The organism is Streptomyces sp. ISL-12 (assembly GCF_018614415.1).
GTDB lineage: Bacteria > Actinomycetota > Actinomycetes > Streptomycetales > Streptomycetaceae > Streptomyces.
This window is the reverse complement of sequence record NZ_JAGGOO010000127.1, coordinates 1-50,964: the sequence shown is the minus strand read 5'-3', so window position 1 is coordinate 50,964 and position 50,964 is coordinate 1. Positions and strand designations below refer to the sequence as shown.

At 71.2% G+C, this 50,964-nt stretch carries 45 protein-coding genes, 8 tRNA genes and 2 pseudogenes; 29 read left to right on the top strand and 26 right to left on the bottom strand.

All coding sequences use genetic code 11. From position 1 onward, the window contains the following. The 3 genes and pseudogenes from J7I94_RS30805 to J7I94_RS30795 form a co-directional block, all read left to right on the top strand. Nucleotides 1-528 (top strand): annotated as a pseudogene (locus J7I94_RS30805) (hypothetical protein); the annotation flags it as partial. A 294-nt stretch (nt 529-822) separates the two neighbouring features. After that, the gene (locus tag J7I94_RS30800) at nt 823-2,352 is read left to right on the top strand and encodes a N,N-dimethylformamidase beta subunit family domain-containing protein (protein ID WP_215172376.1); all 1,530 of its coding nucleotides are present in this window, start codon (nt 823-825) and stop codon (nt 2,350-2,352) included. Nucleotides 2,353-2,442: 90 nt separating this feature from the next. Further along, a complete protein-coding gene (locus J7I94_RS30795; RefSeq protein WP_215172375.1) occupies nt 2,443-3,342 on the top strand; it encodes a phosphoribosylaminoimidazolesuccinocarboxamide synthase in 900 nt (299 codons plus the stop codon). 68 nt (nt 3,343-3,410) lie between these two features. On the opposite strand, the gene J7I94_RS30790 is transcribed toward J7I94_RS30795, so the two are convergent. The 8 genes from J7I94_RS30790 to J7I94_RS30755 all read right to left on the bottom strand — a co-directional run bounded on the left by J7I94_RS30790 (nt 3,411) and on the right by J7I94_RS30755 (nt 8,095). Then, nucleotides 3,411-3,486: transfer RNA gene (locus tag J7I94_RS30790), tRNA-Gly, on the bottom strand. 31 nt (nt 3,487-3,517) lie between these two features. After that, nucleotides 3,518-4,132 carry a response regulator transcription factor gene (locus J7I94_RS30785; RefSeq protein ID WP_215172373.1) on the bottom strand — a complete coding sequence of 205 codons (615 nt, stop codon included), beginning with the start codon at nt 4,130-4,132 and terminating at the stop codon, nt 3,518-3,520. Next, nucleotides 4,129-5,385, bottom strand: coding sequence for a sensor histidine kinase (locus J7I94_RS30780; RefSeq protein ID WP_215172371.1), 1,257 nt, complete (start codon nt 5,383-5,385; stop codon nt 4,129-4,131). Before J7I94_RS30780 ends, J7I94_RS30785 begins: the two co-directional genes overlap by 4 nt. Nucleotides 5,386-5,457: 72 nt before the next feature. Next, nucleotides 5,458-6,264 carry an ABC transporter permease gene (locus tag J7I94_RS30775; RefSeq protein ID WP_215172369.1) on the bottom strand — a complete coding sequence of 269 codons (807 nt, stop codon included), beginning with the start codon at nt 6,262-6,264 and terminating at the stop codon, nt 5,458-5,460. Beyond that, nucleotides 6,261-7,232, bottom strand: coding sequence for an ABC transporter ATP-binding protein (locus J7I94_RS30770; RefSeq protein ID WP_215172367.1), 972 nt, complete (start codon nt 7,230-7,232; stop codon nt 6,261-6,263). The genes J7I94_RS30775 and J7I94_RS30770 overlap by 4 nt, the downstream gene beginning before the upstream one ends. Before the next feature lie 165 nt (nt 7,233-7,397). Continuing rightward, nucleotides 7,398-7,470: transfer RNA gene (locus J7I94_RS30765), tRNA-Gly, on the bottom strand. A gap of 80 nt (nt 7,471-7,550) precedes the next feature. Further along, a tRNA-Gly gene (locus tag J7I94_RS30760) sits at nt 7,551-7,622 on the bottom strand. A 155-nt stretch (nt 7,623-7,777) separates the two neighbouring features. Beyond that, nucleotides 7,778-8,095, bottom strand: a complete 318-nt coding sequence (locus tag J7I94_RS30755) for an Lsr2 family protein (protein WP_215172365.1) — start codon at nt 8,093-8,095, stop codon at nt 7,778-7,780. Nucleotides 8,096-8,442: 347 nt separating this feature from the next. Here J7I94_RS30755 and purS point away from each other — a divergent pair, with 347 nt between their 5' ends. The 9 genes from purS to purM all read left to right on the top strand — a co-directional run bounded on the left by purS (nt 8,443) and on the right by purM (nt 18,665). Beyond that, a complete protein-coding gene (gene purS / locus J7I94_RS30750) occupies nt 8,443-8,715 on the top strand; it encodes a phosphoribosylformylglycinamidine synthase subunit PurS (protein WP_215172363.1) in 273 nt (90 codons plus the stop codon). Beyond that, a complete protein-coding gene (purQ, locus tag J7I94_RS30745; RefSeq protein ID WP_215172361.1) occupies nt 8,712-9,416 on the top strand; it encodes a phosphoribosylformylglycinamidine synthase subunit PurQ in 705 nt (234 codons plus the stop codon). Before purS ends, purQ begins: the two co-directional genes overlap by 4 nt. Beyond that, nucleotides 9,413-11,671, top strand: coding sequence for a phosphoribosylformylglycinamidine synthase subunit PurL (gene purL / locus J7I94_RS30740; RefSeq protein ID WP_215172359.1), 2,259 nt, complete (start codon nt 9,413-9,415; stop codon nt 11,669-11,671). The genes purQ and purL overlap by 4 nt, the downstream gene beginning before the upstream one ends. A gap of 161 nt (nt 11,672-11,832) precedes the next feature. Beyond that, on the top strand, nt 11,833-12,195 hold the full coding sequence (locus tag J7I94_RS30735; protein ID WP_251075977.1) for a hypothetical protein: 363 nt from the start codon (nt 11,833-11,835) through the stop codon (nt 12,193-12,195). After that, entirely contained in the window at nt 12,192-14,213 is a 2,022-nt protein-coding gene (locus J7I94_RS30730; RefSeq protein WP_215172358.1) for an esterase-like activity of phytase family protein, read from the top strand. The genes J7I94_RS30735 and J7I94_RS30730 overlap by 4 nt, the downstream gene beginning before the upstream one ends. A 106-nt stretch (nt 14,214-14,319) precedes the next feature. After that, nucleotides 14,320-15,120, top strand: a complete 801-nt coding sequence (locus J7I94_RS30725) for a maleylpyruvate isomerase family mycothiol-dependent enzyme (RefSeq protein ID WP_215172356.1) — start codon at nt 14,320-14,322, stop codon at nt 15,118-15,120. A gap of 36 nt (nt 15,121-15,156) precedes the next feature. Beyond that, the gene (locus tag J7I94_RS30720) at nt 15,157-15,954 is read left to right on the top strand and encodes an META domain-containing protein (protein WP_215172354.1); all 798 of its coding nucleotides are present in this window, start codon (nt 15,157-15,159) and stop codon (nt 15,952-15,954) included. A gap of 62 nt (nt 15,955-16,016) precedes the next feature. Next, on the top strand, nt 16,017-17,543 hold the full coding sequence (gene purF / locus J7I94_RS30715) for an amidophosphoribosyltransferase (RefSeq protein WP_215172353.1): 1,527 nt from the start codon (nt 16,017-16,019) through the stop codon (nt 17,541-17,543). 54 nt (nt 17,544-17,597) lie between these two features. After that, a complete protein-coding gene (gene purM, locus J7I94_RS30710) occupies nt 17,598-18,665 on the top strand; it encodes a phosphoribosylformylglycinamidine cyclo-ligase (protein WP_215172351.1) in 1,068 nt (355 codons plus the stop codon). 113 nt (nt 18,666-18,778) lie between these two features. On the opposite strand, the gene J7I94_RS30705 is transcribed toward purM, so the two are convergent. Both J7I94_RS30705 and J7I94_RS30700 read right to left on the bottom strand, forming a co-directional pair. Beyond that, the gene (locus J7I94_RS30705; RefSeq protein ID WP_215172349.1) at nt 18,779-19,036 is read right to left on the bottom strand and encodes a DUF3073 domain-containing protein; all 258 of its coding nucleotides are present in this window, start codon (nt 19,034-19,036) and stop codon (nt 18,779-18,781) included. Nucleotides 19,037-19,346: 310 nt separating this feature from the next. Further along, nucleotides 19,347-20,441 (bottom strand): Glu/Leu/Phe/Val dehydrogenase dimerization domain-containing protein, encoded by a 1,095-nt coding sequence (locus J7I94_RS30700; RefSeq protein WP_215172346.1) that lies wholly within the window; start codon nt 20,439-20,441, stop codon nt 19,347-19,349. Nucleotides 20,442-20,659: 218 nt separating this feature from the next. On the opposite strand from J7I94_RS30700, the gene J7I94_RS30695 reads away from it, so the two are divergent. Together J7I94_RS30695 and bldC are read left to right on the top strand one after the other, a co-directional pair. Beyond that, nucleotides 20,660-21,511 (top strand): hypothetical protein, encoded by an 852-nt coding sequence (locus tag J7I94_RS30695; RefSeq protein ID WP_215172344.1) that lies wholly within the window; start codon nt 20,660-20,662, stop codon nt 21,509-21,511. A gap of 534 nt (nt 21,512-22,045) precedes the next feature. Further along, on the top strand, nt 22,046-22,252 hold the full coding sequence (gene bldC, locus J7I94_RS30690) for a developmental transcriptional regulator BldC (RefSeq protein ID WP_215172342.1): 207 nt from the start codon (nt 22,046-22,048) through the stop codon (nt 22,250-22,252). Nucleotides 22,253-22,693: 441 nt separating this feature from the next. On the opposite strand, the gene J7I94_RS38755 is transcribed toward bldC, so the two are convergent. The 5 genes and pseudogenes from J7I94_RS38755 to J7I94_RS30670 form a co-directional block, all read right to left on the bottom strand. Continuing rightward, nucleotides 22,694-22,888, bottom strand: coding sequence for a DUF6274 family protein (locus J7I94_RS38755; protein WP_251075976.1), 195 nt, complete (start codon nt 22,886-22,888; stop codon nt 22,694-22,696). 144 nt (nt 22,889-23,032) lie between these two features. Continuing rightward, nucleotides 23,033-23,107: transfer RNA gene (locus tag J7I94_RS30685), tRNA-Asp, on the bottom strand. Nucleotides 23,108-23,211: 104 nt separating this feature from the next. After that, nucleotides 23,212-27,156, bottom strand: a complete 3,945-nt coding sequence (hrpA, locus tag J7I94_RS30680; protein ID WP_215172340.1) for an ATP-dependent RNA helicase HrpA — start codon at nt 27,154-27,156, stop codon at nt 23,212-23,214. 53 nt (nt 27,157-27,209) lie between these two features. Next, nucleotides 27,210-27,885: pseudogene (locus J7I94_RS30675) on the bottom strand (histone deacetylase). A 38-nt stretch (nt 27,886-27,923) separates the two neighbouring features. After that, the gene (locus J7I94_RS30670; protein WP_215172338.1) at nt 27,924-28,718 is read right to left on the bottom strand and encodes an SDR family NAD(P)-dependent oxidoreductase; all 795 of its coding nucleotides are present in this window, start codon (nt 28,716-28,718) and stop codon (nt 27,924-27,926) included. A gap of 86 nt (nt 28,719-28,804) precedes the next feature. On the opposite strand from J7I94_RS30670, the gene J7I94_RS30665 reads away from it, so the two are divergent. Then, a complete protein-coding gene (locus J7I94_RS30665) occupies nt 28,805-29,656 on the top strand; it encodes a helix-turn-helix transcriptional regulator (protein ID WP_215172336.1) in 852 nt (283 codons plus the stop codon). A 740-nt stretch (nt 29,657-30,396) separates the two neighbouring features. On the opposite strand, the gene J7I94_RS30660 is transcribed toward J7I94_RS30665, so the two are convergent. From J7I94_RS30660 to J7I94_RS30645, 4 genes are all read right to left on the bottom strand, one after another. Continuing rightward, a tRNA-Phe gene (locus J7I94_RS30660) sits at nt 30,397-30,470 on the bottom strand. Nucleotides 30,471-30,506: 36 nt separating this feature from the next. Next, nucleotides 30,507-30,581 (bottom strand) — tRNA-Asp (locus J7I94_RS30655). Between the two features lie 36 nt (nt 30,582-30,617). After that, nucleotides 30,618-30,690, bottom strand: a tRNA-Glu gene (locus tag J7I94_RS30650). 80 nt (nt 30,691-30,770) lie between these two features. Next, on the bottom strand, nt 30,771-32,321 hold the full coding sequence (locus tag J7I94_RS30645; protein ID WP_215172334.1) for a metallophosphoesterase: 1,551 nt from the start codon (nt 32,319-32,321) through the stop codon (nt 30,771-30,773). A gap of 97 nt (nt 32,322-32,418) precedes the next feature. On the opposite strand from J7I94_RS30645, the gene J7I94_RS30640 reads away from it, so the two are divergent. From J7I94_RS30640 to J7I94_RS38750, 6 genes are all read left to right on the top strand, one after another. Then, entirely contained in the window at nt 32,419-32,769 is a 351-nt protein-coding gene (locus J7I94_RS30640; protein ID WP_110629035.1) for a metallopeptidase family protein, read from the top strand. 224 nt (nt 32,770-32,993) lie between these two features. Continuing rightward, on the top strand, nt 32,994-33,533 hold the full coding sequence (locus tag J7I94_RS30635) for a hypothetical protein (RefSeq protein WP_215172332.1): 540 nt from the start codon (nt 32,994-32,996) through the stop codon (nt 33,531-33,533). Between the two features lie 252 nt (nt 33,534-33,785). After that, the gene (locus tag J7I94_RS30630; RefSeq protein WP_215172330.1) at nt 33,786-36,077 is read left to right on the top strand and encodes a DEAD/DEAH box helicase; all 2,292 of its coding nucleotides are present in this window, start codon (nt 33,786-33,788) and stop codon (nt 36,075-36,077) included. Nucleotides 36,078-36,188: 111 nt separating this feature from the next. Next, nucleotides 36,189-37,724 (top strand): amino acid permease, encoded by a 1,536-nt coding sequence (locus J7I94_RS30625; protein ID WP_215172328.1) that lies wholly within the window; start codon nt 36,189-36,191, stop codon nt 37,722-37,724. Between the two features lie 98 nt (nt 37,725-37,822). Further along, a tRNA-Lys gene (locus J7I94_RS30620) sits at nt 37,823-37,898 on the top strand. A gap of 321 nt (nt 37,899-38,219) precedes the next feature. Next, nucleotides 38,220-38,447 carry a helix-turn-helix domain-containing protein gene (locus J7I94_RS38750; protein WP_215172326.1) on the top strand — a complete coding sequence of 76 codons (228 nt, stop codon included), beginning with the start codon at nt 38,220-38,222 and terminating at the stop codon, nt 38,445-38,447. A gap of 80 nt (nt 38,448-38,527) precedes the next feature. Here J7I94_RS38750 and J7I94_RS30610 read toward each other — a convergent pair whose 3' ends face one another. Beyond that, nucleotides 38,528-39,580, bottom strand: coding sequence for a methyltransferase domain-containing protein (locus tag J7I94_RS30610; protein WP_251075975.1), 1,053 nt, complete (start codon nt 39,578-39,580; stop codon nt 38,528-38,530). A 77-nt stretch (nt 39,581-39,657) separates the two neighbouring features. Beyond that, complete coding sequence (locus J7I94_RS30605; RefSeq protein ID WP_251075980.1) at nt 39,658-40,482, bottom strand: radical SAM protein; 825 nt, start codon at nt 40,480-40,482, stop codon at nt 39,658-39,660. Here J7I94_RS30605 and J7I94_RS39090 point away from each other — a divergent pair. Next, complete coding sequence (locus tag J7I94_RS39090; protein WP_285442754.1) at nt 40,427-40,549, top strand: hypothetical protein; 123 nt, start codon at nt 40,427-40,429, stop codon at nt 40,547-40,549. The two genes, J7I94_RS30605 and J7I94_RS39090, sit on opposite strands and share 56 nt — an antisense overlap. Before the next feature lie 119 nt (nt 40,550-40,668). On the opposite strand, the gene J7I94_RS30600 is transcribed toward J7I94_RS39090, so the two are convergent. Beyond that, nucleotides 40,669-41,196, bottom strand: coding sequence for a hypothetical protein (locus J7I94_RS30600; RefSeq protein ID WP_251075974.1), 528 nt, complete (start codon nt 41,194-41,196; stop codon nt 40,669-40,671). A 188-nt stretch (nt 41,197-41,384) separates the two neighbouring features. Next, nucleotides 41,385-42,584 carry a transcriptional regulator gene (locus tag J7I94_RS30595; RefSeq protein WP_215172320.1) on the bottom strand — a complete coding sequence of 400 codons (1,200 nt, stop codon included), beginning with the start codon at nt 42,582-42,584 and terminating at the stop codon, nt 41,385-41,387. An 83-nt stretch (nt 42,585-42,667) separates the two neighbouring features. On the opposite strand from J7I94_RS30595, the gene J7I94_RS30590 reads away from it, so the two are divergent. From J7I94_RS30590 to J7I94_RS30580, 3 genes are all read left to right on the top strand, one after another. Further along, nucleotides 42,668-43,336 carry an HAD family hydrolase gene (locus tag J7I94_RS30590; RefSeq protein WP_215172318.1) on the top strand — a complete coding sequence of 223 codons (669 nt, stop codon included), beginning with the start codon at nt 42,668-42,670 and terminating at the stop codon, nt 43,334-43,336. A 342-nt stretch (nt 43,337-43,678) separates the two neighbouring features. Beyond that, entirely contained in the window at nt 43,679-44,338 is a 660-nt protein-coding gene (locus J7I94_RS30585) for a DUF5919 domain-containing protein (RefSeq protein WP_308114767.1), read from the top strand. Nucleotides 44,339-44,701: 363 nt separating this feature from the next. Beyond that, a complete protein-coding gene (locus tag J7I94_RS30580) occupies nt 44,702-44,881 on the top strand; it encodes a hypothetical protein (protein ID WP_215172314.1) in 180 nt (59 codons plus the stop codon). 339 nt (nt 44,882-45,220) lie between these two features. On the opposite strand, the gene J7I94_RS30575 is transcribed toward J7I94_RS30580, so the two are convergent. Next, nucleotides 45,221-45,634: an ATP-binding protein gene (locus J7I94_RS30575; RefSeq protein WP_215172313.1), complete on the bottom strand. Its 414-nt coding sequence runs from the start codon at nt 45,632-45,634 to the stop codon at nt 45,221-45,223. 105 nt (nt 45,635-45,739) lie between these two features. Then, nucleotides 45,740-46,153, bottom strand: a complete 414-nt coding sequence (locus J7I94_RS30570) for an FhaA domain-containing protein (protein ID WP_215172311.1) — start codon at nt 46,151-46,153, stop codon at nt 45,740-45,742. A gap of 449 nt (nt 46,154-46,602) precedes the next feature. On the opposite strand from J7I94_RS30570, the gene J7I94_RS30565 reads away from it, so the two are divergent. The 4 genes from J7I94_RS30565 (at nt 46,603) to J7I94_RS30550 (ending at nt 49,457) form a co-directional block, all read left to right on the top strand. Continuing rightward, a complete protein-coding gene (locus tag J7I94_RS30565; protein WP_014145516.1) occupies nt 46,603-46,806 on the top strand; it encodes a cold-shock protein in 204 nt (67 codons plus the stop codon). Between the two features lie 345 nt (nt 46,807-47,151). Beyond that, on the top strand, nt 47,152-48,648 hold the full coding sequence (locus tag J7I94_RS30560) for a DEAD/DEAH box helicase (protein WP_215172309.1): 1,497 nt from the start codon (nt 47,152-47,154) through the stop codon (nt 48,646-48,648). A gap of 46 nt (nt 48,649-48,694) precedes the next feature. Next, on the top strand, nt 48,695-49,099 hold the full coding sequence (locus J7I94_RS30555) for a CBS domain-containing protein (protein ID WP_215172307.1): 405 nt from the start codon (nt 48,695-48,697) through the stop codon (nt 49,097-49,099). Nucleotides 49,100-49,148: 49 nt separating this feature from the next. Continuing rightward, on the top strand, nt 49,149-49,457 hold the full coding sequence (locus J7I94_RS30550) for an SCO5918 family protein (RefSeq protein ID WP_215172305.1): 309 nt from the start codon (nt 49,149-49,151) through the stop codon (nt 49,455-49,457). Between the two features lie 108 nt (nt 49,458-49,565). Here the strand turns inward: J7I94_RS30550 and J7I94_RS30545 are convergent, their stop codons facing one another. Then, a complete protein-coding gene (locus J7I94_RS30545) occupies nt 49,566-49,925 on the bottom strand; it encodes a hypothetical protein (RefSeq protein ID WP_215172303.1) in 360 nt (119 codons plus the stop codon). Between the last annotated feature and the right edge of the window lie 1,039 nt (nt 49,926-50,964).

Genomic DNA, 50,964 nt, shown 5'->3' with positions numbered 1-50,964 from the left:
ACCCCACCCACCACGACCACCACGCCCACCACGACCACCCCACCCGACGCCGCCCCCCAGGAGTACGAGTACGCCGCCCTCCGTGAGTACGAGGCCGAGGACGACGACGACCTCGCCGGCACCACCCCCCGGGGCGCCGCCCTCGCCGCCGGCCTCACCGCCGAGCTGGCCCGCGAGGAGGCGGCCACGGCAGGGCCCCGCCCCACCGACCCCTCACTCGCCCCTGCCGCAACGGCCCTGTGGGACGACCGCCCCCTCCCCCTCCTCCCGCTGCGCCCCCCGCGCACCGGCCGCGAGATCCTCACCGATCACGTCACGGCGATGGTGTGCTGCGCGGCGATGGACACCGCGGGCGCGGCCCCCGGCCTCGACTGGCTCGACGGCCCGTCCCTGCTGATCCACGGCGAACGCGCCGCCGACCTGGCCCCCCGCATCCTCGCCCTCGTCGAGACCGGCGACCCGGCCCCCCTGCGCGCCTGGCTGGCCGACCTGGGCATACGCCCGGAAAAACCGGTACGCCTGGTCTGACCGCCCCGAACACCACCACGAACACCACCACGCCCCCCCCGGCAGCAGCCCCCGTAGCAGCCCCCGGCCCGCCCACCACTCCCTCCCTTCCCTCACTCCCCTCCATCCCCTCCGTCCCCACAACTCACCACAACCCCTCCCGCCATTGCGGACCCTCTGATTCCACTTTGGCTCAGTTCGCGACGAACCGTGACAGCCTGCGTGCGATATGTGATGTGCTGGGACCGATCGCGCACATGGCAATCGCGTACGTCATACGCACGACCACGGGGGCTCGAGGGAGGGGAATGACCCATGGGGTCCGAGCAGATCCGCCGATGGGAATCCGGAGCACTCGCCCACGCCGTCACCGACCCCTTCGGTCAGGGGCCGGTGCCGTGGCTGCGCGGCGGTGAGACGTACTTCGGCGACAGCGGCCAGATCGTCCCCTGGTACGTGGACCAGGACCAGGACCAGGACCAGCACCCCGCCCGGGAACCGGGCGGCGACGGAACGCGCCGGAAGTCCCCCCGGAAGGCCCCCCACCGCTCCGGCGGCGGCCCCCGCGCCGCCGACGACGTCCACCTGCAGATCAAGGGGTTCACCTCCACCGGCGCGGTCGCGCCCGGCGACGCCATCGACTTCCACATCACCGTCGACCCGCCCCAGCAGTTCTCCGTGGACGTCTACCGCATCGGCCACTACGGCGGCGACGGCGCCGCCAAGATCACCAGCAGCCCCCGCCTCTCCGGCATCGTCCAGCCCCCGCCGCTCGCCGCCGACCGCACCGTCTCCTGCCACCACTGGTGGCTGTCCTGGCGGCTCCAGGTCCCGACGTACTGGAACATCGGCGCGTACGTCGCCGTCCTCACCACCGCCGACGGCTACCGCTCCCACGTCCCCTTCACCGTGCGCGACAACCACCCCGCCGACCTCCTGCTGCTCCTGCCGGACATCACCTGGCAGGCGTACAACCTCTATCCGGAGGACGGCCGCACCGGCGCCAGCCTCTACCACGCCTGGGACAAGGACGGCCGGCTGCTCGGCGAGGCCGACGCCGCCACGACGGTCTCCTTCGACCGCCCGTACGCGGGCGCCGGCCTCCCCCTCCACGTCGGCCACGCCTACGACTTCATCCGCTTCGCCGAGCGCTACGGCTACGACCTCGCCTACGCCGACGCCAGCGACCTGCACGCGGGCCGCGTCGACCCGACCCGCTACCGGGGCCTGGTCTTCCCCGGCCACGACGAGTACTGGTCCACCGCCATGCGCCGCACCACCGAACTCGCCCGCGAGCAGGGCACCTCCCTGGTCTTCCTCTCCGCCAACACCATGTACTGGCAGGTGGAGCTGTCCCCCTCCCCGTCCGGCGTCCCCGACCGCCTGCTCACCTGCCGCAAACGCAAGGGCCCCGGCAAACCGGTGCTGTGGCGGGAGATCGACCGCCCCGAGCAGGAGATACTCGGCATCCAGTACGCGGGCCGCGTCCCCGAGCCGCATCCGCTGATCGTCCGCAACGCCGACCACTGGCTGTGGGAGGCCACCGGCGCCCACGAGGGCGACCCGATCGAGAACCTGGTCGCGGGCGAGGCCGATCGCTACTTCCCGCGCGCCCCGCTCCCCCCGTACGACGAACGGGTGCTGCTCGCGCACTCCCCGTACGAGGACGCCGACGGCGCCCGGCGCCACCAGGAGACCTCCCTGTACCGGGCGTCGTCCGGCGCCTGGATATTCGCGTCCGGAACGTTCGCCTGGTCCCCGGCCCTGGACCGCCCCGGCCACGTCGACCCCCGTGTGCAGCGCGCCACCGCCAACCTGATGGACCGCATCTGCAAACGCGAGTGACCACCACCGCCCACCACCGCCCCCCTGTCCGCCCTGGCCCCGCCGTACGGGAGAATGCGGAGGCATTGGACAGAACCACGGGGAGGAACCGTGTCCGGATTCGTCGAAAAGCCCGAGCCGCTTGAGGTCCCGGGCCTGGTGCATCTGCACACCGGCAAGGTGCGCGAGCTGTACCGCAACGAGGCGGGCGACCTCGTGATGGTCGCCAGCGACCGCATCTCCGCCTACGACTGGGTGCTGCCCACCGAGATCCCCGACAAGGGCCGCGTCCTCACCCAGCTCTCCCTGTGGTGGTTCGACCAGCTCGCCGACCTGGTCCCGAGCCACGTCCTGAGCACCGAACTCCCGCCCGGCGCCCCCGCCGACTGGGCGGGCCGCGCCCTGGTCTGCAAGTCCCTGGACATGGTCCCGGTGGAGTGCGTGGCCCGCGGCTACCTCACCGGCTCGGGCCTCGCGGAGTACAACGAGTCCCGTACCGTCTGCGGACTCGCCCTCCCCGAGGGCCTGGTCGACGGCTCGGAGCTGCCCGCCCCGATCTTCACCCCGGCCACCAAGGCCGAGGTCGGCGAGCACGACGAGAACGTCTCCTACGAGGAGGTCGCCCGCCAGGTCGGCGCCGACACCGCCGCCCGGCTGCGCCAGGCGACCCTCGCCGTGTACTCCCGCGCCCGGGACATCGCCCGCGACCGGGGGATCATCCTGGCCGACACCAAGTTCGAGTTCGGCTTCGAAGGCGAGGAGCTGATCCTGGCCGACGAGGTCCTCACCCCGGACTCCTCCCGCTTCTGGCCGGCCGACCAGTGGGAGCCGGGACGCGCGCAGCCGTCGTACGACAAGCAGTACGTCCGTGACTGGCTGACCTCGGCGGAGTCCGGCTGGGACCGCAGGAGCGAGCAGCCCCCGCCGCCGCTGCCGCAGCAGGTCGTGGACGCGACCCGCGCCAAGTACATCGAGGCGTACGAGCGCCTGACGGGCCTCGGCTGGAGCTAGATCCCCAGCTCCCGAGAGACAACGAAAAGCCCCCGGCCGAAACCGGGGGCTGATCGGACTGATCGAACTGGAGCGAACGACGAGGTTCGAACTCGCGACCTCAACCTTGGCAAGGTTGCGCTCTACCAACTGAGCTACGTTCGCAGGTGCTCCGCTCCGTGCGGTGCGAGCACCACTATACCCAACCCCGCTCGCGCGCGAGACGCACCGCGGCATGACGGTTCTCCGCCCCGAGCTTCGTCGCCGCCGACGACAGGTAGTTCCGTACCGTCCCCTCCGCGAGCGCGGCCCGCTCGGCGATCTCCGCGACCGGCGCCCCGTCGGCCGCCAGCTCCAGCACCTCGGCCTCGCGGGCGGTCAGCGGCGAGTCCCCGGCGGAGATCGCGTCGGCGGCCAACTCCGGGTCGACGTAGCGGTTTCCGGCGTGCACCGTGCGGATGATCTCGGCGAGCCGCTGGGCGCTCACGGTCTTCGGCACGAACCCGCGCACCCCGGCCGCCAGGGCCCGCTTCAGATGTCCGGGCCGTCCGTGACTGGTCACGATCAGCACCTTGCAGCCGGGCAGCTCGGACCGCAGCGATGTGGCCACCCTCACACCGTCCGCGCCGGGCATCTGGAGGTCCAGGACCGCCACGTCGGGCTCGTGCGCCCGGGCCATCGCCAGCGCCTCCGGGCCGGTGGCCGCCTCGGCGATCACCAGGAGGTCGTCCTCCAGGGAGAGCAGCGCGGCCAGCGCCCCGCGGATGAGGTGCTCGTCGTCGGCGAGCAGGACCCGTACGGCGTCGCTCACGGCGTGACCTCCGCTCCGGCGCCCGCCCCCAGCGGCACCCGCGCCACCACCCGGAACACGCCGCCGTCGGCACGCCCCGCCTCCAGCGTCCCGTCCACCGCGCTCAGCCGCTCCCGCAGCCCCGCCAGCCCCGAGCCACCGCGCCCGCCGGCCGCTCCGCCGGACGCCTCGCCGCCCGTCCCGGACGCCTCCGCCGCGCCGTCGTTCTCCACGGTCAGTACCACTCGCTCTCCGGTCGTCCGAACCGTCACGGCGCACCGCTCCGCCGCCCCGTGCCGCAGTACGTTGGTGGTGGCCTCGCGCACCACCCAGCCGAGCGCCGACTGCACCCGGGCGGGCAGCCCGGCCGTCTCGCCGCTCACCTCGCAGACGATGCCCGCGGCGTCCAGCACCCCCCGCGCACCGGTGAGTTCGGCCTCCAGGTCGGCCTCCCGGTACCCCCGTACGACGTCCCGCACCTCCCGCTGCGACTCCCGGGCGATGCGCTGCACCTCGATCATCTGCTCCACGCCCTCGGGCCGCTCGCGCCGGGTCAGCTGGACGGCCAGTTCGCTCTTGAGCGCGATCACGGCCAGGTTCCGCCCGATCACGTCGTGCAGGTCCCGGCCGAACCGCAGCCGTTCCTCGGCGACCGCCAGCCGGGCCCGGGTCTCGCGGGCCTCGTCGAGTTCGAAGACCGCGTTGAGCAGCCAGACCGAGAAGACCGAGGTGAAGGCCAGGAACCCCGCGCCGCACAGCACAGTGCCCACGGTGACCACGGCGGCGGCCAGGGGCGCGCCCAGCAGCAGCGCCCCGGTGCCCGAGCCCAGCGCGAAGCCGCAGACCAGCACGGCCACCTGCCGCCGGCGGTCCATGCCCAGCGTCATGATGCCGACGCCGAAGGTGACGATGACGCCGAAGGTGCTGCCCACCGCGGTGGCGGCCTTCTCGCCGGGCCGGAACTCCGCGAACGCGAGCGCGCCGGCGGCCAGCGCGGCGGTGAGGCCGCCGAGGGCCCACAGCAGCCGCACCGGCCGGGCCCGCCGACCGCGGGTCCAGTCCAGCGCCTGCGAGGCGGTCACCAGGCAGAGCGCGGTGTGCGCGACGACCGCCAGGCACAGCACCCCCGCGAGCCCGACGTCGACCTGGGCGAATCCCGTCAGCCCGGCCACGGTGACCTCGATCAGCCCGAAGAAGTGGAACGACCACCGGGTGTACGTCTCCACCTTCGCCGGCGTGGTCTTCCGCCGCCACCAGCCACCCGGCCCGCGCATCCTTCGTCTCCCCGCCCTGTCTCGGTCCCGTCTCGGTCCTGTCTTGGTTCCGTCTCGGTCCCGGCCTCGGTCTCAGCGCCGCGGTTCCCACCGGAACCACCGGCGTACAGCAAACACCGCGAGCACGGTCCAGGCCACCGCCGTCGCCGCGGCGCCCAGCGCCTCGCCGGCCGACAGGTCCCCGGTCCAGCCGCCGCGGACCAGGGTGACGACCGGGGTCAGCGGCAGCAGTTCGCACACGGCGGCCACCTTGTCGGGGAGCAGCTCCAGCGGGACGAACATGCCCGAGGCCATCATCGAGACGAACGTCAGCGGCAGCGGCGTGACCTGGGCGCTCTCGCCGGTGCGGGTGAAACTGGCGGTGACGGCGGCGAGCGCCGCGCACATCACCAGCCCGAGCAGCAGCCCGAGCACGGCCAGGTGGGGCGCGGACGGCGCGGACAGGTCCAGGAGCGCCGAGCAGCCCGCCGTCAGCAGCAGGGACTGCACCAGGCCGGTGAGGACGGACGGCAGCGCGGAGCCGGCCAGGATCTCGGCGTCCCGCGGTTCGCCGGTGCGCAGCCGCTTGAGGACGAGTTCCTCGCGCCGTACGACGAAGACGCCGACCAGGGCCGAGTACACGGCGAAGACCAGGGAGAAGCCGATCGCGGCGGGCAGCACGACGGTGCCGATGGTCAGCCCGGCCTCGGCGAGGTCCATCTCCTTCGCCGCCTCCCGCACGCTGAACGGCAGCACCAGCGGCACGAACACCGCGGCGAAGAGGGTGCCCTTGCTCCGCCCGAGCAGGGTCAGTTCGGCGCGGGCGAGGGCGGTCATGCGCCGCGCGGGCGTGGTGACGGGGGCGTGCGCCCGGGTCTGGGCGGTGCCGGTGGCGCTCATGCCGCGTACTCCTTCGTCGTCGTGCCCGCGGCCGGGTCCGCCGCCGCTTCCTTCGCTATCCCGAGGAACGCCTCCTCCAGGGAGGCCGACCGCACGTCCAGGCGGCGCAGCCGCACCCCGGCGCGTTCGGCCCACAGCAGCAGTCCGGTGGCCGCGCGCTGGAGGTCGTGGGTGCGCAGCCGGACGAGCCGGCCGTCGACCTCGTGTCCGCTGACGCCGAGTTCGCCGAGCGGCGGCAGGTCGCCGGGGAAGTACCCCTCCGGCAGCTCGAAGGAGATCCGGGACGGCCGGGAGGCGGTCACCTCGTCGGGGGTGCCGGTGGCGGCGATCCGGCCCTCGTGCATGATCGCGAGGCGGTCGGCGAGGTTATCGGCCTCCTCCAGGTAGTGCGTCGTCAGCAGCACCGTCGTACCGCTGTCGCGCAGCGCGCTCACCAACTCCCAGGTGTCCCGCCGTCCTTCGGCGTCCAGGCCGGTGGTCGGTTCGTCGAGGAAGAGCACCTCGGGGGAGCCGAGCAGGGCCAGCGCCAGGTCGAGGCGGCGCCGCTGGCCGCCGGAGAGCTGCTTGACCCGGGTACGGGCCTTGGCCTGGAGGCCGACCAGTTCCAGCACCTCCGCCTCCGGCCGGGCCCCGCTCACGCACCCCGCCCACATCCGCGCGGTCTCGGCGACGGTCAGCTCGGACGGGAAGCCGCCCTCCTGGAGCATCACCCCGGTACGGGGCCGTACGGCGGCCCGCTCGGTGTACGGGTCGTGCCCGAGCACCCGGATCCGCCCGCCGGTCGGCGCGGCGAGACCCTCCAGCAGTTCGACCGTGGACGTCTTGCCGGCGCCGTTGGTGCCGAGCAGCGCGAAGATCTCGCCGCGGCGCACGCTGAAGCCGATGCCGCGCACCGCCTCGAACCCGCCCCCGTACACACGCCGCAGGTCGGTGACCTCAATCACGTGTTCGTGTTCGTTCGCATCCATGCCCCAAGGCTCCCCGCGGAACGGGCCCGACGGCAGTGCGGGGCGTCATCACTCGCCATGACAAATGTCAGACGGCACCGGCCACTTGGCCGAGGCACACAAAAAGACCATGGTCCACGGCGCACGAAAAGACCCCGGTCCCTCAGGACCGGGGTCTTATTCCCGAGCGGACGACGAGGCTCGAACTCGCGACCTCAACCTTGGCAAGGTTGCGCTCTACCAACTGAGCTACGTCCGCATTGCCTCCGATCGGCTCTCACCGACCGGCGCGGGCACCAGCCTACCCGATCGACGTACGTGACCGGTATGGCGGTGCGGAGCGGGTGACAGGGATCGCACACTGCGTCTTCCCCCTGGAAGGGGGATGTTCTACTACTAAACTACACCCGCAAGCCCTCGTGAGCTGGGCTTTTTCGGCCCGGCCCCCTCGGCGTGCTCCAGACTTTAGCTGATCGGCGGGGGTGTCGCGCAAGTCGGTTGACGCGGGGGCCCGCTGAGCGCCCGTCGGACCGTCCCGGCCGGGCGGCGGCTCACCGGCCGGCGGCTCACCGGGCGGCGGCGAACGCCTCGTAGACCTTCTTGGGGATGCGGCCCCGGGCCGGGACCTCCATCTTGTTGGCCTGCGCCCAGGCCCGCACGGCCGCCGGGTCGGGGGCGACCTCCGTCTGCCGGTAGGCCTTGCCGGACCTCGACCGCTTGCGGCCGGCTTCCACGTACGGCTCCAGGGCCTCGCGGAGTTTCCTGGCATTGGCTTCGTTCAGGTCGATCTCGTACATCTTGCCGTCGAGTCCGAAGGCGATCGTCTCCGCCGCTTCCGAGCCGTCGATGTCGTCGAAGTAAGTGACCACGACACGCTGCGCCACGAATATCGGTCCCTTCGTGCGGCATCTCTGCACCGACGTGCCAGGACGTCGCGGAGATGCCGACTGTTCGCCAGTAATTGGGCAAAGTATCGGCTAATGACATTTCATTTGTACAGTGCCCGCATTGCATTGTGAAGCCCGACTAAATCTCTCCGCGTGTCCGTCGCGCAATAGACATCCGGACGTACCGCGCGATCTTTCCCGAAGCTTTTCATGTGACCCTCCCCAGATACGCAATCGTGACAGGGCTCACGTAGTTTCCTACAACTCTACCCGCGTAGAAATTTCGGCGGCTTTGACCAGGTAGTCTGAAGGAACCTGCTCAGCACCACACACCGGGAGTGCCAGTGGCACGCGTCGTAGTCGACGTCATGCTCAAGCCGGAGATCCTCGACCCCCAGGGCCAGGCGGTGCAGCGCGCACTGCCGCGGCTGGGTTTCGAAGGGATCTCGGACGTCCGTCAGGGAAAGCGTTTCGAACTGGAAGTTGACGGGCCCCTCGACGAGGCCGCCCTCGCCCGCATCCACGATCTTGCGGAATCCTTCCTCGCCAACACCGTGATCGAGGACTTCACCGTCCGGGTCGAGGAAGCGGCGGAAGCGGCGGGAGTCGCGAAGTGACCGCTCGGATCGGCGTCGTCACTTTCCCCGGCAGCCTCGACGACCGGGACACGCAGCGTGCGATCCGGGTCGCGGGCGCCGAGCCGGTGGCGCTCTGGCACAAGGACAAGGACCTCAAGCAGGTCGACGCCGTGGTGCTGTGCGGCGGTTTCTCCTACGGCGACTACCTGCGCGCCGGGGCCATCGCCCGTTTCTCGCCGGTGATGGACACGGTCATCGACCAGGCCAAGGCGGGTCTGCCGGTGCTCGGCATCTGCAACGGCTTCCAGATCCTCACCGAGGCCCACCTGCTGCCCGGCGGCATGCTCGGCAACGACCACCTGCACTTCATCTGCCGTGACCAGAAGCTGCGGGTGGAGAACGCCGCGACCTCCTGGACCAGCGACTACACCGCCGGCCAGGAGATCCACATCCCGCTGAAGAACATGGACGGCCGCTACGTCGCCGACCAGCGCACGCTGGACGAGCTGGAGGCCGAGGGCCGCGTCGCGTTCCGTTACGTGGTCCGCGGCGAAGCCGCTGATGGATGCGGCAACCCCAACGGCTCGCTCAACGACATCGCCGGCATCACCAACGCGGCGGGCAACGTCGTCGGCCTCATGCCGCACCCCGAGCACGCCGTCGAGCCGCTGATCGGCACCGGCCGCACCGACGGCCTCCCGTTCTTCACCTCGATCCTCAAGAAGCTGGTCAACGCATGAGCCGGACGCCTCTGGACACGGTCGAGCACGCGGCCGCGACCCCCGACGTCGAGCTGCCCTGGGCCGAACTGGGCCTGAAGAAGGACGAGTACGAGAGGGTCGTCGAGATCCTCGGCCGCCGCCCCACCGGGGCCGAGCTGGCCATGTACTCCGTGATGTGGTCCGAGCACTGCTCGTACAAGAGCAGCAAGGTCCACCTGCGCCAGTTCGGCGAGAAGGCCCCCGAGTCCGACGCCATGCTCGTCGGCATCGGCGAGAACGCGGGCGTCGTCGACGTCGGCCAGGGCTACGCGGTCACCTTCAAGGTCGAGTCGCACAACCACCCCTCCTACGTCGAGCCCTACCAGGGCGCGGCCACCGGCGTCGGCGGCATCGTCCGCGACATCATCGCGATGGGCGCCCGCCCGGTCGCCGTCGTCGACCCCCTGCGCTTCGGCGCCGCCGACCACCCCGACACCAAGCGCGTCCTGCCCGGCGTCGTCGCCGGCATCGGCGGCTACGGCAACTGCCTGGGCCTGCCCAACATCGGCGGCGAGGTCGTCTTCGACGCCTGCTACCAGGGCAACCCGCTGGTCAACGCCGGTGCCATCGGCGTCATGCGGCACGAGGACATCCACCTCGCCAAGGCGTCCGGCGCGGGCAACAAGGTCATCCTCTACGGGGCCCGCACCGGCGGCGACGGCATCGGTGGCGCCTCGATCCTGGCCTCCGAGACCTTCGACGACGCCAAGCCCTCCAAGCGCCCCGCCGTCCAGGTCGGCGACCCCTTCCAGGAGAAGCTCCTCATCGAGTGCACCCTGGAGGCATTCAAGGAGAAGCTGGTCGTCGGCATCCAGGACCTGGGCGCCGCGGGCCTGTCCTGCGCCACCTCCGAGCTGGCCTCCAACGGCTCCGGCGGCATGCGCGTCACCCTGGACGACGTACCGCTGCGCGACTCCACGCTCTCGCCCGAGGAAATCCTCATGAGCGAGTCGCAGGAACGCATGTGCGCGGTCGTCGAGCCCGGCAAGGTCGACCGCTTCCTGGAGATCTGCGAGAAGTGGGACGTCATCGCCACCGTCATCGGTGAGGTGACCGACGGCGACCGCCTGGAGATCTACTGGCACGGCGGCAAGATCGTCGACGTCGACCCGCGCACGGTCGCCCACGAGGGCCCCGTCTACGAGCGCCCCTACGCCCGCCCCGACTGGCAGGACGCCCTCCAGGCCGACGACGCGGGCAAGCTGCCCCGGCCGGCGACGTCCGAGGAGCTGAAGGACCAGGTCCTGAAGCTGGTCTCCTCCCCGAACCAGGCCAGCAAGAAGTGGATCACCCAGCAGTACGACCACTTCGTGCAGGGCAACACCGTCCTCGCCCAGCCCGAGGACTCCGGCATGATCCGCGTCGACGAGGAGACCGGTCTCGGCGTCGCCATCGCCACCGACGGCAACGGCCGGTACGCCAAGCTGGACCCGTACCACGGCGCCCAGCTCGCCCTCGCCGAGGCGTACCGGAACGTGGCGACGACCGGCGCCAAGCCGCTCGCCGTCTCCGACTGCCTGAACTTCGGCTCGCCCGAGGACCCGGCGGTGATGTGGCAGTTCGCGGAGGCCGTCCGCGGGCTCGCGGACGGCTGCCTCCAGCTCGGCACCCCGGTGACCGGCGGCAACGTCTCGCTCTACAACCAGACCGGCGAGGCCGCCATCCACCCCACGCCCGTGGTGGCCGTCCTCGGCGTCATCGACGACGTCGCCCGCCGCACCCCGGTCGCCTTCCAGGAGGAGGGCCAGCTGCTCTACCTCCTCGGCGACACGGCGGAGGAGTTCGGCGGCTCGGCCTGGTCCCAGGTCATCCACGACCACCTCGGCGGCCTGCCCCCGAAGGTCGACCTGGAGCGTGAGCGGCTGCTCGCCGAGATCCTCATCTCCGCCTCCCGCGACGGCATGATCGACTCGGCGCACGACCTGTCCGACGGCGGTCTGGTCCAGGCGGTCGTCGAGTCGGCGCTGCTCGGCCAGAAGGGCGCGCGGCTGGTCGTACCGGACGGGCTGGACGCCTTCACCTTCCTGTTCTCGGAGTCGGCGGGCCGCGCGGTCGTCGCCGTCCCGCGCTCGGAGGAGATCCGCTTCACCGACATGTGCGGCGCGCGCGGCCTGCCCGCCACCCGTATCGGTGTCGTGGACGGGGAGACGGTCGAGGTGCAGGGCGAGTTCACGCTCACCCTGACCGAGCTGCGCGAGGCGCACGAGGGCACGATTCCGGCCCTGCTGGCGTAACGGCCCCGGCCGTCCGGGCCGTCGCCGCGGGCACCCACGTGTGTCCGGGCGGCGGCCCGGTGTCATCTGTGCCGCCCGGGTTTCCTGAACCGTCCTGACGGGCACGGTGGTTGTGCCAACCTGAAGGCGTACGTGCGACGGGGACACCTGGGTGGGGACCGATGGGTGAGCAGTTGCGGATCAGGTTCGAGGCGGACGGGCCGGGGCGGGAAGAGGAACTCCGTTCGCTGCTCGGCTGGCTCACGGACGACAGGGCACTGCGCGGGCACGTCGAACTGGAACCGGTCGTCGCCGACCGCCCCGGACGGATGAGCCCGGAACTCGAGGTGATCCTCGCGGCGATCTCCACCGCGGCCGGCGTACTGCAACTGCCCCTGTCGTACCTGGCCTGGCGGCAGAGCCGGCGCGGCCGGACGCCCCAGGTCACGGTCCAGGTCGTCGGCGCGGACCCCGCCGAGGCCGAGGAGCTGCTGCGCAGGCTGCGCGGCGAGACCCCGGACGACGCGGGGGAGACACCGGCATGACCGTGCACGGCGGCACGGAGGCCACCGTCGCCTCCCCGGCCCGGATCGACCCCGCCCGTTCCGCCTGCGTGCTGATCGGCGTGGACGACTACACGCACCTCGACCCCCTGCGCAGCGTCCGCCACAACCTCGTCGAGCTGCGGGCCGCGCTCGCCGATCCCGAGATCTGGGGCATCCCCGAGGAGCGGATCTTCACGGTCGCCAACCCGACGACGCCGGCCGGCCTGGTCGGCCCGATCCGCGAGGCGGCGGACCTCACCGAGGACACGCTGATCGTGTACTACGCGGGCCACGGCCTGCTCGACCGCCACGACGGGCAGCAGCTCCTGCTCACCCTGCCCGGGTCGCTGGAGGACTGGCCGGACACCTGCGTGCGCTCCGGCGACGTACGCCGGGCCATCCACGGCACCGGGCCCGCGCGGCGCCGCGTACTGATCCTCGACTGCTGCTTCAGCGGCCGGGTGCTCACCGAGATGGCCGGCACCGACCGCGGCGAACAGGGCGGCGAGATGGCGCTGCGGACGCTGCGCGGCGTCGAGGGCTCGTACGTCATGACCTCCGCCGCCAAGGACCGCCCCTCGCACGCCCCCGACCCCGAGCGCTGCACGGTCTTCACCGGCGCGCTCGTGGACGTCCTGCGGAAGGGACTGCCGGACGGCCCCGAGATGCTGGGCCTGCACGCGCTCTTCGAGGCGGTCAGGCAGCGCATCGCGGACATGAAGCCCGTGGTCCCGCAGGAACCGCAGGACGAGGACCGCAACGGCGTCGGCGGGCTGGCCTTCGTCCGCAACGTGGCGGTGCTGCCGCCCCTGACCCCGCCGCCCGGCCCCGCCGCCGCGCCGCCCCGCAGCCGCACCGGCATCACCGTCCTGGCGCTGGCCGCCGCGGCGGCCGGTCTGGTCGCGGGCCTGGTCCTGCCCGGCGCCGTCGACTGGTGGCACGCCGCGCACCCCGCGCCCGCGACCGGCGTCTGCGGCGGCCACCCCGCCGACGCCGAGGCGCCCCGCGCGGTCCTCCTGGACCACTCCGACGCACTGGACAAGAAGAACGTCGACTACGAGGAGATCAAGGGCCTCTCCGCCCTCTCCCTCGTCTCCGAAGGGGAGAACGGCGTCGAGGCGCTCGCGCTCGCCGACAACATGCCCGGCCTGCTCTTCCCGCTCCGCCTCGGCACCCCCTTCGACCTGAACCCCGTCGCCGACACCGCGCGCACCCTGCGCCACGCGGACGGCACGGAGTTCCCCGGCTGGTACGACGGCGAGGGCCTCGTCATCGAAGAGGGCGGCCGGACGGTCCTGGTCGCCGCCGAGACCGGCCCGGCGATCCGCCGCTTCGACATCGCCACCGGACGACAGCTCGGCGAGGACTTCCCCATCCCCGGGCACCTGCGGTACTGGCCCAAGGGCAGCGCCCAGACCGGCCGCAGCATCGAGTCCCTCGCCCTCTCCCCGGACGGCCGCCACCTCTACGCCGGCTGGGAGGCCCCCCTGGCCGCCGACGGCGACCAGCGCGGCCGGCCCCTGATCCGCATCCAGCGCTACACGGGCGAACCCGGCGGCAGCTACGAGCCGGACGAGCAGTACGTCTACCTCGCCGGCGACGGCATGAACCTGGTGGAGCTGGTGGCCCTCGACAACGAGGGCGGGCTCCTCGCCCTGGAGCGCGAGTACACCTCCGGCCTCGGCACCTCCATCCGCGTCGTCCAGGTCTCCCTCGACGGCGCCCGCGACGTCAGCGAGACGGACTCCCTCTACGACGTCCCCGCGGACGTCTTCGCCGAGGAGACCCCGGTCCTCTCCCTGGCCGCCTGCCCGGCCGGCGGCCCCGGCGCGGTCGCCACCCCCGGCTCCAACCCCGCCAACCCGCTGGTCGACAACGTCGAGGGCATGACCGTCGGCAAGGAGTGGACCAGCGGCGAGTACAAGGGCTGGCGCCCGCTGTACCTGATCTCCGACGACAACGGCAGCGGCGACCAGATCACCCGCCTCTACTCGCTCGCCCTGCGCCTGAAGCCATAGGCCACCCCGTACGGGCGCGCATAGGCCACCCCTTACGGGCGCGCATAGGCCACCCCGTACGGGCGCGCATAGGCCACCCCGTACGGACGCGCATAGGCTCACCCCCATGCCGACGCCCCCCAGGAAACGCCCCCGCGCCTACGACCCCGTCAAGACCCGCGACGCCGTCCTCGCCCAGCTGGGCAACGTACGGGAAGCCGTCCACGCCCTCACCCCCGAGCAGCTCGCCCTGCCGACCCGGCTCGGGGACTGGACCGTACGGGAGCTGGTGGCGCACATCGGCATGGCGGTCACCGCCGTGCACCGCGCCCTGGACCGGCCGGCCCCGCCCCGGCAGGACGTCCAGGTGACCGAGTGGGCGTTCGCCACCGGCGGCAAGGCGGCGGCGATCGCCGACTTCACCCGGAAGCTCGCCGCCGACCACCCCGACCTCGACGCCTACCTCGCCGGCGTCGAGGGCAGCCTGCGCACCCTGCTCGGGGAGCACCCCGGCGCCCGGCTGCTGGAGACCAACGCAGGCGCCCTGCCGCTCGACGACTACATGGTCACCCGTACCGTCGAACTGGTCGTCCACACCGACGACCTCAACGCCGCCGTGCCCGGCCTCGACGTCCCCTGCGACCGGCAGGCGCTGGCCGCCGCCACCCGGCTGCTGGTCGACGCGCTCGCCGTGAAGGCGCCCGGCGGGGCCACCGAGGTGCGGATCCCGCCGTACGCCGTCGTGCAGTGCGTCGAGGGTCCCCGGCACACCCGGGGCACCCCGCCCAACGTCGTCGAGACCGACCCGCTCACCTGGCTCCGGCTCGCCACCGGGCGGCTGACCTGGGCGGACGCGGTCGCCGGTGCCAAGGTCAGCGCCAGCGGGGAGCGGGCCGACCTAGGCGGTCTGCTGCCGATCCTCAGCTGACGGGAACCGGTTCCTCCGCACGCCCGTCGAATCGGCATGTACAGGCAGAAGCGCACGATCATGACGGTGGCCGTCGCCGCGCTCGTCCCGCTCGCGGCGGCCTGCGGCACCGAACGGACGGACGGCGACGGCGGCGGCAGCGGCTCGGCGGGCGGCGACGCCCGGCCCGTGACCGGCGTCCACTGGAGCGTCGACAGCGTCACCGCCGACGGCGAGAAACACACCGTCCCGGACGGCGCCCACCTGACCATCACCGCCGACGGCACGGCGGAGGGCAGCTACGGCTGCAACGACTTCCACGCCAAGGCGTCCGTCGACGGCGACCGGGTCCGGCTCAGCGACGCCCGGTCGACCGAGATCGCCTGCGTGGACCGGCCCGTGGACGTGGAGAAGTCCCTCGCCCGCGCCCTCACCGCCGGCCCCCTCACCACCGAGGTGGACGGCGACCGGCTGACCCTCACCACCGCCGACGGCGACACCGTCCGGCTCAGCGAACAGCAGGACGCCGCGCTGTACGGCACCCAGTGGAAGGTCACCGACCCCGGCACGGACGGCCGCGCGCACCTCACCTTCGACCGGTCCGCCGGCGACACCCTCACCGTCGCCGGCAGCCTCGGCTGCAACCGCGTCCAGGCGCGGGCCACGGTCCGCGACGGGCATATCACCGTGGGCGCGCCCACGACCACCCGAATGATGTGCGAAGACTCACTCATGGACACCGAAAAGCGCCTGACGCGCTTCCTCGACCAGCGGATCGACTATCGAATCGATCAGCAGACCCTCACGCTGACCAGCGCAAACGGCACGACCGTCCGGGCCGTCGCCGACCGGTGAACCGGTGAGCCCGCACCATCCCCCATTCGGATCAGCCGCCGACCTCGCCTACACTCGGAGACGTGCCACGTGGTGACGGTCGACTCAATCACGATCTGCTTCCCGGCGAGAAGGGCCCCCAGGACGCATGCGGCGTCTTCGGTGTCTGGGCTCCGGGCGAAGAGGTCGCAAAGCTCACGTACTTCGGGCTCTACGCCCTCCAGCATCGGGGCCAGGAATCCGCGGGAATCGCGGTCAGCAACGGCTCCCAGATCCTCGTCTTCAAGGACATGGGCCTGGTCTCCCAGGTCTTCGACGAGACCTCGCTCGGTTCGCTCCAGGGTCACATCGCGGTCGGACACGCCCGCTACTCGACCACCGGCGCCTCCGTGTGGGAGAACGCCCAGCCGACGTTCCGGGCCACGGCCCACGGCTCGATCGCGCTCGGCCACAACGGCAACCTCGTCAACACCGCCCAGCTCGCCGAGATGGTCGCCGACCTGCCCAAGCAGGAGGGCCGCACCCCGCGCGTCGCGGCGACCAACGACACCGACCTGCTCACCGCGCTCCTCGCGGCCCAGGCCGACGAGGACGGCAAGCCCCTGACCATCGAGGAGGCCGCCCACGCGGTCCTCCCCCAGGTCCGCGGCGCCTTCTCCCTCGTCTTCATGGACGAGCACACCCTCTACGCCGCCCGCGACCCGCAGGGCATCCGCCCGCTGGTCCTCGGCCGCCTGGAGCGCGGCTGGGTCGTCGCCTCCGAGTCCGCCGCCCTGGACATCTGCGGCGCCTCCTACGTCCGCGAGATCGAGCCCGGCGAGTTCGTCGCCATCGACGAGAAGGGCCTGCGCTCGTCGCGATTCGCGGAAGCGAAGCCCAAGGGCTGTGTCTTCGAGTACGTCTACCTGGCCCGCCCGGACACCGACATCGCCGGCCGGAACGTGTACCTCTCCCGCGTGGAGATGGGCCGCAAGCTGGCGAAGGAAGCCCCGGCCGACGCCGACCTGGTCATAGCGACCCCGGAATCCGGCACCCCGGCCGCGATCGGCTACGCCGAGGCCTCCGGCATCCCCTTCGGCGCCGGTCTGGTCAAGAACGCCTACGTCGGCCGTACGTTCATCCAGCCGTCCCAGACCATCCGCCAGCTCGGCATCCGCCTGAAGCTGAACCCCCTGAAGGAAGTCATCAAGGGCAAGCGGCTGGTCGTCGTCGACGACTCCATCGTCCGCGGCAACACCCAGCGGGCCCTGGTCCGCATGCTCCGCGAGGCCGGCGCCGCCGAGGTCCACGTCCGGATCTCCTCCCCGCCGGTGAAGTGGCCCTGCTTCTTCGGCATCGACTTCGCCACCCGCGCCGAGCTGATCGCCAACGGCATGACCATCGAGGAGATCGGCACCTCCATGGGCGCCGACTCCCTGGCGTACATCTCCATCGACGGCATGATCGAGGCGACCACCATCGCCAAGCCGAACCTGTGCCGCGCCTGCTTCGACGGCGAGTACCCGATGGAGCTTCCCGACCCCGAGCTGCTCGGCAAGCAGCTCCTGGAGACCGAGCTGGCCGCCGGGCCCGCCGGTACGGCCGCCACCGACGCCATCCGTCGCCCGTAGCCGTCCGTCCGCACTACCTGCCGTACGACACAAAGGTCAGAGGTTCTCATCGTCATGTCTGACACAACCGGTGCCAGCTACGCGGCCGCGGGCGTAGACATCGAGGCGGGCGACCGCGCCGTCGAACTCATGAAGGAGTGGGTGAAGAAGACGCGGCGCCCCGAGGTCCTCGGCGGCCTCGGCGGTTTCGCCGGCCTCTTCGACGCCTCCGCCCTCAAGAAGTACGAGCGCCCCCTGCTCGCCTCCGCCACCGACGGCGTCGGCACCAAGGTCGACATCGCCCGCCGGCTGGGCGTCTACGACACCATCGGCCACGACCTGGTCGCCATGGTCATGGACGACATCGTGGTCTGCGGCGCCGAGCCGCTGTTCATGACCGACTACATCTGCGTCGGCAAGGTCCACCCCGAGCGGGTCGCCGCGATCGTCAAGGGCATCGCCGAGGGCTGTGTGCTGGCCGGCTGCGCCCTGGTCGGCGGCGAGACCGCCGAGCACCCCGGCCTGCTGGGCGCGGACGACTTCGACGTCGCCGGCGCCGGTACGGGCGTCGTGGAGGCCGACCGGCTGCTCGGTCCGGACCGTATCCGCACGGGTGACGCGGTCGTCGCCCTCGCGGCCTCCGGGCTTCACTCGAACGGGTACTCCCTCGTCCGGCACGTCCTGCTGAACGAGGCCGGTCTCGCGCTCGACGCGCACCACGACGACCTCGGCCGCACCCTCGGCGAGGAACTCCTGGAGCCGACCAAGATCTACTCGCTGGACTGCCTGGCCCTCACCCGCACCACCGAGGTGCACGCCTTCAGCCACATCACCGGCGGCGGACTCGCCGCCAACCTGGCCCGCGTGATCCCCGACGGCCTGCACGCCACCGTCGACCGCGCCACCTGGACCCCGGCCCCGATCTTCGACCTGGTCGGCCGGACCGGCCGGGTCGAGCGCCTGGAGCTGGAGAAGACGCTGAACATGGGCGTCGGCATGATGGCGATCGTGCCCCAGGAGTCCGTGGACGTGGCCCTGGCGACCCTGGCCGACCGCGGCGTGGAGGCCTGGGTGGCCGGCGAGATCACCGAGCGCGGCGACCACGACAGCGGCGCCGCCCTGGTGGGCGACTACGCCGTCTGAGACGGCCCGCGGTCCCGGTGACTCCGCGTCCCCGGGACCGCGAGAACCGTACGGACAGCACAGAAGCCGGTCGGTGACACAGGTCACCGACCGGGCAAATGTTCAGTACAAGGTCAAGCGCCGCGACGCTGCGGTGAGGACTGTCCGTCCTCGTCTCCCTCGTCGTCGTCCTCATAGAGGTCGGCGTACTTGGAGTACAGATCGTCGTCGTCCTGCTCATCGTCCTCGAACCGCTCGCCGTTAGGCGGTTGCGGACTCGACGTCGATGCGCCCAGCTCCTCGGCCAGGCGGGAGAGATCAGTCCCACCGCTGTTGTACTTCAGCTGGCGGGCGACCTTCGTCTGCTTGGCCTTGGCCCGGCCGCGCCCCATGGCTCGACCCCCTCAACGACGGGGCTCGACGGCCCCAGAGTCTTGACACGCGTTCATGGTCCGGAACGGGCTCTCCGCAGAGAGACCGGTCCGTAGGGCTTCCACGGTACCTGAGCCCACGCCCATACGGTACGTCGCCCGGAGGACGTGCCCATGTCCGCCACCGTCGAGGCGCCCCGTCCTCGCTGGTCAACGGCGATTTTAACCACTTCCGCACGGTCGACCCGCCGGAAGAAGTGAGAGTTCTCTCCAACCGGCCCTCCGGCGGTACCGCGCGGCTCTCCCGACCGGCCTTCCCGGCCCGGCCCGGTCAGTCCCGGCCGCGGGCCAGGGCCATCCGCTGCTCGGCGATCCGGTCGGCCGCGGCGGCCGGCGGAATCCCGTCCTCCTTCGCACGTGCGAATATGGCGAGCGTGGTCTCGTAGATCCCCGCGGCCTTCGCCTTGCACCGGTCGAAGTCGAAGCCGTGCAGCTCGTCGGCGACCTGGATGACCCCGCCGGCGTTCACCACGTAGTCCGGCGCGTAGAGGATGCCGCGGTCCGCGAGGTCCTTCTCCACGCCCGGGTGGGCGAGCTGGTTGTTGGCTGCCCCGCAGACCACCTTGGCGGTGAGCACCGGCACGGACGTGTCGCTCAGCGCGCCGCCGAGCGCGCAGGGGGCGTAGACGTCCAGGCCCTCGACCCGGATCAGCGCGTCGGTGTCGGCGACCACACGGACCGAGGGGTGCTCGTCGGTGACCCGCGCCACGGCCTCCCGCCGCACGTCCGTGATCACGACCCGGGCGCCCTCGGCCAGCAGGTGGCCCACCAAGTGGCGGCCCACCTTGCCCACGCCCGCGATGCCGACCGTCCGGTCGCGCAGCGAGGGGTCGCCCCACAGGTGCTGGGCCGAGGCCCGCATGCCCTGGTAGACGCCGAAGGCGGTGAGGACCGAGGAGTCGCCGGCGCCGCCGTGCTCCGGGGAGCGCCCGGTCGTCCAGCGGCACTCGCGCGCGACGACGTCCATGTCCGCCACGTACGTACCGACGTCGCAGGCGGTGACGTAGCGCCCGCCGAGCGAGGCCACGAACCGGCCGTAGGCGAGCAGCAGTTCCTCGCTCTTGACCCGCTCCGGGTCCCCGATGATCACGGCCTTGCCGCCGCCGTGGTCGAGCCCGGCCATGGCGTTCTTGTACGACATCCCGCGGGCGAGGTTCAGCGCGTCGGCGACCGCCTCCGCCTCGGTCGCGTACGGATGGAAGCGGGTGCCGCCGAGCGCGGGGCCCAGGGCGGTGGAGTGGATGGCGATGACGGCCTTGAGACCGGTGGCGCGGTCCTGGCAGAGCACGACTTGCTCATGACCCCCCTGGTCCGAGTGGAACAGGGTGTGCAGTACATCAGCAGGCGCGCCGGTCACATCGGTCACGGTGGTGACTCCTGAGTAAGTAGCGGCTGGTGGAGGCGGTCCCGTACGGGTGGCGGGACTGTGGCACGAGATTAGGCCCTGCCGCGGCCCGCCCGCCGCACAGTGCCGAGGATCACCTCCGCACGGAGTACCGCCGTGGGACGATGCGCCGGGGGTTCCGCGCCCACCTGCCCGGGCCCGGCAGGTTTTCCCGGCGGTGCGCGGGGGAGGGAGCAGGCGTGCCCAAGGTGTCCTCGCTGATCGTCCCGTACGCCGCGTATCTGCGCGTGTACGAGCCGCTGGCGGCCTTCCCCGAGCCGGAGCGCGGCCACTGGACGCGTTACGCCCGCCGCACCGACCTGCCCTCGTACCAGGACGAACTGCGCCGCTCCCTGGCCGACCTGCTGCCCACCCCGCCGGTGCCGGTGGCGGTGCACGAGAGCGCCGACGCGTTCGTGCTGGAGTCCGACGGCGTGGTCTGCGTCTGCCCCTGGCGCACCCGGCTGCGCGGCTGGCAGGCGCTGGAGGAACTGCCCGAGGACTTCCCGGAGCCGGTCCTGGACGCCCTGCTCCCCCCGGTCCTGCGCCGCCAGGCGGCCCAGGACTACGACCGCTGGCTGGAGGGCAACCCCGACGCCCGCCCCTGGATCCGCACGGCGACCTGGCAGGTGCCGATCAACTGGTTCGTCCTCGTCGCCGACGAGGAGCGGGAGTACGACAAGGGCGGCGGCGACCCGCACGAGGCGGCGCCGGTGCTGCGCTACCGCACGCCGATGGCGCAGGCCCGGCGCCGGGTGGCCCGGGGGCTGCGGGCCCTGCGGGAGGCCATGGACGAGGGGCCGCTGATCGACGGTCTGATGGACGTGGGGCGCTGGCTGGAGGAGTTCCACCCGCGCTCCGTGGTGGAGCTGGACTACGGGGGCCTGGTGCACGCCGTCCCGGCCGACGCGTTGGCGGACGACCACTCCGCGGCGGACGTGGCCGAGGGCATCGACGCCCTGCGGCACGGGGACGGGGCGGCCGCGGGGGCGGCGTACGGGCGGCTGGTGGAGCGCTGGCGGGCGGTCCGTGACCGGCGGTCGGCGAACTGACGTTTGACGTGACGCCCGTTTTGGGGTTTCGTCACTCACTCCGGGTGATCCCCGGTTCTTCCTGATGTCACCTCGGCGTGGGACGTAATTCCCGATCCGGGCGTATGACTCAAGCGTGACGGACCGCACGTATCCCCGCCCTTGCGTCGCTTGCCCCTCCTCGTGCCAAAATAGGACAAGGAGTCCGGGGAGGGCTCCTTCCGTCCTGCTGTGGTGCACTGTGGGCGGATTCTCGGCAATGCGTGCTTTAGGGGGTCTGGTGACTCCTGATCGCCGGTGTGACTGATCGTCACACCGGCGTGACTGTCCGCTATGGCATGGTCCATCGGCATCCGTCGCTGATGAACACCTGGGAGGGCAATTCCATCGGTTTGGCCGACGCGGCTGGACAGATGGTGTAGTTGTAGTGCCGAGGACAAGCCGTTCGTCCTATAACCGACTCGACTCGCGTCCGCCATTTCGGGCAACGCGGGTCAAGGTGCAGAATTTAGAGGAAAGAACCGAGAAGGTTCGGTTCTCCCGAGGAGGCCGCTCATGGCCGCTCGCACCCCTGATGCCGAGCCGCTGCTGACCCCCGCCGAGGTCGCCACCATGTTCCGCGTCGACCCGAAGACGGTCACGCGCTGGGCCAAGGCCGGCAAGCTCACGTCGATCCGCACGCTCGGCGGGCACCGCCGTTACCGCGAGGCCGAGGTGCGCGCACTGCTCGCGGGCATCCCGCAGCAGCGCAGCGAGGCCTGAACAACCGCATAAACGGACGAAACGGCTGGTCCCCCAACCGGCCGCGGCGTCCGGAACCAACAGCTCCACACGACGCGGGATCTGCCCCAACAGGCCCCACGCCACCTGCTTCATCGATCGCGCTGGACTCCGCCGGGTCCAGCGCGATCTTTTTTGTGCCTGATGACGGGCGGGGCGGAGGCCGCCGGGGGGTTCTGTGAGCGGCCTTGTCGGAGTCTGGGCGGGGCTGTCGGATCGTCTGTGAAGGTCTCCTCAGGTCAGTACAATTGCACATATTAAATTGACCAGTTGTAGGAGAGGTGTAAGCGTCGCCGTTTCAAAAATGAGTACGGTGACACCCGTCACATGCCAGGTGGGTTGTTGGCGGTGGCATATGTGCGCTAGAGGAAGGGCTGATTCCCATCGGCCCCCGGGCGCACGGGTGTTGACGCCGGCGGCCGGTCATGCGCCGGGAGCGTGCTCGCCGCCCTCCACGCCTTTCTGACGGCCTGTCGGGGACTGCGGGGCGGAATCCATCGCCAGCCGCAGCAGACGGTGGCAGACCGGGCAGTGACGGGTCCGATGGCCGTAGGACGACGCGGCCGCCAGGTGCGCCCGGAGCAACGCCCGGGTCTCGTGCCTCACCGATGCCGCCATACGCCACCTCCGGCGGGCCACGCGGGGAAGGCGGCCCTGCTTCCGGGGTACCCAGTGAATGTGACGGCGTCAAGGGCGGGCGCCCGGCCGTGCGCCGAGGAACGCCAAGAGGCCCGCACCAACTGGTGCGGGCCTCTTCATATGCGGTCCTGACGGGATTTGAACCCGCGGCCTCCACCTTGACAGGGTGGCGAGCACTCCAAACTGCTCCACAGGACCAGGCTTTGCGGCGCCTCACTCGTTCTCGCTCTGCGTTGCGCTGCGAGAAGGACTGTACAGGAGGGTGAGCGTCCTGGTCGAACTCACCCTCCGTCAGCGGTCCGTCACGGTGCCGCCGCGTCGATCGCCTTCACGATCCGCTTGTCGGAGACCGGGTAGGCCGTGCCCAGCGCGTGCGCGAAGTAGCTGACCCGCAGCTCCTCGATCATCCACCGGATCTCCAGCACCGCCTGCGGAACGGGCCGCCCCCGCGGCAACTGCTCCAGCAGCCACGCGTACTCGTCCCGCATCTCGTGGACCTTCTCCATCCGCGCCGTGTCCCGCTGGGCGCCCGCCGGCATCTGCTGGAGCCGCCGGTCCGCGGCGATCAGGTACCGCATCAGGTCCGGCAGCCGCCGGATCCCCGCCTCCGTCACGAAGCCGGGCTTCACCAGGGCGTCCAGCTGCCCCCGCACGTCCTGGAGGTTGGCCAGCAGCGCGGGACTGCGTACGGCCTTCAGCCGGCGCTCGGCGGCCTGCCAGGCGGCGAGGACCTGCCGCACCTGCCCGACCGTGCGGACGGTGGTGTCGACGATCTCGGCGCGGACCTTGTCGTACAGCTTCCGGTAGGACTCCTCGTCCCAGGCCGGTCCGCCGAAGTCGGCCATCAGCTTGTCGGCGGCGGCCATCGCGCAGTCGTCGAACAGAGCCTGGATCGAACCGTGCGGGTTCGCCGACAGCGCCAGCTTCTGCTGGTTGGTGAGCTTTTCGGATGCGAACTTCGCGGGGTTGACCGGAATGTTGCGCAGGATCAGCCGGCGCGTGCCCTTCCACATCGCCTGCGCCTGCTCGGCCTCGGTGTCGAAGAGGCGGACGGAGACGGTGTCCCCGTCGTCGACCAGCGCGGGGTACGCCTTCACCGGCTGACCGGCCCGGCGGGTCTCGAAGACGCGGGTGAGCGTGCCGATGCTCCAGTCGGTCAGGCCGGCGCGCTCCAGGGACTCGCCGCCCTGCCGCTCGGCCGTGGCGGCGGCGGCCTGCGAGAGGGCCTTGCGCGCCTTGGGCCGGAGCTGGAGCTTCAGCGCCTCCAGGTCCTTGTCCTCGGCCAGCTTCCGGCGCCGTTCGTCGACGATCCGGAAGGTGATCTTCAAGTGGTCGGGGACCTTGGACCAGTCGAAGTCCTCCGGTTCGAAGGGCACTCCGACCATCCGCTTCAGCTCCCGCGCCATGGTCGTGGTCAGCGGCTCCTGCAACGGCACCGCCCGCTCCAGGAACTTGCGGGCGTAGTCGGGGGCGGGCACGTAGTTGCGGCGGATCGGCTTCGGCAGGGACCGGATCAGCTCGGTCACGACCTGGTCCCTGAGGCCCGGGATCTGCCAGTCGAAGCCCTCGTCGGTGACCTGGTTGAGCACCTGGAGCGGGATGTGCACGGTCACGCCGTCCGCGTCCGCGCCCGGCTCGAACTGGTACGTCACCCGGAACTTCAGCGGCCCCTGCCGCCAGGCGTCCGGATAGTCGTCCTTGGTGACCGCGCCCGCCTTCTCGTTGATGAGCATCTCGCGCTCGAAGTCGAGGAAGTCGGGCTGCTCGCGGTGCTTGCGCTTCCACCAGGAGTCGAAGTGCGCGCCGGACACGACGTGTTCGGGCACCCGCTGGTCGTAGAAGTCGAAGAGGGTCTCGTCGTCGACCAGGATGTCCCGGCGCCGGGCGCGGTGCTCCAGCTCCTCGACCTCGGTCAGCAGCTTGCGGTTGTCGGCGAAGAACTTGTGGTGCGTGCGCCAGTCGCCCTCGACCAGCGCGTTGCGGATGAACAGCTCGCGGCTGACCTCGGGGTCGATCCGGCCGTAGTTGACCTTCCGCTGGGCGACGATCGGTACGCCGTACAGCGTGACCTTCTCGTACGCCATCACGGCCGCCTGGTCCTTCTCCCAGTGCGGCTCGCTGTACGTCCGCTTGAGCAGGTGGCCGGCGAGCGGCTCGACCCACTCGGGCTCGATCCTGGCGTTGACGCGGGCCCAGAGGCGGCTGGTCTCCACCAGCTCCGCCGACATCACGAAGCGGGGCGGCTTCTTGAACAGCGCCGACCCCGGGAAGATCGCGAACTTGGCGTTGCGGGCACCGACGTACTCGTTCTTGGCGCCCTCCTTCACGTCCTTCATGCCGACGTGGGAGAGGAGGCCCGCGAGGAGCGACTGGTGGACGCGGTCGCCGGGGGCGTCGTCCTCGTTCAGCTGGATGCCCATCTGCTTGGCGACCGTGCGCAGCTGCGTGTAGATGTCCTGCCACTCGCGGATGCGCAGGAAGTTGAGGAACTCCTGCTTGCACATCCGGCGGAAGGACGACGAACCGCGCTCCTTCTGCTGCTCGCGCAGATAGCGCCAGAGGTTGAGGAAGGCGAGGAAGTCGCTGGTCTCGTCCTTGAAGCGGGCGTGCTGCTGGTCGGCCTGGGCCTGCTTGTCGGACGGGCGTTCGCGCGGGTCCTGGATGGAGAGCGCGGCGGCTATGACCATGACCTCGCGGGCACAGCCGTTCTTGTCGGCCTCCAGCACCATGCGGGCCAGCCGCGGGTCGACGGGGAGCTGCGCCAGCTTGCGGCCGGTGTCGGTGAGCCGCTTGCGCGGGTCCTTCTGCGCCGGGTCGAGGGCGCCCAGCTCCTGGAGGAGCTGCACACCGTCGCGGATGTTGCGGTGGTCCGGCGGGTCGATGAAGGGGAACTTCTCGATGTCGCCGAGGCCCGCGGCGGTCATCTGGAGGATGACGGAGGCGAGGTTGGTACGGAGGATCTCCGCGTCGGTGAACTCCGGCCGGGCGAGGAAGTCGTCCTCGGAGTAGAGGCGAATGCAGATGCCGTCGCTGGTCCGCCCGCAGCGGCCCTTGCGCTGGTTGGCGCTGGCCTGCGAGATCGCCTCGATCGGCAGCCGCTGGACCTTGGTGCGGTGGCTGTAGCGGGAGATGCGGGCGAAGCCGGGGTCGATGACGTACTTGATGCCGGGGACGGTCAGCGACGTCTCGGCGACGTTGGTGGCCAGCACGATGCGGCGGCCGGTGTGCGGCTGGAAGACGCGGTGCTGCTCGGCGTGCGAGAGGCGGGCGTAGAGGGGGAGTACCTCGGTGAACCGGTACTTCTTCTTTTCCAGGGCGTCGGCCGTGTCCCGGATCTCCCGCTCCCCGGAGAGGAAGACGAGGATGTCGCCCTTCCCCTCGCCCATCAGCTCCTCGACGGCGTCGGTGATCGCGGTGATCTGGTCCCGGTCGGCGTCCTCGGAGTCCTCCTCCAGGAGCGGCCGGTAGCGCACCTCCACCGGATACGTCCGCCCGCTGACCTCGATGATCGGGGCGTCGCCGAAGTGCCGGGAGAAGCGCTCGGGGTCGATGGTCGCCGAGGTGATGACGACCTTGAGGTCGGGGCGCCGGGGCAGGAGCTGCGCCAGGTACCCCAGCAGGAAGTCGATGTTCAGGGACCGTTCGTGGGCCTCGTCGATGATGATCGTGTCGTAGGCGCGCAGCTCGCGGTCGGTCTGGATCTCGGCGAGCAGGATGCCGTCCGTCATCAGCTTCACGAAGGTGGCGTCCGGGTTCACCTGGTCGGTGAAGCGGACCTTCCAGCCGACGGCCTCGCCGAGCGGCGTGTCCAGCTCGTCGGCGACCCGCTCGGCGACCGTGCGGGCGGCGATCCGGCGGGGCTGGGTATGCCCGATCATGCCCTTGACCCCGCGCCCGAGGTCGAGGCAGATCTTCGGGATCTGGGTGGTCTTTCCGGACCCGGTCTCACCGGCGACGATGACGACCTGGTGGTCCCGGATGGCGTCCGCGATCGCGTCCCGCTTCTGGCTGACGGGCAGCTGCTCGGGATAGGTGACGGCGGGCATGCGGGAACGGCGCGTGGCGATGCGTTCCTCGGCCCGGTCGACCTCCGCCTCGATCTCGGCGAGGACGGCGGCGCGGGCCTCCGGCTTGCGGATCTTCCGTGCGCCTTCGAGCCTGCGGCCGAGCCGGTGCGCGTCGCGCAGCGACAGCTCGGTCAGACGGGGGGCGAGGTCGCCGAGGGCGGGGGCAGGGTGCGTAGACATACGGGATCCAGGATCTCATCCCGGCGAAAAGAGTGGCGAACGCTTTTCCCGTCTCACCGTTCCGGGGCCAGCAGCGCGGTGAGTTCCGCCGCCGACCAGCGGCCTTCCGCGCCCGGGCAGGCGGCGACGTACTCGGCGACCGCCGGGAGGTCCCACGCCCCGGCGGAGAGCAGGCCGGAGGCGAGGAACCGTACGTAGGGGAGGGAGGGCGCGAGCCAGGGGACGTCGTGCATGCCCCACGGGGCGGTGAAGGTGAGGGCGGGCAGGCCGTCGATCTGGCCGGCGCAGACCAGCGTCTCGTACCGCCCGTCCCCGAGCACGGCCCGCCCCCGGGTCAGTACGCCGGTCAGGTAGGCCGCCGTCCGCGCCGGGCTCCCGGTACATCTCCTGGGCGGCGATGTCGGAGAACTGCTCGACCGACACGAGATGCGCCCGGGCCAGGACCCGGCCGTCCGCGCCGGGGTCGTAGAAGGCCCGGCCGCCCTGCCAGACGGGGGAGCGGGTGGCGAAGTACATCGCGCCGTCGAGTTCGACGGGGAGGGAGCGGACGGGCGGTGAGGGGTCGCGGCAGCCCGGGTAGGTCCGGCCGGCGCCGGGCGGGCGCCCGCCCCCGAGGTAGGCGGAGAGCCGGCCGAGGTGGGTGTTGGACCCGTACGACGTGTACCGGACCAGCTCGGGGCGCCGGTCGCGCGGCAGGGCCGGGTCGATGCTCCGCAGGGCTTTCGTCATGCCGGGTCCCTACCCGGAGCGGGCCGGCCGCCCCCGCGTCAGGCCGCCTGCATGCCGCCGTCCACCGGGAGGACCGTGCCGGTGACGTAGGAGGCGCGGTCGCTGAGCAGCCAGGCGGCGGCCTGGGCGACCTCTTCGGGGGCGGCCGCGCGGCCCAGCGGGGTGCGGGCGTTGAGGCGGTCGATGACGCCGGGGCTGCGCTCGTCCCACTCCCGCATCATCTCGGTCAGCGTGGTGCCGGGGGCGATGGCGTTGACGCGGATGCCCTCCGGGCCGTACGTGACGGCGGCGGACTCGGTGAGGCTGTTGACCGCCCGCTTCATCGCGCCGTAGGAGGGCAGCGCGGGGTTGCCGCGCAGACTGCCGACGGAGGAGGTGTTGACGATGGCGCCGCTGCCGGCGGTGGCCCGGACGGCGGCGACCTGGGCGGCCATGGCGAGCCAGACGCCCTTGAGGTTCACGGCGTAGACCTGGTCGAAGTCGGCTTCGGTGGTCTGGTCCAGCGGGCCGGGCGGCACGCCGGTCGCGCCGTTGTTGAAGGCCACGTCGAGGCGGCCGTACAGCTCCACGGCCCGGTCGACGGCGGCCCGTACGGAGGCCGGGTCGGCCAGGTCGCACACCGCGTACCCGGCGATGCCGCCGGCCGCCCGTATCTCCTCGGTCACCTCCTTGAGCTGCCGCTCCGTGCGGGCCGCGAGCAGGACGCGGGCGCCCTCCCGGGCGAACAGCCGCGCCGCGGCGGCCCCGATGCCGCGTCCGGCACCGCTGACGAAGGCGACCTTGCCGGCCAGCAGGCCCCGGTCGGTGATCACATGGCTGGGTGAGTTGTCCATGAGGACGAGCCTGCGCGGGCCGGCGGAGCCCATCCAGGCACCGGCGGTACCTGGCTGGGCCGTCCGCACCCGCGCACACTGACGGCATGGACCGACGAGAGCTGGCCGACTTCCTGCGCGGCCGACGCGAGCGGATCACCCCCGCCGACGTGGGGCTGCCCGCCGGGCCGCGTCGCCGCACCCCGGGGCTGCGCCGCGAGGAGGTGGCGCAGCTGGCGTACATCTCGACCGAGTACTACACCCGGCTGGAACAGGCCCGCGGTCCGCGCCCGTCGCACGAGGTGCTGGCCGGTCTGGCCCGGGCCCTGCGGCTGTCGGACGCCGAGCGCGAGCACCTGCACCACCTCGCCGGCGCCCCGCCCGGCCCTCCGCCCGGACCCTCGCGCGAGGTGCCGCGGAGCATCCTCGACCTCATCCGGCGGCTGCCGCGGACGGCGGCGCTGGTGCTGTCCGCGACCTACGAGGTGATCGCCTGGAACGACCTGGCGGCCGCCCTCCTGGAGGACTTCTCGGCCGTGCCCCGGCAGCAGCGCAACCTCGTCCGCCGGGCCTTCCTCGGTCCCCCGGCGACGGGCCGGGAGCGCTACGGCCTGGCCGATCCGGAGGCGTTCTCCCACGCCGCCGCCCGCCGGCTGCGCGCCGTGGCCGCCCGCTACCCGGACGATCCCGAGGTGGCCGCGCTGGTGGACGACCTGGTCTCCGGCAGCCCGGAGTTCGCGCGTCTCTGGGCCGACCACGACGTACGTGCCGTGCCCACCCTGCGCAAGATCATCAACCATCCGATGGTCGGCCCCGTCACCGTCAACTGCGACGTCCTCGACATCACCGACCGGGACCAGCACCTCGTCCTCTACACGGCCGAGCCCGGCTCCTCGGCGGAGGAGGCGCTGCGGCTCCTGTCGGTGATCGGGACTCAGCGGATGGACGTGCCGCGCTGAACGCCACCGACCCCGTTCGCCAGGTTTCGCCACCCCCCTCACGGCGCTGACCAGCCCGTTTCAGATGATCTACGCGAGAACGCGCGCGCGCCACCCTCCACCGCCATCGTTCGCCACGTGGTCCGCCACCTGTAGTGATCATGGAAACAGCGCGGGATCTTGATGCTCCTGGTGACTTGAGGTTTCCTCGTCGTGGAGCCGAGGAGCCGCGAGGCTCCCGCCCGACGCGTGGGACCTGGCTCCGGGCGACCTCCCGGAGCCAGGCGCACACGCGGGATCACAGGCGGGTCCGGCCGAGTAGACACCGGCCGGGCTCGCTTGCCGCCCAACCGTTCGTCCGGACTTCCCCCGGTGCGTCACACAAAGCGCTCGACGCACCCCGCGATGGCAGTGACCGCCGTGAGGATCAGCGCAGCGAACTGCACCCAGTCCGGTAACTGGCTCGCCCTGCGGCGCCGTCCTCGTCGTGTCGATCTCTGCATCCGGTCCGACCTCCCATCTCTCAACGACCCCAACCGGGTTGGGACCCGCCCGGTGCGGGCGGGCGCGCGGGAGAGAGATGTGCCGGACCTCTCGCAAGGTAACCGGTAGCGCAGTGGCGCACGCTCGGGTTCGAGGGTGGCGAATGCTGGCGAACGGGGAACCGGGGCCGCCCGTTCGGACCCGAGGGCACACGCACACGAAAGAGCCCCTCTCCCGTAGTGCGAGGAGAGGGGCTCATGCCCTGGTCGGGGCGGCGGTGGCTGGGGCCGGGGTCGAACCGGCGACCTTCCGCTTTTCAGGCGGACGCTCGTACCAACTGAGCTACCCAGCCACGAGGTTTCACGTGAAACATCCACATGTACCTCGGCGGTCCTGACGGGATTTGAACCCGCGGCCTCCACCTTGACAGGGTGGCGAGCACTCCAAACTGCTCCACAGGACCAAGCGTGTGTACGACAGTGTCGCACACGATCTTGCGTGCCCCCAACGGGATTCGAACCCGTGCTACCGCCTTGAAAGGGCGGCGTCCTAGGCCGCTAGACGATGAGGGCTATCGGCCCGCCTGGGCGCTTCTCAGCGCGTCGGGGACGTGAGAAGCATATGGGATGGCGGGAGGTATCGCCAAAACGGTTTACGGGGAGGGGGTCGCGCCCGTGGGTGGGTGCGCGGGTGAGCCGGTGGGGGAGGGGGAGGCGCCCGGCTGGTTCTCCTTCGGGAGGTGGCGGCTGACCTCGGCCGTGGTGAGGCCCAGCCCGCCGAGCTTGATCTCGTCCCACGCCTGGAGGCGGCGGCTGTCCCGGTCGAAGTAGAGGATCGACGCCTGGATCGGGTCGGGGTGCTCGCCCTCGACCGCGCGCAGGCCGCTGCCGCCGGTCGAGCCCTCGATCCGCAACCGGGTGCCGTACTTCATGACCTCCATCTCCTCGTGGTGTACGTGCCCCGCCAGGACCAGCGGCACCTCGCCGTCCACCTCGCGGGCGGCGGACGGTTCGTGGGCGACGGCGATGTCCACCGGGGTGCCCGCCGCGCTCTGGTCGCGCAGGGCCGAGGCCAGCCGGGCGCCGGCCAGTTCCTGGGACGCCTGTGCGCCGGGCCGCGTCGAGCGGTCCGGGGTGAACTGGGGGTCGCCGATGCCCGCGAAGCGCAGCCCGGCCACGGTCCGGGCCCGGCCGTCGTCCAGGACGTGGACGTTCTCCAGGCCCTCCAGATAGCGCTGGGTCTCCATCGAGTCGTGGTTGCCGCGGACCCAGACGTAGGGGGCGCCGAGGTCCTCGATCGGGTCCAGGAAACCGTTCTCCGCGGCCGTGCCGTGGTCCATCGTGTCGCCCGAGTCGACGATCACGTTCACCTGGTACTGCTCCACCAGCGAGGCGATGATCTTCCAGCTCGCCGGGTTGAGGTGGATGTCCGACACGTGCAGCACGCGGAGCGTGGTCGGGTCCGGCCGGTAGGCGGGGAGCGTGGAGGTGACGTCGTAGAGCTTGGTCACGTTCGTCACCAGGCGGGCCAGTTCTTTCTGGTAGACGTCGAACTCGGTGACGATCGAGCGGGCGTCGCCGACGAGGGACGGCGCGGAGGAGAGCAGGCCGGAGAACTTCGGTTCCAGGACCGAGTCGGGCTTCCAGGTCGCGTACGCCGTCCCGCCGGAGGCGAGCAGCAGGGCGAGGGCCAGGCCGCCGGCGGTCAGGGCGCGGCGGGGGCGGCGGTAGACGGCGAGGCCGAGCGCCGTGGCGCCCGTGACGACGGCGACGCCGGAACGTACGGCCAGGTCGAGGGTGCCGTGCGCGACGTCGGCGGCCACCTCGTCCTGGAGGCCGGAGAGGCGTTCCGGGTGGTCGACCAGGGCCTGGGCGCGCTCCGGGTCGAGCTGGTCGACGTTGACGTCCAGGCGGACGGGGGCGATGTGGCTGTCGAGCTCCAGGGCGCCCAGCGGCGAGACGTTGATCTTCGTGCCGCCGGTGAGGGAGGGGCGCAGGGTCATCGTCGTGTTCATGGGGCCGACGGGGGTGCGGACGTCGCCGACGACCAGCAGACCGAGCCAGGCGCCGAGCAGCACGACCGCGACCAGGCCCAGGGCGCGGGTCCAGGGACGCGGGCGGGGCGTCAGCCCGGTGGCGGTGGTTTCCGGGCGGGCGCGGGCGCGGTGGACGACGTGCAGGACAGCGGCGGGGACGCGGGCCATTGGTCGCGTATGCCCGCGTCCCCCGGGGGATATGCGGGCACCGTGCGGCTCCCGCGCGGCTGTGTCGTACGCGACAGCCGTGCCGGACAATGGGGCTGTGCTGGAGATGACGCGCGAGGAGTTCGAGGAACTGGTCGCCGAGGCGCTGGACCGGATCCCGCCGGAGCTGACGCGGCTGATGGACAACGTCGCGGTGTTCGTGGAGGACGAGCCGCCGGCGGACGATCCCGAGCTGCTCGGGCTCTACGAGGGGACGCCGCTGACCGAGCGGGGGGAGTGGTACGCGGGGGTGCTGCCGGACCGGATCACGATCTACCGGGGGCCGACGCTGCGGATGTGCGAGACGCGGGAGGACGTGGTCGCGGAGACCGAGGTGACCGTCGTGCACGAGATCGCGCACCACTTCGGCATCGACGACGCGCGGCTGCACGCGCTGGGGTACGGGTGACGTTCCCCGGCGGGTGCGGGTGACGGTCCCCTGGTGGATGCGGGTGCGGGTGGTGGTCCCCCGGCGGATGCGGTGACGGTCCCGGACGGGTACGGGCGTACGGGAGGTGCGGGCGGGCGGATGTTCGGGTGTGTCGTCCGGGCCGGGCGCGCGGGGCGCGTGTCTTCTTGCGCGCGGCGGGAGTTGGGCACGGAGACCCCCTGACACCCCGGAGGTGGCTGCCCGTGCGCCCCTTGTACGTACCCGTCCGTCTGGCGGCCACGGCCGTGGCCGTCGTCGCCGCCGCAGGCTGCATGAGCGTGGGCGGGGACGAGCCGGACGGGAGCGGCAGGCCCTCGCGCTCCGTGGGAGAACGGGGCGCCGAGGCTCCCGACGGCGGCTCGCCGGCGCTGGGCGGTGGCGCCGGCGCCGGTGCCGCGGCGGGCGACGACCGGCCCGGGCACGGCAAGGAGAAGGGCAAGGGCGGGAAGAAGGACGGCAAGAAGGGCGAGAAGGGCGAGGACGAAGGCGCCTCCGCCGAGCCGCGGGAGCCGGCCGACGGGTCCGCCCCGGCGCGCGACGAGCCGGACGGGCCGACGCCGCCCCGGCCCGCCGACCCGGAGCCCACCCGCAGCGCCGAGCCCGAGCCGACGCCGCCCGGCGAACCGCCCGCCTCCCCGACGCCGGAGCCGACGGTGGCCGAGCCGTCGTCGTCGGCGCACGAGCCGCCGGGGCCGCAGCTGGAGCAGCGGGAACCGGCGCCCCAGGCCGGGGCGCCGGCCTGACCGGGCGCGAGGACCGGCGCGAATGTGCTGGTCAGGGCAGTGTGCGGGGATCGGTTTGCCTTCAGGGGGGTGGGGTGCGTATGGTGGTAGATCGTTTGATCCCATTTGCCCGGCGCCAACGCAGAGCGCGCCGTGTGGCGCGTACTCTCTCCCTTGCCGTGGTGGACCGCATTGAGGCGGTCGTATTGCGAATCGCGAATCACGGAGTTGACGGGCGCGTGCCGACGAGACTCCGGAAGGTTTCGCATTCGCATGTCCATCACCAGTACTGATCACGTCGTCGTGCCCGAGAACATCGAGGGCACCGAGGACACCAACCCCGCCGTGGAGACCGTCGAGGCCGCCGAGGCCGTCGAGGTCACGGAGGCTCCCGAGGCGGCCGCCAAGGCCCCCGAGTCCTCCGGGCCCACCTTCGCAAACCTCGGTCTGCCGGAGGGCGTCGTGCGCAAGCTCGCGCAGAACGGCGTGACGAGCCCCTTCCCGATCCAGGCCGCGACCATCCCGGACGCCCTGGCCGGCAAGGACATCCTCGGCCGCGGCCGCACCGGCTCCGGCAAGACCCTCTCCTTCGGTCTGCCGACCCTGGCCACGCTGGCCGGCGGCCGCACCGAGAAGCACAAGCCGCGGGCCGTCATCCTGACGCCCACCCGCGAGCTGGCCATGCAGGTCGCCGACGCGCTCCAGCCGTACGGCGACGTCCTCGGCCTGAAGATGAAGGTCGTCTGCGGCGGCACCTCCATGGGCAACCAGATCTACGCCCTGGAACGCGGCGTCGACGTCCTCGTCGCCACCCCGGGCCGCCTGCGGGACATCATCAACCGCGGCGCCTGCTCCCTGGAGAACGTTCAGATCACCGTCCTCGACGAGGCCGACCAGATGTCCGACCTGGGCTTCCTGCCCGAGGTCACCGAACTGCTCGACCAGGTCCCGGCCGGCGGTCAGCGCATGCTCTTCTCCGCGACCATGGAGAACGAGATCAAGACCCTCGTCGACCGGTACCTGAAGAACCCGGCGACCCACGAGGTCGACGCGGCGCAGGGCGCGGTGACGACCATGTCGCACCACATCCTGGTCGTGAAGCCCAAGGACAAGGCGCCGGTCACCGCGGCCATCGCCTCCCGCAAGGGCCGCACCATCATCTTCGTCCGCACCCAGCTCGGCGCCGACCGCGTCGCCGAGCAGCTGCGGGACGCCGGGGTGAAGGCCGACGCGCTGCACGGCGGCATGACCCAGGGCGCCCGCACCCGGACGCTGGCCGACTTCAAGGACGGCTACGTCAACGTCCTCGTCGCCACCGACGTCGCCGCGCGCGGCATCCACGTCGACGGCATCGACCTGGTCCTCAACGTGGACCCGGCCGGCGACCACAAGGACTACCTGCACCGGGCCGGCCGTACCGCCCGCGCGGGCCGCACCGGCACGGTCGTCTCCCTCTCCCTGCCGCACCAGCGCCGTCAGATCTTCCGGCTGATGGAGGACGCGGGCGTCGACGCCGGGCGTCACATCATCCAGGGCGGCGCCGCCTTCGACCCCGAGGTCGCCGAGATCACCGGCGCCCGTTCGATGACCGAGGTGCAGGCGGAGTCGGCGGGCAACGCCGCTCAGCAGGCCGAGCGCGAGGTCGCCCAGCTCACCAAGGAGCTGGAGCGGGCGCAGCGGCGCGCGAACGAGCTGCGCGAGGAGGCCGACCGCCTCGTCGCCCGGGTCGCGCGCGAGCGCGGCGAGGACCCCGCGGCGGCGGTCGCCGAGGCGGCGGCCACGGCCGGGACCGGCGAGTCCGCCGAGAACGCCGGGAACGCCGGGATCTCGCTGCCGGAGCAGCCGGTGGCGCGTGACGTCGAGCGGATCGACCGGGCCGAGTCCGGCCCGGCGCCGTACGAGCGGCGTGAGCGGCGCGGCGACCGTGGCGGCTTCCGTCGCGACGACCGTGGTGACCGTCGTGACGACCGCCGTGACGACCGTGGTGGGCGTTCGTTCGAGCGTCGTGACGACCGCGGCGGCTTCCGCCGCGATGACCGTCGTGACGGCGACCGTGGCGGCTTCCGCCGCGACGACCGTGGTGACCGTCGTGACGACCGCCGTGACGACCGTGGTGGGCGTTCGTTCGAGCGTCGTGACGACCGTGGTGGTTTCCGCCGTGACGACCGTCGTGACGGCGACCGTGGCGGCTTCCGCCGCGACGACCGTGGTGACCGTCGTGACGACCGCCGTGACGACCGTCGCGACGACCGTGGTGGGCGTTCGTTCGAGCGTCGTGACGACCGCGGCGGCTTCCGCCGTGACGACCGCACCGACCGCACCGACCGCCGTGACGGCGACCGCGGTGGGCGTTCGTTCGAGCGTCGCGATGACCGAGGCGGTTTCCGCCGCGACGACCGTGGCGGCCACCGCGGCAGCGACCGTCCGTTCAACCGTGACCGCCAGGGCGACCGCCCCGGCTTCCGCTCGGGCGGCAACGACCGTCCCTTCGGCCGCCGCGACGACCACCGGGGTTCGTCCTTCGGCCGCCGTGACGACAAGCCGCGCTGGAAGCGCAACGGCTGACGCACACCCGCACTGAGCGCCGCGGCCCCCACCGACACCGGTGGGGGCCACGGCGTTTTCGTACGCCCCTGTGGCGCATGTCACCCTCGTCGGCTGGGAATCGCTGGGGTCATGACAGATGACGCCCGGGCGAACGGTCCGTCGGACGAGGAACGGCTGGCCCAGCTCGGCTACACCCAGGTCCTGGCCCGCCGCATGTCGGCGTTCTCCAACTACGCGGTCTCCTTCACGATCATCTCGGTCCTGTCCGGCTGCCTGACCCTCTACCTCTTCGGCATGAACACCGGCGGCCCCGCCGTCATCACCTGGGGCTGGGTCGCCGTAGGCCTGATGACCCTCCTGGTGGGCCTGGCGATGGCCGAGATCTGCTCGGCGTACCCGACCTCGGCGGGCCTGTACTTCTGGGCCCACCGCCTCGCGCCACCGCGTACGGCCGCGGCCTGGGCGTGGTTCACGGGCTGGTTCAACGTGCTCGGTCAGGTGGCGGTGACGGCCGGCATCGACTTCGGCGCGGCGTCCTTCCTGGGCGCCTACCTGAACCTGCAGTTCGGCTTCGAGGTCACCCCGGGCCGCACGATCCTCCTCTTCGCCGCCATCCTGATCCTGCACGGCCTGCTGAACACCTTCGGCGTCCGCATCGTCGGCCTGCTCAACAGCGTCAGCGTGTGGTGGCACGTGGTCGGCGTGGCGGTGATCGTCGGCGCGCTCACCTTTGCCCCCGACCACCACCAGCCGGCGTCCTTCGTCTTCGGCGAGTTCGTCAACAACACGGGCTGGGGCAGCGGCCCGTACGTCGTCCTCCTGGGCCTCCTGATGGCCCAGTACACCTTCACCGGCTACGACGCCTCCGCCCACATGACGGAGGAGACCCGGGACGCCGCGACGGCCGGTCCGAAGGGCATCGTCCGCTCCATCTGGACCTCCTGGATCGCCGGCTTCGTCCTCCTCCTCGGCTTCACCTTCGCCATCCAGTCCTACGAGGGTGCCCTGACCTCCCCGACCGGCGCCCCGCCCGCCCAGATCCTCCTGGACGCGCTCGGCGCGACAGCCGGCAAGCTGCTGCTCCTCGTCGTGATCGGCGCGCAGCTCTTCTGCGGCATGGCGTCCGTGACCGCCAACAGCCGCATGATCTACGCCTTCTCCCGCGACGGCGCGCTGCCCTTCTCCCACGTCTGGCACACCGTCAGCCCCCGCACCCGCACCCCGGTGGCGGCGGTGTGGCTCGCCGCCCTGGCCGCGCTGGCGCTGGGCCTGCCGTACCTGATCAACGTCACCGCGTACGCCGCGGTGACCTCCATCGCCGTCATCGGCCTCTACATCGCCTACGTCGTCCCGACCCTGCTGCGCGTCCGCAAGGGCGCCGCCTTCGAACGCGGCCCGTGGCACCTGGGCCGCTGGTCGCAGGCGGTCGGCATGGCGGCGGTGGCCTGGGTCGCCGTCATCACGGTCCTCTTCATGCTGCCCCAGGTCTCCCCGGTCACCTGGGAGACCTTCAACTACGCCCCGGTCGCCGTCCTGGTCGTCCTGGGCTCCTCGGCGACCTGGTGGTTCGCCTCGGCCCGGCACTGGTTCCTCAACCCGGACCACGAACGCACCCGCTCCCGCCCGGCCGCCCGCGCGAACGCCCCCGAGCCGGTCGATCCCTGACAACTCCCCCCTCGGCGCGCCCCCGACGTGGCCGTGTCCCCGATACCCGATCGGCTCGGCGGCCACGTGGGGCTATGCTCGGGGAGGCGACATCGCCTGGGCCCTTAGCTCAATTGGCAGAGCAGTGGACTTTTAATCCATTGGTTGTGGGTTCGAGTCCCACAGGGCCTACCAGAAGGACCCCAGCTCAGAGACTTACTGAGTTGGGGTCCTGTCCGTTTCGGGGTGGTCCCTTGATCGTTTGCTGGCTCGCTGCTGGCCCGAGTGGTCGGCGGGTGCGTGAGTAAGCGTGATCCGGGCCGGGCCAACTCGGCGCACGAGAAAGGGCGGTCACCTCAGTGGGGTGGCCGCCCTTCCCTGCGTCCGGCGTCCTGTCCTGAGGCGCCCTCCCGGGCGTCTGCAACGCCATCAGCAGGTATGTGGGATGAATCAAGATCACAAAAAGCCTGGTGACACCAGGCTGACAGGCGATCACGCAGGTCAGAGGTTTGTCGAGTGCCACCAGACCTCGACGACTACAGCCGCGATGCGCAACGCATCGGCAGGCGTATCCGTGAGGTTCGCGAGCACAAGAACCTCACCCAGGAGCAGCTGCTCCTGGCTGTGTCGATGAACCGCGCCTACTACCAGGACATCGAGGCCGGCCGCGCCAACCCGACTCTGCGGACGCTGCTGCGTATCGCCCGTGCTCTCGACGTGCCCCTCGCCGACCTGGTGCGGTGACGGCCGCCCCTGACGGGGTGCAGGGGCGGCCGTTCCGTCGGCGCAGCGTGAGCGCACACGGACGCACGCCGTCGCGTGCTCTACAGCTGCTTGTGCCAGCCGCCGCGGGACAGTCGGGTGCGGCCGTCGGGCAAGATGCGGACGCGGGCGCCGCGTACCGGTAGCTCGCCGTGCTGGAGCCAGTAGGCGCGGATCTCGTCGAGGATGTCCCACAGGCGCCGCGGGCCTGACTGGTGGACGGTGGGCGGCTCGGTGCCGCTGCCGGTAGCTCGGGCCCACGAGCCGTCCGCATGCGCCATGATCGCGGTCCGCTGCTCTCCCCGTTCCTCGTAGGAGTGCTCGATGCCCGGCGCGATGATGCCGAGCATCGAGTCGACGTCCCACGCCTGGGCCACATCGAGCACCGGGTAGGGAGAGGTCGAGACCTCGTCGCCCTCCGCGTGATGAGCGGCGGCCAGGACCTCGGCGACCTCGGGCGGGTAGTCGTCGCCGTGGCGGGCCTGCATGAACCCGGCCCGGTCCCACTCCACCCGGCCGCGGGCCGAGCCGTCCTCTTCCTTCTCGGCGGTGAGGATCAGCGACGTACCGGCGATGGTGGTAACCAGCCGGCCGCCAACGCACAGGGCGGTGAGCCAGCTTTCCGGGACGCTCCGGACGGAGACGGTGGCCACGATCCGGTCGAACTGGCCTTCCGTAGCGGGCAGCGGCCCGGTCGCGTCGACCGCGGCCACACGGGGAGTGAGACCGATCGATCGCAGTCTTTCCTGGGCGGAGTCCACGAGGTGCGGGTCCACGTCCACGCTCGTGACCGCCTCGTCGCCGAGGCGCCAGCACGCGAGGGCTGTCCCGTAGCCGCTGCCCGTGCCGACGTCCAGCAGCTCGTCGCCGTCGCCGATCCGGGCGTGCTGGAGCATCCGGACGGTCAGGCTGGGCAGCGTCGCGGACGAGGTGGGACGCCCGGTCGGGTGGTCGTCCGGCTTGGCGAAGTCGGCGTGCAGCGCACCGACACGGGTGATCAGCGAGCGGTCATCGTAGGCGGCGGCGAACCACTCGGCCTCGGTGCCCGGCTCGCGCAGCGTCCACTGCCCGTCCAGGCGGTCCCACCACTGCGGGACGAACAGGTGCCGGGGCATACGCGCTACCGCCTGACGCCAGCACGAGGCGCGGTGCGTGACACGGCCGGCGAGTTCTGTGGCGTGCTTCTCCCAGATCACGCGGTCACCTCCAGGCTGGGGGCAGGCCCCGGTGCGAAGTCGTAGGCAGGGTCGCACGCCTCGGTGTTGGCCGGGTCGCAGTCTCCGCTGTCGTCCGGAGGGCAGGCCGCGCGCGGGGCCGGTACGGCGTCGGTGAGCTGCTGCCACCGGTCGCTGCGCAGGATCTCTGCCAGGCGCTGCTCGCGAACGTTCCCGGCGACCAGGAAGCGGGACAGGATGCAGCCAGAGACCGCGCCGTCCGGGTCGACCGAGACGCGGTGCCGGAAGCAGTGCCCGCACAGCTCGCCCGTCGACGGGATGACGACGGCCGGGTCGGCAGCTCGCCCGACCCGGCGGACGCGGTCGACCTGGATACGGGTGACACCCAGGCGGCGCAGGTCCTCCTGCGCCTGGGCGACGCGCTGCCCTTCGAGGACCTTGACAATGCCGGCGCGCAGAGGGATGCCGCGACGGACGGCCTCGGCGATGTTGTCCCGGGTGCGGCGGTGGCTGCCGGGCCCGTTGGTGATCTGCTCGTGCTGGTCGGCCTGGTCGCTGTAGTAGCTGGTGGCCAGCGAGACGCCGGGGCGCTCGAAGCACTTCCACAGGCCGGGCCGGATGTGAGCGAGGTTGGAGTACACCTCGACCTTCAGCCCGGCGGCCAGGGCGTGGTCGACGTACTGGGGCAGGTAGGGGGCGAGCGTCGGTTCACCGCCGATGAACTGGACCGCCGGGATGCCGAGGGCGGCGACGTCGGTGATGACGTCAAGCCAGTTCTGCGGGGACATGGACCCAGGGGATGCCTTCGGCCCGGAACTGGTGCAGCAGTGGCTGCACGACAGTTGGCAGCGGCCGGTGATCTCCAGCTCTACCGAGCGGATACCGGCTACCGGCGACACTGCGGTCTGAGGGATGGCTGTACTCATTCGTCCTCCGTAGTTGGCAGTTCCCTGGTGCGGGAGATCTGACGTGCGACTCCTGTCCCCGCGGTCGCCGTAGCGCCCCGCCTCACCGGAGCAGGCGGCCTGTCAGTGACGCGGAGTGAGTGGGGCATCCGTCGGCCACGGGGCCCGATCTTCGTCCAGCCCGTGAAGGCCGGCGGCGATCAGACGGGCGACGGCGAGGGGCTCGCAGAGACTGGCCATCGACGCCATCGGCACCGACCAGTAGGACCTGGCGCCCACAGGCGGGAAGGACACGGCGTCGAGCCGCGGCACCCCCAGGTAGGTGCCGCGGCCGAGACACTCCACCCCCTGGCTCTGCCAGTCCTCTGCGGCCTGCTGCCATGTCCTGGGGACGCTCGCGGGAACGAGTGCGTAGTAGCGGGGGCCGTAGACGTCACAGATGACCGGCCCGCCGTCGAGGACGTCCGCCAGGGCTCTGTCGATGATGAGCGGGTCGGTGCTGGCGGCGACGGTCTGGACGAGACGGCCGGGGATGCGCACGGCTGAGAAGAGGGCCCCAAGGCGCAGTGTGGCCACGCCCAGCGCCTGCCACTCCGCCCGGGCCTGCGCGCGGGACGGGTGCGCGGAGAGCAGCCACTGTTCAGTGGCCAACCGGCGGTCGGCAGCGCAGTGCACGGGGACGCCACGCTGTACCTCGACCGGTCGCGGGACAGGCTGTGCTGGGTCGCTCGACATGGCCAGGGCCTCCACGGTGGGTGTGCTCCGTCTCACACACCTGACCGTAGGTTTGGTCCTGCAATTTCACCCGAGCTGACAGTTCGGGTGAGCCAGCGGCTCGTTCAGACGAGGCCGATCCGTGCTGCCAACTGCTCCGCCTGTCGCGCGTGCATCGCCCGCGCTCGGCGGATGACCGTCAGCACGAGCTGGCGGGCGAGTGGCGTCCGGGCCAGATCCTCCGGGGCGGTCGCCTCCAAGCCGAGGAGGGCGAGCAGCGCCGCGGCATCGTCCCGGCGCTGGCTGTGGCAGGCGGCCACCTCCAGCCCGAACGTGAACTCCCGCTCCAGCGACGGCAGCGGGCCGGTGTCGATGGCGTCCGCGGTGTGCAGGGCCTCGCCGGTCTCGCCGGCCTCCATGTCGATGGACAGGGCGTGCAGTGCCACGTTGGTCGGCCCGAACACAGTCCAGGCGACATTGCTGCTCTCGGGTACCTGTCGAGACGCAGGCGCTGCGTGCTGGGTCAGCCGGTCCCGGGCCTCCCACCACCGGCGGCGGCGCGCGGCCCCCACAACAGCGACGAGCTGGAGTGCACCGCCCATCGCTGTCCGCTCGACCTGCGGCATCGTGGCCCCTTCGACCTGCTCGGCCGCGCGGAGAGCCAGTTCCTCGGCCTCTCCCGGCTGGCCGGCGGCGAGCAGGACGTGGCCCAAGTTCCACTGCGCAGCGGCGATACGCAGCGGGTCGTCGGCGTCCTCGGCCGCGCGCATGGCCCGGTCGGCTGCGAGGGTGGCAAGGTCGAGGCGGCCGGTTCGACGAAGGTACGAGCGGAGCAGGCAGTACAGGTCGGCCGCCGCCCGCAGTACGGCCCGCCGCTCGGCCGGATCAGCGCCAGCGCGGGCGGCACGCACCGCGTGCTCAACATCGGCGACGAGGACAGGCAGCACCTCGGCGGCCTCCGTGAAGCGGGTGCCGCTCGTCTGCCAGCTCGTCCACGCGGCCTCGACCCGTTCTCTCAGCACGGCTGATGCTACGGCGGGAGCGCTGCGGGCCGGGCCGTAGCCGAGGAGCGCGCGGCCCACGGCGGCCTCAGCGGTGTCAGCTGACTCGGCGGTCTCGGGGGCCTGATCGGACAGCAGGGCAGCGACCGGCACGCCCAGCTCCTGTGCGAGGGCATACAACATCGGCACCGACGGCACCTTGACGCCGCGTTCGATCTGCGACAGGTAGTCCGGCGAGATGCCGACCAGGCCAGCGACGGCATCCTGCCGACGTCCGCCGCGGTAGTGCTTGATGCGGTCCCCGATGGGGAGATCTGCATGCAACCATGCGCCACTCCTCGCTCCGTCCTCTGAGCGTAGGGTGCCCGATGCGTGGGGACCCCGTGTTCTGGAGAGAGGAGACGCCGGTGCCGGAGCTGGTGCTGTGGGACATCGACCATACGCTGATGGCGACGCGCGGCCTCGGCCGTGAGCTGTGGGCCGCAGCGTTCGAGCAGGTGACCGGGGTGGCGCTGCGAGAACAGGCGTCGGTGACGGGGTCAACGGAGCAGGTGATCCTGCGAGAGACCGCGCGCCTGCACGGCGTGGAGCACGACGAGACGCTGTTCACCCGGTTCGCTGACGCGCTCGGCGCCGTGCACGTTCGGCGGGCAGCTGAGCTGCGCGAGCGCGGGCACGCGTTGCCCGGGGCCGCCGCCGCTCTCGCTGCTCTGAGGGATCGGGGCGTGCGGCAGTCGGTGGTCACCGGCAACGTGCGCCAGGCCGCCGAGGTCAAGCTGGCGAGCTTCGGCCTCGACTCCTACCTGAACCTGGAGGAAGGCGCCTACGGTGAGGACGGGGAGCGCCGGCCCAAGTTGCTGCGGCTTGCCCTTGGGCGGGCGGGTGTCAAAGCGACAGGGGCCGTGTTCCTCGGGGACACCCCGGCCGACGTCGCGGGTGGGCACGAGGCGGGTGTCCGGGTGGTCGCAGTCGCCAGCGGCAAGACATCGGCGGCCGAGCTGGAGTCCGCAGGTGCAGAGATGGTGCTGGACGGTCTTGCCGACACAGCGCAGGTACTCGCCGCACTCCGGGCATGACGAAAGCGGCCCCGCTCTCCCGGAGGAGAGCGGGGCCGCGGTCATCGGGCGAAGAGGGCGAGCGCGCCGGTGGCTGCCCCGGCGACGCCGGCGAGGACGCCGATCGTGGGCATGGGCCAGCGAGCGCGTTCCAGGGTACGGATGCGGATCTCGTGGTCCTGGACGTCGGAGCGGATGTCCTTGGCCTCGTCGAAGCTGCCAGACGGGGTCGATTTGGGGCGCCGCGCGCTACCGTCCTGAATGGCCTGAGTGTCCTGGGGGGGGGAAGCCTTGAATCTGGAGCTTCAGCGCGCTATTGACGCCGCCGGAATCAGCCGGTCCCGTCTCGCCCGTAGAGTCGGAGTGAGCAGCAAGACGGTGGACCGCTGGATCACGGACCCTGTCCGCGTCCCCCACCCGCAGGACGTGGCTGAGGCGTTAGGAGTGGACGCAGACGTGTTATGGCCGAAGATCCGAAGCGCAGTGAAGACGGGCCCCGACCGGGAGATCGTGGCGACATACCCGTATCGCAACGCCTGCCCGGCCGCCGTGTGGTCGCGGCTCCTCGATGACGCGACGCGAGAGATCACCTATGCGGGGTACACCAACTACTTCATCTGGCAGGAACAGCCGCGCGTCGGCGAGCGGCTCGCGGCCAAGGCCGCTGCGGGCTGTGCGGTGCGGTTCCTCGTCGGCGATCCCGAGTCCGAGGTGACGCGCCGGCGGGAGAAGATCGAAGCAGTCCCGCTCACCGTGTCCACGCGAATCCAGATCACGCTGGACGCCCTGAGCAGGATCGAGGGGGACGGCGTCGGGGCACGCCTGTCTGACGGGCACATCGCCCTGTCGGTGTTCCGGTTCGACGACGAGATGCTGGTGACGCCGCACCTGGCCAACCTGCTGGGGCACGACTCGCCATTGCTGCACCTGCGGCGCCGGGGTGATGGAGGGCTGTTCGACCGGTTCGCGGAGCACGTCGAGGCGCTGTGGACCGAGGCCCGGCCGGTGCTGGCCACCGGCTGACCCCGAACGCACGACAGCGGCCCCGCTCTCCCGAAGGAGAGCGGGGCCGCGGTCATGAGCTGATGTCGTGCAGGTACGGGAGGACCTCTTCGGGCACCCGGCTGAGGCGGGGGCGGGGGCTCCAACTGCTGGGCACGCATGTAGGCGACCAGCGACCTGGCCCATCCGGCGATGTACCGCAGCGCGAAGTCCTGCGCCGTGATCCTCGCCCGGTCCCTCTCGGCCTCCGCCCAGCCGGCGCCTGGTCCGGGACTACGAACGCCGCACCGACACCAGCGAAGCGGTCATCCTGTGGTCGATGACCATGCTCATGAGCCGCCGCCTGGCCGCCCGCGGTCAGGAGCCTGTTCTGGCGCGGGCAGCATGAACCTGCCCGGTTTCGCCTCGACCAGCCAGCCCCGTTCCACCAGCCGCTTCAGCCGGGCCCTCGCCCCTTCGACGCGGGAGGCGGACGCGCTGTCCCAGCCCAGCACCACCGCCGCCCGCCGGGCACCCAGCCCGTCGCCTCCCGCATCGACCGCGGCGGCCATCAACGTCTGGTAGTCCGGCCAACTCCGCCACCTCACTCGCGTGTCGCCGGTGCGGCACCGCCCGGCGAGGCCCGACCGCCTTTCTCCGCGGCACCTCGCCGGCCCCGTCGGCGGGTGCGTTCTCCTCGGCCAACGCTTCCAAATACTGCTCCAGGCCGATCACCCGGCGCCGGTGCACCTCTTCCGCCTCCGCCAGAGCCGCCCGCACCCGTTCCAGCTCGGCTTCGAGGTCATTCACCTGCGCGGCTGCGGCCTTCTGCCGCGTCTCCAGAACCGCCCGCATCGACGGCATCCGCTACCTCCACGACATCTCGCCCGGCAACAAGCCCAGGCTCCCGCGGCAGCTGCTACTTCATGCCTGACCAGCGAAGACGTCACACGAGGTTCGGAAAGAGAACGGTCTCTTACCCGCCGCATGGACCTCGACCCGCACCTCCGCCGACAACTCGTGCACCAGGTGCCAGCCGAACCCGCCCGGCCTGGTGGCGTCCAACGGCAGGGGCCGCGGTGGAACAGAACTGGCGTCCTGCACTGCCACCGTCACCGTGTCCGGTCCTGTCTCCAGACGAAACCGGGTCACCCCGCCGGCGTGTCGTGCCGCATTGGTGAACAGCTCCGATACCACCAGCAGTAGCGCATCCACCGCGCTCCCGCGCTCCGACGCGGCTGCGGGCAAGAACGCCCGGGTCACCTCCCTGGCCTGCGCCGCCGTTCTCAGGTTGCCGTCATCGAGGGGTCCGCGATCCTCCTCGGGCACATGCACCATCACCGTCTCCGGTTGTTCGGCACTCAGGTCCCTACCGCCTGCCCCGGAAAGATCGGATCATCCGGGAAATGTCCCGTCTGGAGGTGCCGGTGGCAGGACCGCTGGTCATCGCGTGGTGCGAGAACCCATGGGCAGCGGCTGCACTTCGGCTGGAGTGATGCGGCTGTGAATGCGGAACCGCCGGGTTGTGTCGTTCGGCGCGGGGCGCAGGTCGACGGCGACCGGGCCGGCGAAGGTGTAGCGCCGTTCGGCGGCGTGGCGGCGCACCTGGTTGGCGAGGACGGGTGCCACCGGCCAAGCGCTGGCCGACAACTGCTGGTGGATCTCCGGGAGCAGTTCGATGATGAAGGCGTTGGGCGCCACGACGCGCTGTCGGCCGACGATCAGGGCGTTGTCGTCACACTGCCGCAGCAGCATGGCCACGGCCTCGCCCTGCTCGTGCTTGGCGGGAAGTAAGAAGCCCCACAGGTTGGTCGTCCATCGCTCCATGACGCGTTCGCTGCTCTCGAGGAATCCCATCGGATGCGCCTGCCCTGCCGCAGACCGGACAGGCTCGCCCATAAGGGTGCCCGACCATCCAGTGATGAGCGCAGCCTTTGACACCGATGCCGGAGGTGATGTGGTCGTACGCCGGGGCGCTGGGCGTGCACCATGCTCTTCCCGAAACGTTGTGCTCCGGGTGAATCAATAGCTGTGCTCGCGAGCTGAGATTTCAACGGGACACGTAGACAGATTCTCTGCCGCAATAAGTGGAGTGGGACTCTTTACCGCACACAGGCCGCTGCGGCGTGCTACTGTCGATCTCAGTTGCAGTTGTGGTTCCCGAAACTTCAAGTGCTCTCCGGTCGGCTTCTATGCCGCTGGAAGCACTTTTGTATTTCCGGTCTTTTCCGGGCGGGGTGATCATCGCGGCGACATGGTGTCCGCGCTGTGCGGATCCCGATGCACTGCCCCAAAGGAGATATGACATGGCTGCTGGTACCGTGAAGTGGTTCAATGCGGAAAAGGGCTTCGGCTTCATCGAGCAGGACGGTGGCGGCGCTGACGTGTTCGCCCACTACTCGAACATCGCCGCCCAGGGCTTCCGCGAGCTGCTGGAGGGCCAGAAGGTGACCTTCGACATCGCGCAGGGCCAGAAGGGCCCGACGGCCGAGAACATCGTTCTCGCCTGACACTGACGCGCACTTTGTAGCTGGGGCCCGCATCCTTCGGGGTGCGGGCCCCAGCTGCTCGTATTTTCGCAGTGGTTTCACCTGTGGACGACAACCAGGAATCCGTTGGCTCAATGCACGGATCCTCCGTCAGGGGTGCCGACGCATCCCTTCACAGAGCTACATCGCAGTGGACGCCCCGAATATTGCGTCCCGCATCATGCCACTCATTTCAGCGCCTGCGCCCGCACATATTTACGTCGGCCAGATCCGCTTTCGCGTACCACCGGCCCTTTCTTGCAATTCTCCGTGCTGCTCATTGCTGCGGGAATTCCTTGATATGTGCCGCATCGAGGAAGGTTCCGCATGAACCGCACACGCACGAACGACCGCTTCGCCCGCACCCGTAACGGCAGTGCCGACTCCGGAAGGGGTGGCAGCCGATACGGCTCGTCGGCCCCGCGCCGGTCCGGCGGGCCGAGCCGCTCCGGTGACTACGGCCGCCGGCCCGCCTCGGTCCAAGGGGAGTTCGCCCTCCCCAAGACGATCACCCCCGCGCTTCCCGCCGTGGAGGGCTTCGCCGATCTCGACATGCCCCGGGAGCTGCTGGCCGCGCTCGGTTCGCAAGGCGTGACCGTGCCCTTCCCGATCCAGGCCGCGACCCTGCCGAACTCCCTCGTCGGCCGGGACGTCCTCGGCCGCGGGCGCACCGGCTCCGGCAAGACCCTCGCCTTCGGTCTGGCGCTGCTGGCCCGTACGGCCGGGCAGCGCGCCGAGGCCAGGCAGCCGCTGGGGCTGATCCTCGTACCGACGCGTGAGCTGGCGCAGCAGGTCACCGACGCGCTCGCCCCGTACGCCCGCTCCGTGAAGCTGCGGCTGGCCACGGTGGTGGGCGGGATGTCGATCGGCAGGCAGGCGAGTGTGCTGCGGACCGGAGCGGAGGTCGTCGTCGCGACGCCGGGGCGGCTCAAGGACCTCATCGACCGCGGCGACTGCCGGTTGGACCAGGTCTCCATCACCGTCCTCGACGAGGCCGACCAGATGGCCGACATGGGCTTCATGCCGCAGGTCACCGCCCTTCTCGACCAGGTCCGCCCCGGGGGCCAGCGCATGCTGTTCTCGGCGACCCTCGACCGCAACGTCGACCTGCTGGTGCGGCGCTACCTCAGCGACCCCGTCGTGCACTCCGTCGACCCCTCGGCCGGCGCGGTCACGACGATGGAGCACCACGTGCTGCATGTCCACGGCGCCGACAAGCACACGGCCACCACCGAGATCGCCGCACGCGACGGCCGCGTGATCATGTTCCTCGACACCAAGCACGCCGTCGACCGCCTCACCGAGCATCTCCTGACCAGCGGAGTACGGGCCGCCGCCCTGCATGGCGGGAAGTCGCAGCCGCAGCGCACCCGCACGCTGGCGCAGTTCAAGACCGGGCACGTCAACGTGCTGGTGGCGACCAATGTCGCGGCGCGCGGCATCCACGTCGACAACCTCGACCTCGTCGTCAACGTCGACCCGCCGACCGACCACAAGGACTACCTCCACCGCGGCGGCAGGACCGCCCGCGCCGGCGAGTCCGGCAGTGTCGTCACCCTCGTCACCCCGAACCAGCGCCGCGACATGACCCGCCTCATGGCAGCGGCCGGCATCGTCCCGCAGACCACCCAGGTCCGCGCCGGCGAGGAGGCCCTGCACCGCATCACCGGCGCCCAGGCCCCCTCCGGCATCCCGGTCGTCATCACGGCGCCGGTGGCCGAACGCCCCAAGAAGCGCAGCGCCACTTCACGCGGCCGGCGCAGCTCCGCTTCGGCAGCTCGTCGCGCATCCGCACTGCAGTCCACGGCCGGGGCAGCCGCATAGAACCTTCGTGATCAGGAAGCCGGCCCAACTCCGCAGGAGGCACCCTTTGACGCTGGTCCAGATGCAGAGCCGCCCGGCGAGCGCCCACCCCGTGCACGGCACGGTGGCCGACGCCATGGACGCGGCCGGACCGCAGGTCTGGGAGGACATGACCGCGGAGGTGGCACTGTCCGTGATGGCCGCCGCCCGTACGGGTCATCTGGTCGTCTGCGACGAGGACGGTCTGTGCACCGGCCTGGTCACCCGGGCCAGGCTCACGGCCGTTCGTGGCAGCTCCGGATACACGGACCGGATCCGCCTGCGTGACATCGCCGACGTCATCGGGCCCTTCGCCTCGCCGCTGACCACGAGGGCCGAAGCCGAGCGTGGGATGCGCTGCCGCCAGCTCGGGGTCCTGCCCGTGGTCGACGAACACGGCAACGCTCTGGGCGTCCTCGCCCTCTCCCGCTGAACCGCTTCACGACGGCTGGCTCCGTCTCTCCTTCTCCCTGTGAGGCATCATGCGCTGTGTCATCGCCCGCTTCCCGTTCGACCTGACCAAGAGCGGCGTGCTGGAATCGATGAAGGGCGTCAAGCCCGAACCGGTCACCGGCGAGTTTGTGATCATCGGACGACGCCACTATCCCGTCAAGCAGGTCGGCCAGGTCATCACCCGCCAGGACCGCCGCGATTTCAGCGCCGCCGAAGTCCTCCGGGCCATGTCCCGGCTCGGCTTCACCTGTCGCGCCCTCCCCGAGGTCGCACCCGCGCGCATCGAAAGCCCGTTGCAGCGGGCTTCCGTAATGCTTGGCACCCCCCTGTCCGCCTGACCGACGGCAGGCACGAGCAGAGCAGAGCAGTGAGGGCCCTACCGGCGCGCGCCGGTAGGGCCCTCACTGCGTGCCGTGCCGGTCTCGACGCGGCGGCGGGTCAGCGGGTCAGTGGTCGGAGTAGCTGAAGTCGCCAACGGTCCAGGCGCTGACGTCCTCGATCGCGACGCGGTACATCCCGCCCGTCTCCGGGATCCCCACCGTGCCCTGAAGGATCCGGGCCACATGAAAGTGCAGATGCGTGGGCGGCCCGTCCTTCTTCGCAGGGGTGCCGAAGACAGCGGAGAACTCGCCCAGGTCGGAGGAATCAGTCAGAACCTCCGACACCCTCTGCCTCCACATGGCTTCCGGAGCCAGCCGACCGGTGATGACAGCACCACCGGCCACGACGGTCAGGGACATCCGATTGCTCTGCCCGGACTCCACAAGGGCGGCGATGTCAACGATCAGCTCGTCAGGCTTCGGCATGAGATCGGATTCTATGCACCGGCCCGCCCGGGCGGATTGGCCGGTGGCACTACCGCGCAGGACAGGCGCATTGGTGACGAGCCCAGACACGATCAGGACTGCGGTGTCCTCGGCTGCCCGGGCAATGGCCGGCTGCCCCAGGTCTTCAAGGAGGGCTCGCGCGGTACGGCGTGCGTCGGCAACGGCGGCGGTGGAGGGGAACTCGTGGCGTTGCTCGCCATCGTGCTCATCAGGGTCACCCTGGTCGCTGGATCGTCCATGCCCTGCCCTCGCCTACCCCGTGCCTGGGCTCCGCCCGCCACCACGCGCCGGCCGTCGGCGGCGTCACGGGAAGCCCGGCGGGCGGCTCTGGTCTCACCCGAGCGCCGGACCTGCGCTGCGGACGGTCCCGAGCATTCGCAGACCGGCCCAGGGAGAGACCTCATCGCCGGGCCGCACCAAATCTGCTCTTGCTGGAGTAGACATTCGTTGCTCGCGTGCTTATGGTTTCTCTCGTAGTCGAAATCGAGAAGGGCCCGGCAGACACGAACTGCCGGGCAGTAGTACCCGCATGACGGTCCGGTGGTGGAGTTTCGAAGCCAGATCTGTTGCACAACGGCGACGGGACTGACCACCGGACCGGGTGGCCCGCAGTGGTGAGGGGCCGCCGTGAGCAGGACCGCAGTTGACGCGGTTGCAGTACCAGCAGTGCTGTATTGAGCGGTGCCCTCGGTGAAGGCGTCGGGCTGCGGACGCGCGTGCCGGGGAGTGGCGCTGTGCCAGGCCACCAGCAGTTCGCGGTACAAGCAGTACGCATTCCCCGTTTGTAAGTGATCAGTTGAGAGGGAAGAACGGAGGAGTCGAGCGCCATCAGGATCGCCCGGGCGGAAGACTGAGCCCGGGTACCGCAGGACATCGATAGGCAGGTGGTCTCCGGTCACGCATCCGCGATCCCCGCACCCCCGTCGTATCGGACGGCTGTGCGGAAACAGAAGGCCGGCGCAGCACTAGGGCCGGCAGATGGTGTTGCAGTTCCTTCGGGGCCTTGGTGCCGTACGGC

Bases quoted from the DNA above. Each gene is read 5' to 3' on its own strand.
- J7I94_RS30705 (WP_215172349.1), bottom strand. From the start codon at position 19,036: ATGGGGCGCGGCCGGGCCAAGGCCAAGCAGACGAAGGTCGCCCGCCAG.
- J7I94_RS30570 (WP_215172311.1), bottom strand. From the start codon at position 46,153: ATGGGATTCCTCGAGAGCAGCGAACGCGTCATGGAGCGATGGACGACC.
- J7I94_RS30735 (WP_251075977.1), top strand. From the start codon at position 11,833: ATGGGTGAGCAGTTGCGGATCAGGTTCGAGGCGGACGGGCCGGGGCGG.
- J7I94_RS30565 (WP_014145516.1), top strand. From the start codon at position 46,603: ATGGCTGCTGGTACCGTGAAGTGGTTCAATGCGGAAAAGGGCTTCGGC.
- J7I94_RS30780 (WP_215172371.1), bottom strand. From the start codon at position 5,385: ATGCGCGGGCCGGGTGGCTGGTGGCGGCGGAAGACCACGCCGGCGAAG.
- J7I94_RS30550 (WP_215172305.1), top strand. From the start codon at position 49,149: ATGCGCTGTGTCATCGCCCGCTTCCCGTTCGACCTGACCAAGAGCGGC.
- J7I94_RS30665 (WP_215172336.1), top strand. From the start codon at position 28,805: ATGGACCGACGAGAGCTGGCCGACTTCCTGCGCGGCCGACGCGAGCGG.
- J7I94_RS30580 (WP_215172314.1), top strand. From the start codon at position 44,702: ATGAACCTGCCCGGTTTCGCCTCGACCAGCCAGCCCCGTTCCACCAGC.
- hrpA (WP_215172340.1), bottom strand. From the start codon at position 27,156: ATGTCTACGCACCCTGCCCCCGCCCTCGGCGACCTCGCCCCCCGTCTG.
- J7I94_RS30575 (WP_215172313.1), bottom strand. From the start codon at position 45,634: ATGGTGCATGTGCCCGAGGAGGATCGCGGACCCCTCGATGACGGCAAC.
- J7I94_RS30610 (WP_251075975.1), bottom strand. From the start codon at position 39,580: ATGCCCCGGCACCTGTTCGTCCCGCAGTGGTGGGACCGCCTGGACGGG.
- J7I94_RS30630 (WP_215172330.1), top strand. From the start codon at position 33,786: ATGTCCATCACCAGTACTGATCACGTCGTCGTGCCCGAGAACATCGAG.
- J7I94_RS39090 (WP_285442754.1), top strand. From the start codon at position 40,427: ATGGACCCAGGGGATGCCTTCGGCCCGGAACTGGTGCAGCAGTGGCTG.
- J7I94_RS30725 (WP_215172356.1), top strand. From the start codon at position 14,320: ATGCCGACGCCCCCCAGGAAACGCCCCCGCGCCTACGACCCCGTCAAG.
- J7I94_RS30560 (WP_215172309.1), top strand. From the start codon at position 47,152: ATGAACCGCACACGCACGAACGACCGCTTCGCCCGCACCCGTAACGGC.
- J7I94_RS30770 (WP_215172367.1), bottom strand. From the start codon at position 7,232: ATGGATGCGAACGAACACGAACACGTGATTGAGGTCACCGACCTGCGG.
- purL (WP_215172359.1), top strand. From the start codon at position 9,413: ATGAGCCGGACGCCTCTGGACACGGTCGAGCACGCGGCCGCGACCCCC.
- J7I94_RS30625 (WP_215172328.1), top strand. From the start codon at position 36,189: ATGACAGATGACGCCCGGGCGAACGGTCCGTCGGACGAGGAACGGCTG.
- J7I94_RS30720 (WP_215172354.1), top strand. From the start codon at position 15,157: ATGTACAGGCAGAAGCGCACGATCATGACGGTGGCCGTCGCCGCGCTC.
- purM (WP_215172351.1), top strand. From the start codon at position 17,598: ATGTCTGACACAACCGGTGCCAGCTACGCGGCCGCGGGCGTAGACATC.
- J7I94_RS30775 (WP_215172369.1), bottom strand. From the start codon at position 6,264: ATGAGCGCCACCGGCACCGCCCAGACCCGGGCGCACGCCCCCGTCACC.
- J7I94_RS30800 (WP_215172376.1), top strand. From the start codon at position 823: ATGGGGTCCGAGCAGATCCGCCGATGGGAATCCGGAGCACTCGCCCAC.
- J7I94_RS38755 (WP_251075976.1), bottom strand. From the start codon at position 22,888: ATGGCGGCATCGGTGAGGCACGAGACCCGGGCGTTGCTCCGGGCGCAC.
- J7I94_RS30730 (WP_215172358.1), top strand. From the start codon at position 12,192: ATGACCGTGCACGGCGGCACGGAGGCCACCGTCGCCTCCCCGGCCCGG.
- J7I94_RS30545 (WP_215172303.1), bottom strand. From the start codon at position 49,925: ATGCCGAAGCCTGACGAGCTGATCGTTGACATCGCCGCCCTTGTGGAG.
- J7I94_RS30670 (WP_215172338.1), bottom strand. From the start codon at position 28,718: ATGGACAACTCACCCAGCCATGTGATCACCGACCGGGGCCTGCTGGCC.
- J7I94_RS30645 (WP_215172334.1), bottom strand. From the start codon at position 32,321: ATGGCCCGCGTCCCCGCCGCTGTCCTGCACGTCGTCCACCGCGCCCGC.
- bldC (WP_215172342.1), top strand. From the start codon at position 22,046: ATGGCCGCTCGCACCCCTGATGCCGAGCCGCTGCTGACCCCCGCCGAG.